This window comes from Serinicoccus sp. CNJ-927, assembly GCF_001942435.1.
GTDB classification, from domain to species: domain Bacteria; phylum Actinomycetota; class Actinomycetes; order Actinomycetales; family Dermatophilaceae; genus Ornithinicoccus; species Ornithinicoccus marinus.
Map to the genome: position 1 here is coordinate 1 of NZ_MKKF01000009.1, position 55855 is coordinate 55855.

At 73.1% G+C, this 55855-nt stretch carries 53 protein-coding genes, 1 tRNA gene and 1 pseudogene (1 of these 55 cut by a window edge); 19 read left to right on the top strand and 36 right to left on the bottom strand.

What is annotated here, in order from left to right; genetic code table 11:
• Nucleotides 1–463: 463 nt before the first annotated feature.
• From BJF86_RS18610 to BJF86_RS03395, 5 genes are all read right to left on the bottom strand, one after another.
• Nucleotides 464–829, bottom strand: coding sequence for a tyrosine-type recombinase/integrase (locus BJF86_RS18610; protein WP_237768062.1), 366 nt, complete (start codon nucleotides 827–829; stop codon nucleotides 464–466).
• Nucleotides 830–899: 70 nt separating this feature from the next.
• Nucleotides 900–1154 (bottom strand): hypothetical protein, encoded by a 255-nt coding sequence (locus BJF86_RS18615; protein WP_237768063.1) that lies wholly within the window; start codon nucleotides 1152–1154, stop codon nucleotides 900–902.
• A gap of 568 nt (nucleotides 1155–1722) precedes the next feature.
• Nucleotides 1723–1795 (bottom strand) — tRNA-Thr (locus BJF86_RS03385).
• A 43-nt stretch (nucleotides 1796–1838) separates the two neighbouring features.
• Nucleotides 1839–2795: a transglycosylase family protein gene (locus BJF86_RS19470; protein WP_075816977.1), complete on the bottom strand. Its 957-nt coding sequence runs from the start codon at nucleotides 2793–2795 to the stop codon at nucleotides 1839–1841.
• Nucleotides 2796–2947: 152 nt separating this feature from the next.
• Entirely contained in the window at nucleotides 2948–4921 is a 1974-nt protein-coding gene (locus BJF86_RS03395; RefSeq protein ID WP_075816978.1) for a serine/threonine-protein kinase, read from the bottom strand.
• A gap of 154 nt (nucleotides 4922–5075) precedes the next feature.
• Between BJF86_RS03395 and BJF86_RS03400 the strand changes: the two genes are divergently transcribed.
• Together BJF86_RS03400 and otsB are read left to right on the top strand one after the other, a co-directional pair.
• Entirely contained in the window at nucleotides 5076–6545 is a 1470-nt protein-coding gene (locus BJF86_RS03400; RefSeq protein WP_075816979.1) for an alpha,alpha-trehalose-phosphate synthase (UDP-forming), read from the top strand.
• On the top strand, nucleotides 6542–7327 hold the full coding sequence (otsB, locus tag BJF86_RS03405) for a trehalose-phosphatase (RefSeq protein ID WP_075816980.1): 786 nt from the start codon (nucleotides 6542–6544) through the stop codon (nucleotides 7325–7327). The genes BJF86_RS03400 and otsB overlap by 4 nt, the downstream gene beginning before the upstream one ends.
• Before the next feature lie 51 nt (nucleotides 7328–7378).
• Here otsB and BJF86_RS03410 read toward each other — a convergent pair whose 3' ends face one another.
• The 7 genes from BJF86_RS03410 to BJF86_RS03430 form a co-directional block, all read right to left on the bottom strand.
• Nucleotides 7379–8422, bottom strand: coding sequence for a LacI family DNA-binding transcriptional regulator (locus tag BJF86_RS03410; protein WP_075817014.1), 1044 nt, complete (start codon nucleotides 8420–8422; stop codon nucleotides 7379–7381).
• A gap of 5 nt (nucleotides 8423–8427) precedes the next feature.
• Nucleotides 8428–10347, bottom strand: coding sequence for a glycoside hydrolase family 13 protein (locus tag BJF86_RS03415; protein WP_143553675.1), 1920 nt, complete (start codon nucleotides 10345–10347; stop codon nucleotides 8428–8430).
• Nucleotides 10344–11189, bottom strand: a complete 846-nt coding sequence (locus BJF86_RS03420; protein ID WP_052327895.1) for a sugar ABC transporter permease — start codon at nucleotides 11187–11189, stop codon at nucleotides 10344–10346. The genes BJF86_RS03415 and BJF86_RS03420 overlap by 4 nt, the downstream gene beginning before the upstream one ends.
• A 71-nt stretch (nucleotides 11190–11260) precedes the next feature.
• Complete coding sequence (locus tag BJF86_RS18630; protein ID WP_237768069.1) at nucleotides 11261–12118, bottom strand: ABC transporter permease subunit; 858 nt, start codon at nucleotides 12116–12118, stop codon at nucleotides 11261–11263.
• Nucleotides 12118–12528 carry a hypothetical protein gene (locus BJF86_RS18635; protein ID WP_237768064.1) on the bottom strand — a complete coding sequence of 137 codons (411 nt, stop codon included), beginning with the start codon at nucleotides 12526–12528 and terminating at the stop codon, nucleotides 12118–12120. The genes BJF86_RS18630 and BJF86_RS18635 overlap by 1 nt, the downstream gene beginning before the upstream one ends.
• Nucleotides 12485–12886 (bottom strand): hypothetical protein, encoded by a 402-nt coding sequence (locus tag BJF86_RS18640; RefSeq protein WP_237768065.1) that lies wholly within the window; start codon nucleotides 12884–12886, stop codon nucleotides 12485–12487. The genes BJF86_RS18635 and BJF86_RS18640 overlap by 44 nt, the downstream gene beginning before the upstream one ends.
• 161 nt (nucleotides 12887–13047) lie before the next feature.
• The gene (locus BJF86_RS03430) at nucleotides 13048–14472 is read right to left on the bottom strand and encodes a maltose ABC transporter substrate-binding protein (RefSeq protein ID WP_237768066.1); all 1425 of its coding nucleotides are present in this window, start codon (nucleotides 14470–14472) and stop codon (nucleotides 13048–13050) included.
• Between the two features lie 222 nt (nucleotides 14473–14694).
• Between BJF86_RS03430 and BJF86_RS03435 the strand changes: the two genes are divergently transcribed.
• Nucleotides 14695–15777, top strand: coding sequence for an ABC transporter ATP-binding protein (locus BJF86_RS03435; RefSeq protein ID WP_075816983.1), 1083 nt, complete (start codon nucleotides 14695–14697; stop codon nucleotides 15775–15777).
• Nucleotides 15778–16223: 446 nt separating this feature from the next.
• Complete coding sequence (locus BJF86_RS03440; RefSeq protein WP_075816984.1) at nucleotides 16224–17471, top strand: DUF4032 domain-containing protein; 1248 nt, start codon at nucleotides 16224–16226, stop codon at nucleotides 17469–17471.
• A 181-nt stretch (nucleotides 17472–17652) separates the two neighbouring features.
• Here BJF86_RS03440 and rlmB read toward each other — a convergent pair whose 3' ends face one another.
• The gene (rlmB, locus tag BJF86_RS03445; RefSeq protein ID WP_075816985.1) at nucleotides 17653–18618 is read right to left on the bottom strand and encodes a 23S rRNA (guanosine(2251)-2'-O)-methyltransferase RlmB; all 966 of its coding nucleotides are present in this window, start codon (nucleotides 18616–18618) and stop codon (nucleotides 17653–17655) included.
• A gap of 11 nt (nucleotides 18619–18629) precedes the next feature.
• Complete coding sequence (cysS, locus tag BJF86_RS03450) at nucleotides 18630–20090, bottom strand: cysteine--tRNA ligase (RefSeq protein WP_075816986.1); 1461 nt, start codon at nucleotides 20088–20090, stop codon at nucleotides 18630–18632.
• A 97-nt stretch (nucleotides 20091–20187) separates the two neighbouring features.
• Between cysS and BJF86_RS03455 the strand changes: the two genes are divergently transcribed.
• Both BJF86_RS03455 and BJF86_RS03460 read left to right on the top strand, forming a co-directional pair.
• Complete coding sequence (locus BJF86_RS03455) at nucleotides 20188–20478, top strand: hypothetical protein (protein WP_075816987.1); 291 nt, start codon at nucleotides 20188–20190, stop codon at nucleotides 20476–20478.
• Between the two features lie 9 nt (nucleotides 20479–20487).
• Nucleotides 20488–22779, top strand: coding sequence for a TIM-barrel domain-containing protein (locus tag BJF86_RS03460; RefSeq protein WP_075816988.1), 2292 nt, complete (start codon nucleotides 20488–20490; stop codon nucleotides 22777–22779).
• 157 nt (nucleotides 22780–22936) lie between these two features.
• Here the strand turns inward: BJF86_RS03460 and BJF86_RS03465 are convergent, their stop codons facing one another.
• From BJF86_RS03465 to BJF86_RS03480, 4 genes are all read right to left on the bottom strand, one after another.
• Nucleotides 22937–23701 carry a YidC/Oxa1 family membrane protein insertase gene (locus tag BJF86_RS03465; RefSeq protein WP_158068365.1) on the bottom strand — a complete coding sequence of 255 codons (765 nt, stop codon included), beginning with the start codon at nucleotides 23699–23701 and terminating at the stop codon, nucleotides 22937–22939.
• Nucleotides 23702–23816: 115 nt separating this feature from the next.
• Nucleotides 23817–24092, bottom strand: a complete 276-nt coding sequence (locus tag BJF86_RS03470; RefSeq protein ID WP_022925974.1) for a hypothetical protein — start codon at nucleotides 24090–24092, stop codon at nucleotides 23817–23819.
• A 41-nt stretch (nucleotides 24093–24133) separates the two neighbouring features.
• Nucleotides 24134–24763 (bottom strand): MBL fold metallo-hydrolase, encoded by a 630-nt coding sequence (locus BJF86_RS03475; RefSeq protein ID WP_075816990.1) that lies wholly within the window; start codon nucleotides 24761–24763, stop codon nucleotides 24134–24136.
• Nucleotides 24760–25911 (bottom strand): S-(hydroxymethyl)mycothiol dehydrogenase, encoded by a 1152-nt coding sequence (locus BJF86_RS03480; protein WP_075816991.1) that lies wholly within the window; start codon nucleotides 25909–25911, stop codon nucleotides 24760–24762. The genes BJF86_RS03475 and BJF86_RS03480 overlap by 4 nt, the downstream gene beginning before the upstream one ends.
• A 326-nt stretch (nucleotides 25912–26237) precedes the next feature.
• Here BJF86_RS03480 and BJF86_RS03485 point away from each other — a divergent pair, with 326 nt between their 5' ends.
• The 3 genes from BJF86_RS03485 to BJF86_RS03490 all read left to right on the top strand — a co-directional run bounded on the left by BJF86_RS03485 (nucleotide 26238) and on the right by BJF86_RS03490 (nucleotide 28066).
• A complete protein-coding gene (locus BJF86_RS03485; protein ID WP_075816992.1) occupies nucleotides 26238–27203 on the top strand; it encodes a hypothetical protein in 966 nt (321 codons plus the stop codon).
• Between the two features lie 172 nt (nucleotides 27204–27375).
• Nucleotides 27376–27588, top strand: coding sequence for a hypothetical protein (locus BJF86_RS17300; protein WP_143553676.1), 213 nt, complete (start codon nucleotides 27376–27378; stop codon nucleotides 27586–27588).
• 1 nt (nucleotide 27589) lies between these two features.
• On the top strand, nucleotides 27590–28066 hold the full coding sequence (locus BJF86_RS03490; RefSeq protein WP_083652681.1) for an AAA family ATPase: 477 nt from the start codon (nucleotides 27590–27592) through the stop codon (nucleotides 28064–28066).
• A 199-nt stretch (nucleotides 28067–28265) separates the two neighbouring features.
• Here BJF86_RS03490 and ispF read toward each other — a convergent pair whose 3' ends face one another.
• Genes ispF through BJF86_RS18645 form a run of 3 tightly spaced genes read right to left on the bottom strand, consistent with a single transcriptional unit; the run spans nucleotide 28266 to nucleotide 30453 of the window.
• Nucleotides 28266–28748 carry a 2-C-methyl-D-erythritol 2,4-cyclodiphosphate synthase gene (gene ispF, locus BJF86_RS03495; RefSeq protein WP_028131197.1) on the bottom strand — a complete coding sequence of 161 codons (483 nt, stop codon included), beginning with the start codon at nucleotides 28746–28748 and terminating at the stop codon, nucleotides 28266–28268.
• The gene (gene ispD / locus BJF86_RS03500; protein WP_269087249.1) at nucleotides 28745–29974 is read right to left on the bottom strand and encodes a 2-C-methyl-D-erythritol 4-phosphate cytidylyltransferase; all 1230 of its coding nucleotides are present in this window, start codon (nucleotides 29972–29974) and stop codon (nucleotides 28745–28747) included. The genes ispF and ispD overlap by 4 nt, the downstream gene beginning before the upstream one ends.
• Nucleotides 29971–30453 carry a CarD family transcriptional regulator gene (locus BJF86_RS18645; protein WP_022925970.1) on the bottom strand — a complete coding sequence of 161 codons (483 nt, stop codon included), beginning with the start codon at nucleotides 30451–30453 and terminating at the stop codon, nucleotides 29971–29973. The genes ispD and BJF86_RS18645 overlap by 4 nt, the downstream gene beginning before the upstream one ends.
• Nucleotides 30454–30707: 254 nt before the next feature.
• Between BJF86_RS18645 and BJF86_RS03510 the strand changes: the two genes are divergently transcribed.
• Nucleotides 30708–31259, top strand: a complete 552-nt coding sequence (locus BJF86_RS03510) for a hypothetical protein (protein ID WP_143553677.1) — start codon at nucleotides 30708–30710, stop codon at nucleotides 31257–31259.
• Nucleotides 31260–31292: 33 nt separating this feature from the next.
• Here BJF86_RS03510 and phoU read toward each other — a convergent pair whose 3' ends face one another.
• Nucleotides 31293–31991 (bottom strand): phosphate signaling complex protein PhoU, encoded by a 699-nt coding sequence (gene phoU / locus BJF86_RS03515; RefSeq protein ID WP_022925968.1) that lies wholly within the window; start codon nucleotides 31989–31991, stop codon nucleotides 31293–31295.
• 204 nt (nucleotides 31992–32195) lie between these two features.
• Between phoU and BJF86_RS03520 the strand changes: the two genes are divergently transcribed.
• Both BJF86_RS03520 and BJF86_RS03525 read left to right on the top strand, forming a co-directional pair.
• On the top strand, nucleotides 32196–33449 hold the full coding sequence (locus tag BJF86_RS03520; RefSeq protein ID WP_075816995.1) for a sensor histidine kinase: 1254 nt from the start codon (nucleotides 32196–32198) through the stop codon (nucleotides 33447–33449).
• Entirely contained in the window at nucleotides 33446–34129 is a 684-nt protein-coding gene (locus BJF86_RS03525) for a response regulator transcription factor (RefSeq protein WP_075816996.1), read from the top strand. The genes BJF86_RS03520 and BJF86_RS03525 overlap by 4 nt, the downstream gene beginning before the upstream one ends.
• A gap of 13 nt (nucleotides 34130–34142) precedes the next feature.
• On the opposite strand, the gene BJF86_RS03530 is transcribed toward BJF86_RS03525, so the two are convergent.
• The 3 genes from BJF86_RS03530 to mshA are packed head-to-tail and all read right to left on the bottom strand — an operon-like array spanning nucleotide 34143 to nucleotide 36739.
• Nucleotides 34143–34898: a phosphoglyceromutase gene (locus BJF86_RS03530; protein WP_022925965.1), complete on the bottom strand. Its 756-nt coding sequence runs from the start codon at nucleotides 34896–34898 to the stop codon at nucleotides 34143–34145.
• A 10-nt stretch (nucleotides 34899–34908) separates the two neighbouring features.
• Complete coding sequence (locus BJF86_RS03535) at nucleotides 34909–35454, bottom strand: YbjN domain-containing protein (protein ID WP_075816997.1); 546 nt, start codon at nucleotides 35452–35454, stop codon at nucleotides 34909–34911.
• Nucleotides 35447–36739 (bottom strand): D-inositol-3-phosphate glycosyltransferase, encoded by a 1293-nt coding sequence (gene mshA, locus BJF86_RS03540; protein ID WP_321166138.1) that lies wholly within the window; start codon nucleotides 36737–36739, stop codon nucleotides 35447–35449. Before mshA ends, BJF86_RS03535 begins: the two co-directional genes overlap by 8 nt.
• A gap of 40 nt (nucleotides 36740–36779) precedes the next feature.
• On the opposite strand from mshA, the gene BJF86_RS03545 reads away from it, so the two are divergent.
• Nucleotides 36780–37610, top strand: a complete 831-nt coding sequence (locus BJF86_RS03545) for a class I SAM-dependent methyltransferase (protein ID WP_075816998.1) — start codon at nucleotides 36780–36782, stop codon at nucleotides 37608–37610.
• A 66-nt stretch (nucleotides 37611–37676) separates the two neighbouring features.
• On the opposite strand, the gene BJF86_RS03550 is transcribed toward BJF86_RS03545, so the two are convergent.
• Genes BJF86_RS03550 through BJF86_RS03565 form a run of 4 tightly spaced genes read right to left on the bottom strand, consistent with a single transcriptional unit; the run spans nucleotide 37677 to nucleotide 40560 of the window.
• Nucleotides 37677–38006, bottom strand: coding sequence for a DUF2516 family protein (locus BJF86_RS03550; protein ID WP_022925962.1), 330 nt, complete (start codon nucleotides 38004–38006; stop codon nucleotides 37677–37679).
• 54 nt (nucleotides 38007–38060) lie between these two features.
• Complete coding sequence (gene dtd, locus BJF86_RS03555) at nucleotides 38061–38486, bottom strand: D-aminoacyl-tRNA deacylase (RefSeq protein ID WP_075816999.1); 426 nt, start codon at nucleotides 38484–38486, stop codon at nucleotides 38061–38063.
• A gap of 1 nt (nucleotide 38487) precedes the next feature.
• Nucleotides 38488–39501, bottom strand: a complete 1014-nt coding sequence (locus BJF86_RS03560; RefSeq protein WP_075817000.1) for an asparaginase — start codon at nucleotides 39499–39501, stop codon at nucleotides 38488–38490.
• A gap of 18 nt (nucleotides 39502–39519) precedes the next feature.
• Complete coding sequence (locus BJF86_RS03565) at nucleotides 39520–40560, bottom strand: YgfZ/GcvT domain-containing protein (protein WP_075817001.1); 1041 nt, start codon at nucleotides 40558–40560, stop codon at nucleotides 39520–39522.
• A gap of 86 nt (nucleotides 40561–40646) precedes the next feature.
• On the opposite strand from BJF86_RS03565, the gene BJF86_RS18105 reads away from it, so the two are divergent.
• Together BJF86_RS18105 and BJF86_RS03575 are read left to right on the top strand one after the other, a co-directional pair.
• Nucleotides 40647–41840, top strand: coding sequence for an LCP family protein (locus BJF86_RS18105; RefSeq protein ID WP_075817002.1), 1194 nt, complete (start codon nucleotides 40647–40649; stop codon nucleotides 41838–41840).
• Nucleotides 41841–41885: 45 nt separating this feature from the next.
• Nucleotides 41886–42380, top strand: a complete 495-nt coding sequence (locus tag BJF86_RS03575) for an FABP family protein (protein ID WP_022925957.1) — start codon at nucleotides 41886–41888, stop codon at nucleotides 42378–42380.
• A gap of 16 nt (nucleotides 42381–42396) precedes the next feature.
• On the opposite strand, the gene BJF86_RS03580 is transcribed toward BJF86_RS03575, so the two are convergent.
• A complete protein-coding gene (locus BJF86_RS03580) occupies nucleotides 42397–43200 on the bottom strand; it encodes a hypothetical protein (RefSeq protein WP_075814682.1) in 804 nt (267 codons plus the stop codon).
• Between the two features lie 63 nt (nucleotides 43201–43263).
• Here BJF86_RS03580 and BJF86_RS03585 point away from each other — a divergent pair, with 63 nt between their 5' ends.
• Genes BJF86_RS03585 through BJF86_RS03595 form a run of 3 tightly spaced genes read left to right on the top strand, consistent with a single transcriptional unit; the run spans nucleotide 43264 to nucleotide 45934 of the window.
• Nucleotides 43264–44016, top strand: a complete 753-nt coding sequence (locus tag BJF86_RS03585; protein ID WP_075817003.1) for a winged-helix domain-containing protein — start codon at nucleotides 43264–43266, stop codon at nucleotides 44014–44016.
• A 5-nt stretch (nucleotides 44017–44021) separates the two neighbouring features.
• The gene (mshD, locus tag BJF86_RS03590) at nucleotides 44022–44987 is read left to right on the top strand and encodes a mycothiol synthase (RefSeq protein WP_075817004.1); all 966 of its coding nucleotides are present in this window, start codon (nucleotides 44022–44024) and stop codon (nucleotides 44985–44987) included.
• Complete coding sequence (locus BJF86_RS03595) at nucleotides 44984–45934, top strand: NUDIX hydrolase (RefSeq protein WP_075817005.1); 951 nt, start codon at nucleotides 44984–44986, stop codon at nucleotides 45932–45934. Before mshD ends, BJF86_RS03595 begins: the two co-directional genes overlap by 4 nt.
• Before the next feature lie 192 nt (nucleotides 45935–46126).
• On the opposite strand, the gene BJF86_RS03600 is transcribed toward BJF86_RS03595, so the two are convergent.
• The 6 genes from BJF86_RS03600 to BJF86_RS03625 form a co-directional block, all read right to left on the bottom strand.
• Nucleotides 46127–46756, bottom strand: coding sequence for a hypothetical protein (locus BJF86_RS03600; RefSeq protein WP_075817006.1), 630 nt, complete (start codon nucleotides 46754–46756; stop codon nucleotides 46127–46129).
• Complete coding sequence (treZ, locus tag BJF86_RS03605; RefSeq protein ID WP_075817007.1) at nucleotides 46753–48522, bottom strand: malto-oligosyltrehalose trehalohydrolase; 1770 nt, start codon at nucleotides 48520–48522, stop codon at nucleotides 46753–46755. Before treZ ends, BJF86_RS03600 begins: the two co-directional genes overlap by 4 nt.
• Nucleotides 48519–51008 carry a malto-oligosyltrehalose synthase gene (treY, locus tag BJF86_RS03610; RefSeq protein ID WP_075817008.1) on the bottom strand — a complete coding sequence of 830 codons (2490 nt, stop codon included), beginning with the start codon at nucleotides 51006–51008 and terminating at the stop codon, nucleotides 48519–48521. The genes treZ and treY overlap by 4 nt, the downstream gene beginning before the upstream one ends.
• A 61-nt stretch (nucleotides 51009–51069) precedes the next feature.
• Complete coding sequence (locus BJF86_RS03615; RefSeq protein ID WP_075817009.1) at nucleotides 51070–51285, bottom strand: hypothetical protein; 216 nt, start codon at nucleotides 51283–51285, stop codon at nucleotides 51070–51072.
• Nucleotides 51285–52304, bottom strand: coding sequence for a hypothetical protein (locus tag BJF86_RS03620; RefSeq protein WP_075817010.1), 1020 nt, complete (start codon nucleotides 52302–52304; stop codon nucleotides 51285–51287). Before BJF86_RS03620 ends, BJF86_RS03615 begins: the two co-directional genes overlap by 1 nt.
• Nucleotides 52301–52840 carry a SigE family RNA polymerase sigma factor gene (locus BJF86_RS03625; RefSeq protein ID WP_158068366.1) on the bottom strand — a complete coding sequence of 180 codons (540 nt, stop codon included), beginning with the start codon at nucleotides 52838–52840 and terminating at the stop codon, nucleotides 52301–52303. The genes BJF86_RS03620 and BJF86_RS03625 overlap by 4 nt, the downstream gene beginning before the upstream one ends.
• 176 nt (nucleotides 52841–53016) lie before the next feature.
• On the opposite strand from BJF86_RS03625, the pseudogene metH reads away from it, so the two are divergent.
• Nucleotides 53017–55855: pseudogene (metH, locus tag BJF86_RS03630) on the top strand (methionine synthase) (it continues 865 nt past the right edge of the window).

Here is a 55855-nt window from a genome sequence, read left to right on the forward strand (position 1 = left end):
CCAGACCCAGGAGGTGACCACCACCCTCGTCCCCGCCCTGACCGCCTAACCCCCCGACGAGGGATCACACACTCGTACACCACTCCACCGGACTTGACCTGAGGCGGGGGCCGCTGCGGTATGCCGGGAGTAGACCCTCGGCGATGCGGCGTCGCAGTGTCCGGATACTTATGCCAGTTCGTTCTGCTGCAGCGGCCAGGGACTCGTAGCGCCGAGCCTCGGCGGGTGCGCGCTCCATTGCATAGCTCATACCGCCCTAAGCCACGTAGCCCACCAGCACAGCATCAACCAGTTGATAAGACATGCGAACTACCTGTCGCGTAGCGCGATTCATGCTGACGCCCGGAAGTCAGTGCCCGCCTGTGCCCGACCCTAGGCAAGCACGGTGTCCAGCGTGTCCTTGATAGCGCGTGCGCGATCCCCGGGGTATCAGCGTGGCAGCAAATCCCGTCGCAGACTACGCTTACTCGCTCTTGGGACGCGCCAGTTCGGAGAGCTTGGTGGCAATCTCGGCGTCTCGGCCCTGAGCGGCGTGCTGGTAGCGCAGCGCGGCGGCTACGGTCGAGTGCCCTAGACGTGCCTGGAGCTCGGCGAGCGTGGCTCCGCTTAGGGCAGCCATGGTCGCGCCGGTGTGCCGCAGGTCGTGGATCCTGAGGTCGTCGCGTCCAGCGGCTGAGCGAGCCTTGCGCCACGCGGTGTGGAGCACCGTCGGCTGCAGATGACGCCGGTGGTCACTCCGGGAGGGGAACAGCAGCGCACCCGCTTCGGGCAGCACATGCTGCTCAAGGTGCTGTTGCAGCGCGGGGACGATATGCGGGGGCAGGCTCACCTCACGAGTGCCAGCCGCCGACTTGGAGTCCCGATGACCGGTTGGCCGCGGACCCAGGACACCGCCCGGGTCACCTCGACGACGCCGCGGTCCAGGTCAAGGTCGCGCGCAGCTCGAGCACCTCCCCCACCCGCAGGGCGCACCAGGCGCAGAGTAGGACAAGGGCGCCGAGCTGGTCCGGCATCTCCTCCACGAGCACATTTAGCTCGTCGAGCGTGGCCGGGCGAATCTGCTTCTTGGTCGGAGGGTTGGAGGCGCCGCGGACGCGGCACGGGTTGCTGGCGAGGAGCTCGTCACCCACCGCCGTGGTCAGGACGGCTCGCAACAGGGCGTACGCCCGTGCGTTGACCGTCGAATGGTCAGGGGAAAGGCCGGCCCACCACCGCCTTACGAGAGCCGGCGTAAGGTCCGAGACCAGTAGTCCCCGAACTCTGGCTCGAGGTAGCGCCGCAGCAGGTGCTCGTACCCTTCGACGGTCCGCGGCTTGAGGGGCCGGTCAACCAACCACTGACGGGCGCACTCGCCGAAGGTCGGTGGTGCCAACCGCTCGGCGACCTCGGCCCGACGCTTGGGCGCGACCCAGCCTTCGCCTTCGACCAACGCACGCTCATACGCGAGCCACGCCTCAGCGTCCGCCTTCGAGTCGAAGGTATGTGGGGCCGTGTGTCGCCCTAGGTCAGGTCCGGTGTAGCTCGCCTGCCACCGCTTGGACGGCAGCCGCCGCAGTGCCCCGAAGCCTCGTCTCGTCGCCATCACAGCCCCATTTTGTGCAACATTCGTGCAACTAGAGTGGGAGTTCGTGGGTATACGTGTCAGCGCCCGACGCGAGGGGCTACGGTCAAGTTGGCTGCGTTTGTGCAGTTCAGACGGCTAAAAGCCCTGGTCGGAAGGAGAGCTGGCGAAGGGACTCGAACCCTCAACCACCTGTTTACAAGACAGGTGCGCTACCAATTGCGCCACGCCAGCGCGTCCAGCGCGGAGGCCGGACAGCGCGTCGATGCTACCCGGCTCAGCCGATGACGTTGCTGTTGAGCCACTTCTGAAGGCTGACGACCGTGCGGTGGTTCATGTAGGTCGAGCCGTCGCGGGAGACGCCGATGTAGCTCTGCAGCGCGGCCTGCGACTTCGGGCCCCAGACGCCGTCGACGCCGGTGCCGACGCGGGCCTGCACGGCGCGGATGGTCGTGCCGTCCCACCGGCCGGTCTCGGAGACGCCCACCCAGCGCTGGATCGCCCTGGTCGTCAGCGGGCCGCGGATACCGTCGGCGACGAGCGGCGCCATCTGCGAGCCGCCACCTCCCCCACCTCCGCCGTCGTCACCGACGCGTGTCATGATGCTGGCGCTGATCCACCCCGAGCGGCCCTGCAGCTTCACCCAGCCGTTGCTCTGCACCCCCTGAAAGCGGGTGCCGTTGGCCGCACCGCCGATGACGCTGTGCCCGGTGCTCGGGCCGGAGCGGATGTTGGCGCCGGCTCCGGCGCTCACCTTCCACGTCTGCACCTCGCCGCGCGGCGGCTCCGGATCCGGCTGGGGCTCCGGCTCGGGGGCAGGACTGCCGCCACCGGGGTAGGGCTCGAGACCGTTGCTCATCGTCAGCCCGGCGCGTACCGAGCACACCGGCCAGGCGCCCGGCCCCTGCACCCGCAGCACGCGCTGCGCGACGGTGATCTGCTCCGCCTTCGTCGCCTGGTGGGCATACCCGGCGAACTCCTGCCCGCCGAAGCCCTTCCACGTCGGGTGCCAGAACTGCAGCCCGCCGTAGAACCCGTTGCCGGTGTTGATGCTCCAGTTGCCGCTCGACTCGCAGTCCGCGACGCGGTCCCACACGTTGTGGTCGTCCGCCGCAGCGCTCGGCGCGGTCAGGCCGACCGAGGCCAGCGACGCGGTGCCGGCGAGCGTGGCCTGACCGGCGCGGCGCAGGGCGACGCCGGTGCGGGCGACGCGATGACGGGCAGGGCGGGCCATGGGGTGGGTCCTTCCGGATGGGGCAGGTGTGACGCCTGGGACGAGGCGCCCGGACCACGGTAGGGCAGGGTCGGGCTCAGGGGAAGGCTTGTGTGACGAGTCTCACGGCATAAATACACCTCGTGAGGCTGCTGTGACGGTATGTCGTGGCCTCAAGGCAGCCCGAACGGCAGGTAGTCCAACGGCGTCGTCCCGCCCGGCAGCGGCCACCAGGAGACGACATCGCCGTCGAGCAGCGACCAGTAGGCCAGCGCCCCGCCACCCACCAGGCACAGCGTCACCACCACCATCGTCGGCACGCCCAGCGGCACCGCACCGCGCACCACCGTGCGCGACCCCCGCCGCAGCGGCGTGCTCCCCGGCCCCCACCACCCGAGCCAGCCACCGACGAGTGAGCCGACGGCGACCGCGACGGGGTGCGTCGGCCCGATCCCCGGCGCGACCGAGGTCGTCGTGAGCAGCCCGGAGACGACCAGCGCCACCACCCCGGCGATCGCCAGCGGCAGCAGCAGCGACAGCAGCGTCGACAGCGCCGCCGCCACGAGGTGCCACGGCGAGGCGAGCACCGCCATCGGCACGTCGCTGCGCCGACGCCCGGCCTCGTGCCGCCGGACGACCAGCCCGGTGAGCGCCCGGTCGACCGTCCGCGTCGTCAGGCCCCACACGGCATACAGCCCCCACGCGAGCAGCGGCGCGGCGCAGGCGACCGCCGCGAAGCCGAGCAGCATCGCGGCCAGGGTCCCGCTGCGCGAGCTGCGCCCGATCCGCGGGTCCGGCTGGCCCTGACCATGCGGGCCCCCGACCTCGGGGTATGCCCCGTCCCCCTCCGAGCGGGGCGGCACCTCGGCGCCCGGTCGCCGCTGCTCCGGCGCGGACCCCCATCCCTGCTGGCGCTGGTCCGGCGCAGGCGCCCACCCCTGCTGACGCTCGGCGTGGCGCTGCTCCGGGCGGGCGGCGTAGCGCTGCTGCTCGGCCGAGCTCGGCCACTGCTGCGGCTCGCGAGGGCGCACCGGCGGCGGAGGCACGGCGCCGCGCTCCCACTGCCGGGTGCTCGGCCCGGCCGGGGCGGCGCGGGTGACGTCCGGCATCCGGCGCGGCGCCTCGCGGGTGTGCTGCACCTGCGGCGTCACCTGGGTGGCGTCCGCGCCGCGGCCGCCGTGGTGCGCAGGGTCCTCCTGCGACAGCCGGGGCAGCGCGCCGGTGACGTCCTGGCCGCGGGCATACAGCTCGACCGCGGCGAGCACCTCCTCGGCACTCGGCCGCCACGAGGGGCGCGGCGAGAGAGCGGTCGCCAGCAGAGGCGCGAGCTCGGGGTCGACACCGTTCAGCTGCACCCGCCCCCGGACCACCCGGTCGAGCACCACGGTCATCGGGCCGCGGCCGAAGGGTGGCTGGCCGGAGGCGGCATACGCCAGGCACGCCGCCCAGCCCCACCAGTCGGTCGCCTCGGTGATCTCGCCGCCGTCGACGAGCTCGGGCGAGAGGTAGCCCGGTGTCCCCATGACCAGCCCGGTCGAGGTGAGCCGCACGTCATCGGCGACCTGCGCGATGCCGAAGTCGATGACCACCGGCTCCAGCCGCTCCCCCTCGCCGACGAGCAGCACGTTGCCCGGCTTGAGGTCGCGGTGCACGATGCCGAGCCCGTGGATCGCCTGCAGCGCCCCGGCCAGGCCGCGCGCGAGCCGCAGCAGCGCCTCCCGCCCCAGCGGCCCCTGCTCCTCGATGACGACGTCCAGCGGCCGCCCGGGGACGTAGTCCGTCACGATGTAGGGCGCCGGCCCGTCCACGTCGGCGTCGATCACCGCCGCGACCTGCGGGTGGTGCACCCGCGCGAGGGTGCTGACCTCGCGCCGGAGCCGCGCCCGTGCCCCCTCGTCGTGCGCGATGTGCGAGCGCAGCACCTTGATCGCGACCTCGCGGCCGCGCTCGTCGTCCGCCCGCCAGACCACCCCCATACCGCCCTCGCCGACGCGCTCGCGCAGCGTCCACGGACCCAGCGTGCGCGGCACGACGACCGGCACCGCCTCGGTGGCGTCCGCCGACGCCGGCCCGCCGCGACCGGTCGCGGGCACCGGGCGCGTCGCGTCGGGGCGCGCGTCGTCGGTGCGAGGCAGGTCGGCGGTCACGGGATCCACGGTATGCGCTCTTCCTGGGTCTGAGGCGAGTTCCCGGTGGACGTGGTGTGGCGGGTCGCCGCACACCTCCGCCGAGCGAGCGGTGACGGTGGTGTCGCCTAGGCTGGCCCACGACGACGACCACGGGGGACCTGGAGGAGCGTGCATGAGCAGCGAGCAGACCTACGACTTCGTGATCGCCGCCAACCGGCTGCCGGTGGACCGGCACACCGCCCCGGACGGCAGCACCGAGTGGCGCACGGCCCCCGGTGGGCTGGTCACCGCCATGGACTCGGTGATGCGCGGCTGGGACGGCGACGCCGCCTGGGTGGGCTGGCCCGGCTTCCCCGGTGAGGCTCCCGAGCCCTTCGACGAGGGCAAGCTGCGGCTGCACCCGGTGCCGCTGTCGGCCCAGGAGCTCTCCGACTACTACGAGGGCTTCTCCAACGACACCCTGTGGCCGCTCTACCACGACGTCATCGTCCCGCCGACCTTCCACCGCTCGTGGTGGACCTGCTACCGGGCGGTGAACCAGCGGTTCGCCGACGCGGTCTGCGAGGTCGCCGCCGGGGGCGCGACCGTGTGGGTCCACGACTACCAGCTGCAGCTCGTCCCGGCCCTGGTCCGGGACAAGCGCCCCGACGTGAGGATCGGCTGGTTCAACCACATCCCCTTCCCCCCGGTCGAGCTCTTCGCGCAGCTCCCCTGGCGCGAGAGCATCCTGCGCGGGCTGCTCGGCGCCGACTTCCTCGGCTTCCAGCGCCCCGACGACGCCCGCAACTTCGGCCGCTCGTGCCGCACCGTGCTCGGGGCCACCACCCGGGGCGAGAAGATCGAGTGGCAGGGCACCGACGACGACCGCCTCGGCGCCGCGCCCCGCACGGTGCGCGCCGCCGCCGTGCCCATCTCCATCGACGCCGCCGGCTTCCGTGAGCTCGCCGACTCCGACGTCGTCCAGCAGCGCGCCGAGGAGATCCGCGAGTCGCTGGGCAACCCGGAGGTCGTGCTGCTGGGGGTGGACCGCCTCGACTACACCAAGGGCATCCGGCACCGCCTGCGGGCCATCGGGGAGCTCTTCGACGACGGCGCGATCAGCCCCGACCAGGTGACCTTCATCCAGGTGGCGACGCCGAGCCGGGAGCGGGTCCAGGCATACCGCACCCTGCGCGAGCAGATCGAGGGCACCGTCGGGCGCATCAACGGCGACGTCTCCCACCTCGGCGCCACCGCGATCCACTACCTGCACCAGTCTTACCCGCGCGAGGAGATGGCCGCGCTCTACCGCGTCGCCGACGTCATGCTCATCACCCCACTGCGCGACGGCATGAACCTCGTCGCGAAGGAGTACGTCACCGCCCGCCACGACGGCAAGGGCGCCCTCGTGCTCTCGGAGTTCACCGGCGCCGCGGAGGAGATGCCGCAGGCCTACCGCTGCAACCCGCACGACATCGCCGGGCTCAAGGAGACGATCCTGCGAGCCATCAACGACGAGCCGGCGGAGAAGGAGCGGCGCATGCGGGCGCTGCGCCGCCGGGTGCGCAAGCACGACGTGCAGACCTGGGCGGCGGACTTCCTCGCCGGCCTCGAGGCCGCGCCCGAGCGTCCCTCCCGCAGCGGCGCGAAGGCCCAGGCGTGAGCCGGTCGCCCGAGCTCGACCGGGCGCTCGCCGGCTTCGCCGCCCACGAGCGGGTGCTCGTCGCCACCGACTTCGACGGGGTGCTGGCCCCACTGGTCGAAGACCCGATGGCCTCCCGCCCGGTCGAGGGAGGTATGCCCGCCCTTGCCGCCCTCGCCGACCTCCCCGGCACGACGGTCGCCCTGGTCAGTGGTCGGGCGCTCGACCCCTTGCGCGAGCTCTCGGGCGCGCAGGACCCGCTCGTGCTCATCGGCAGCCACGGCGCCGAGGACTCCCGGCAGCCCGGTGGCCTCGCGCTCGACGACGACCAACGGGCGTTGCTGGAGCGCCTCGACGAGGAGCTCGCCGCCTTCCGCGTGGACCATCCCGGCGCCCGGCTGGAGAGCAAGCCAGCCGCCCGCGTGGTGCACACGCGTGGGCTTCCCGAGGCCGAGGCCGAGGCCGCGCTCGCGGCGGCGCAGGAGCTGGGGGCGCGGCACACCCGGCTGGAGGTGACGCCAGGCAAGGGCGTCGTCGAGCTGGCTGCGGCGCACGTCGGTAAGGGCGTCGCCCTCGTCGCGCTGGCCACCGAGCTCGGCGCCGACGCGGTCTTCTACGCCGGTGACGACCTGACCGACGAGCACGGCTTCGCCGCCCTGGCCGACGACGCGGACACCGAGCGCGCCGGGCGCGCGCTCACGGTCCGGGTCGGCGACGGCGAGACCGCCGCCCGCTTCCGGGTCGACGACGAGCACGCCATGGTCGAGCTGCTCCAGGCCCTCCTGGCCGCCCGCCAGCGCTGACCGGCCGCCCTCCCCCAGCCATCACCCACCAAGCGTCGCGAGTGGTTGCCCTCAGCGCGGCGCGGGCCCGGTCGACTCGCGCAGGATGAGCTCGGGGTCGAAGAGGTACTCCCGCCGGTCCACCGGCTCCCCCGCGATCTCCTCCAGCACCGCCGTCACCGCCGCCTCGGCCATCCCCATGACGTCCATCCGCACCGTCGTCAGCGGCGGGTCGACGAAGGTCATGAAGGGCACGTCGTCCCCACCCACGACCGACAGGTCCTCCGGCACCCGCCTGCCCAGCGCGGCCGCCGCCCGGAAGACGCCGAGGGCCATGACGTCCGAGCCGCAGATGATCCCGGTCGCCCCCGTCTCGATGAGCTGCCGCCCGGCCGCGGCACCGCCCTCGACGGAGAAGAGCGTCGTGCAGACCAGCTCGTCCAGGTCGACGCCCGGCACGTCCCCCATCGCCTCGCGGAAACCCTCGACCCGCCGCTGGACCGGGACATACCGCGCCGGTCCGGTCGCGAAACCGATCCGGGTATGCCCGAGGTCGCGCAGGTGCCGCACCGCCAGCCGCATCGACGCGTGGTCGTCGTGGCTGATGAAGGTGGCGTCGACCCCCTCGCGGTAGCCGTTGACCAGCGCGATCGGCAGGCCCCGGTCGCGCAGCGCGGTGTAGCGCTCGATGTCGGCCTTGCTGTCGGCGTGGTAGCCGCTGACGAAGACGATCGCCGAGACGCCGCGGTCGAGCAGCATCTGGACGTACTCGTCCTCGTGAACGCCCCCCGGCGTCTGGGTGCACAGCACCGGCGTGAAGCCGGCCGCCGCCATCTGCGTCTCGATCGACTGGGCGAACATCGGGAAGACCGGGTTGGTCAGCTCGGGCGTGATGAGCCCGACGAGCCCGGCGCTGTTGCGCCGCAGCTTGCTCGGCCGCTCATAGCCCAGCACGTCGACCGCGGTCAGCACCGCCTGCCGCGTGCTCGAGGCCACGCCCGGCTTGTCGTTGAGCACCCGACTCACGGTCGCCTCGCTGACGCCGGCATAGGCCGCGAGGTCGGCCAGCCGCCCCCGGCCCGTCGTGCTCTGGGCCGTCCGCTTGGACGGGATCATCGTGCTCACCAGCCACCTCGGTAGGTCTCGGGCACCGGCTCCCAGGCCGGTGAGTCGGTCGGCCAGGTCCAGACGGACACACCCGGCCCGGCGGCAGAGAGGCGCAGCGACCCCTCACCGTGCTCAAGGCCCTCGGCCACGCCGGCGCGGCGCTCGGCGGCGCCCGCACCGGGCAGCTGGGCCGCGTCGATCGTCACGGGGTCGTGCGCGGCCCGCGCGACGTGCACCAGCGCGGTCTGCTCGGGGTGCTCCCGCAGATAGACCATGGCCTCACCCTCAGCATAGAGCCAGCGCATCCCGCCGCCCCAGAGCGCGGGGCAGTCGTGCCGCAGCGCGACGAGCCCCCGGTAGTGCTCGGCCAGCTCCTCGTCCCACCGCCCGTCCGCGGTGCCGCGGGAGTCCCACGGCATGGGCCGGCGGCCGTCCTCGCCGAAGTCGCCCGGTATGCCGATCTCGTCGCCGTAGGTGATCATCGGGATCCCCGGCATGGTCAGCAGCAACCCGGCCGCGACCTTGACCTGCTCGACGTCGTCCCCGACCAGCGTCCGCACCCGGGTCGTGTCGTGCGAGCCGACCAGCGTCATCGAGTGCGACCACGACCGCCACGGCACCAGCGAGGAGAACTCCCGCATCGTCTCGGCCACAAGATCGGCCCCCAGCCGCGGCACCGGCAGCGGGCTGCCGAGGAACTTCGGCGCGAAGCCCGGCGCCCGCAGCCAGTTCCACACCGGCCGGGTGAAGCCGGAGTAGTTCATCACCCCGTGCCAGCCGTCGCCGTCGACGTCCCGGCTGTGGTCGTGGGTGTGCTCGGCGACCAACAGCCCCTGCCCGCCGGTCGCCCGGTCCACGGCGGCCCGGGTCTCGCGGGCCACCTGGTGGGTGAGGTCGACGCCCTTGTAGCGCCCGGTCATGTTGGCGACGTCGACCCGCCAGGAGTCGAAGCCGCCGCCCTCCCCCAGCCAGCGCTCGATGACCGACCCCGGCCCCTCGGTGAGCCTGGCCCGCAGCCCGTGGGCGGAGTGGTCCAGCTTGGGCAGGCTCGCCACGCCCAGCCAGGTGACCCACCGCTCGTCGTCGCGGACGTACCACCCACCCTGCTCGCCGTCCGGGTCCTGCCGGGCGGCGGCATACCACTCGTGCCCGTCACCGGTGTGGTTGGTCGTGATGTCGCCCATGACGCGCAACCCTCGCTCGTGCGCCTCCTCCTGCAGTCGCAGCAGCGCCGCGTCGCCGCCGAGGACCGGGTCGACCGCCTCGAAGGTGCTCGCGTCGTAGCGGTGGTTGGAGCGCGCGGGGAAGACCGGGGTGAGGTAGACGACGTCCACGCCGAGGTCGACGAGGTGGTCCAGCCGCTCGCGCACGCCGTCGAGGGTGCCGCCGAAGACCTGGACCGGGTTGGCGGCGCGCTCCAGCGACACCGGGTCCTCCCACCGCGCCGGGACCGCCCAGTCCGGAAGGTCGGTGCGCGGCCCCCCGGGGTCGCCGTCCGGCTCGACGCCGGCGTCGCGGGCGAAGCGGTCGGGGAAGATCTGGTAGACCACCGCCCGCTGCGCCCACTCCGGCGGCGCCGGGTGGGTCGTGATGCGGAAGTCGCTCGTGTCGGGCACGTCGCGCGGGTGCACCCCGGTGCCGTTGAGCCAGGCATACCCGTCGCCACCGGCTCCCTCGAGCAGGAAGCGGTAGTTCGTGACCGGGTTGTGGCAGGTGATCTCGGCCTGCCACCAGTCCTCGTGGTCGTCGGAGTGCACGACGCGGGCAGCGGTGAAGAACTGCTCGCCGTCCGGGGTGGTGCGGACATGGACCGCACCGACCCCGGCCGCGTGCGGGACACGCACACGGACGGCGACCACGGCTCCAGGAGCCGGGTGCTGCTCGCTGACGTAGAGCGGCGACCCGTCGTGGTGGGGATCAGCCGCCTCGGTCACTTCACCGAGCCTGAAGTCAGGCCACCGATCAGCTGCTTCTGCAGGCCCAGATAAACCAAGACCGGAGGGATGGAGGCTACGAGGGCACCCGCGCAGAACATACCGAAGTAGCGGTTCTGGTCAGCCATGTTGAGCGAGTAGAGGCCGACGCCCAGCGTCCGCTGGTCCTGATCCAGAAGGAAGATGCTCGCGAGCAGAAACTCGCCCCACAGCATGACGAAGGCGAGGATGCCGACGGTTGCCAGGATCGGCGCGACCAGTCGCAGCGTCATGGTGAAGAAGATGCGGGCATGGCTGGCGCCGTCCATCTTGGCGGCCTCGTCCATCTCCTTGGGGATGGTGTCGAAGTAGCCCTTGAGCAACCACACGTTGGACCCCATGGCGCCGCCCAGGTAGACCAGCAGCAGGCCCCACAGAGTGTTCAGCCCAATCTCGGGGATAACCTCCCCGATCCGCAGGAACATCACGTAGAGCGCGGGGAAGGCAAGCAGGGCTGGGAACATCTGGGCCAGCAGCAGCGACATCAGTCCAGCCCGGCGACCGGCCCAGCGCAGCCGGGAGAAGGCAAACGCCGCCGCGGCTCCGATGAAGACCTGGAATATCGTGCCCAAGCCCGCCACGACGAGAGAGTTCCGGAACCACGTCCAGAACGGGAACGTCGTCGAGGAGAATAGATCTTCGAAGTTGTTCGTCGAGAACTGCCGGGGGATCGGTGAGGACGCACTGAGTGTGCCGGCCGGGTTGAGCGCCGCGGACAGGATGAAAAGTACCGGAAACAGCGCCCACACCAGCGCGACGAGCGCTAGAGCATGCCGCCACCACACGCCGGAGCGGCGCCTCATGCTCCGGGACTGCTGCTTGTGTGCTGGCCGCTGGGGCTGCTTGGTTGTCTCTGACACGGATGCCGTCATGGTCAGTTCACCTCTTCCAGGGCGGCGGACTGGCGGAAGCCGAGATAGCTGATCGTTCCAACAAGCAGGAAGATCACAATGCTGACAGCCGACGCGAGCCCGATATTGGGCGTGCCTGACTCGAGCGCGAGCCGGTAGGCGAAGTTGATGAGCAGGTCGGTGTTGCCCACGAGGCTGTTACCCGAGTCGAATGGTCCACCACCCGTCACCAGGTAGATGAGAGTGAAGTTGTTGAAGTTGAAGGCGAAGGACGCCACGAGCAGCGGCCCGACCGCCACCAGCAGCAGCGGCATCGTCACCGACACCAGCGTTCGGACCGGCCCTGCCCCGTCGACGGAGGCCGCTTCCTTGACATCTGAGGGGACGGACTGCAGCGCCCCGGTGCAGATGAGGAACATGTAGGGGAAACCCAGCCAGAGGTTGGTCAGCAGCAGCGCGAAACGCGCGGCCCACGGATCACCGAGCCAGTTGATGCTGAGTCCGGTGACCTCGTTGATCAACCCGAACTGCGCGTTGAACATCGCCGCCCACACGAGTCCGGTCACGAAGATCGGCAGAGCATAGGGCAGGATCAAGAGGGACCGGTAGAACCCCTTGCCCTTAAGCCGCGGGTCGTTGAAGAGCAACGCGAGCAGCATCCCCAGGATGAAAGTGCTCCCGACGCTCAGCAGGGGGAAAGCCAGGTTCCACAAGAAGATCTTGAGGAAGCCCGTCCTGAAGGTGGGGTCGGTGAAGATGGTCCGGAAGTTGTCGAAGCCGACGTTCTCGGTCCACCCCGCCGGCAGCGCCGCGCCGACGCCGTCCTCGGGGACGAAGTTGCCTTCCTGCGCGACGTACCGCTTGCCCTCCGCGGTGGTCATCACGTCGGCGTCCTCGTCGTAGGTGATGGTCGGCGCCCGACGAACGCCTGGGAGGTAGTCGCCGGCTTGACCGCGGCCTCCCCCTCTTCGCCGACCGGCACAGCAAAGTCCTGGACGTCTTGGGCCCGCTCGTTCGCTTCCATGAGGTTCAGCACCCGGTACCCCGGTGCGGTGCCGATGGTGCCGTTGCCCAGCACCTCCACCCCATCGGCCGAGAGCGGCTGCAATCCCTCCTCGGTGCCGACGAAGAGCCGGGTGCCGTCGTCGGTGATGTTCTCCCCGAGTTCGGCCTCGCCGCCCTCCTCGGCACCCTCCTCCAGCTCGCTACCGTCCTCGGCGGGTGCAACGGTGAGCAGCAGGGACAGTTCACCGGTCTCTATCGCCGCCCCCTCCGGCACCGCGACCGACATGCCGTAGCGGGGGGCGTCGGGATCCTGGCGCACCGACTGCCCTGATCGCGACGATGGCCTCTTCCTTGCTCAGGGTGTGCCCGTCGCCATAATTGGTGAAGGCGGTGGCCGCTGTGTAGATGATCGGCCACATCTGGAAGAGCAGGAGCAGGATGAGCCCGGGCAGAAGGTACTTCGCCGGGATCATCCGGCGGGTGGAGTAGACCACGAGGATGCTCATCGCGATGAAGGCCACGACGATGACGATCAGCCATGAGCCGGCCTCGATGGCCTGCTGAGCCGAGAAGGCCAAGATCCCCACCGACAGCACGATGAGCAACCACTTGACCGCGTGCACCCATCCGGGTGTCCGACCCACCTCGCTGACTCTGCGTGCGGCATGCGGGTCGGTGTCAGGTGGCTCGACGACGGTCTGGGACATGGGTGTCTCCTCGCGGCTGCGCTGGCTCGGGCAAGTATTGGGTCATGCCCCGGGTCGACGGGCGGGCAGTGCTGCCCGTCGACCCGGGTCAGCGAGGGTCAGAGGGCGCCCTCGACCTCGCTCTGGGCGGTGCCCAGCCGCTCCGCCGCGTCGTTGCCGGAGACGATGTCGGCGGTGGCCTTGCCCAGCGGGCCCCAGACCGCGTTCATCTGTGGGATGTTGGGCATCGGGGTGCCGCCCTCGGCCGCCTGGCCCCAGGACTCGATGTCCTCGTTGTCCGCCGCGACCTGCTCATAGGCCTCGGTGAGGGCCGGGGGACGGTCCCCCGCCTCGTAGAGCGAGACCTGCACGTCGGCCCGGCTCACGTACTCTTGCACGAAGGTCTGCGCGATCTGCGGGTTCTGCGACTCGGCGGAAACGTAAAAGCCGTTGACACCCAGGAACGGGGTTGTCTCCCCACCGTCCTCGAAGTCCGGGATCGGGCTGATGGCGTAGTTGATGCCGGCTTCGGTGGTCTGCTCGATCGCCCACGGGCCGGAGACAAGGTAGGCGGTGTTGCCTTCGACGAACTGCGGGATGGTGTTGGAGCCGTCCAGATTGACGGTCAGCGCCTCCTGCTCGGCGAGCCAGGCGATCTTCTCCCCACCCTGGACGGTCTCCTCGGAGTCGATGATGACCTCGCTTGCGTCGAAGCCGCCCTCCTCGAGCAACGGGAAGATCCCGCCGCCGTAGGCCGCGAGGTAGGGGTACATGTTGTAGGCGTCGCCCTCCTGACCCAGTTGCTGAGCCATGACCAGCTCGGCCTCGCCGTCGGAGACCAGCTGGGCGCCGGTCTCGACCAGGGCCTCCATCGTCTCCGGCTCATCGGGAGCCAGCTCGGTGTTGCGGATCAGCGCCAGCGACTCCACGGAGTAGGGCACGCCGTAGGTCTGGCCCTCATAGGTGAAGGCCTCGATCGAGTCGGGGTTGAACCGCCCGCTCAGGTCGGAAGCCAGCTGCACGGGGGCCACGACGTTGTTTTGGACCAGCTCGCCGAGCCAGTCGTGTGCTCCGACCGCAATGTCCGGGCCGGCGCCGGCCCCGACCGAGTCCTTGAACTGCTCGCGCAGGTTCTCGTTGGCGACGACCTGGAGGGTCACCGGCACCCCGGTCTCCTCCTCGAAGGTCGCGGCGACGTCCTCGAGCGCGGCCGCACGCAGGTCGTCGGCCCAGATGACCAGACTCGTGCCGTCGCTTGCCGCGGGCGCGCCCTCCGAGGTCGCCGCAGAATCAACTCCGCCCTCGTCCTCGGCGGCCGCGTCGTCGCCCGAGCTCTCCTCGACGTTCGCGCCGGAGTCGGTGTTCTCCTCGCCCGACTCGCCGCCGCAGGCGGACAGCAGCAGGGCCGCCGCGCTGGTGATGGCTACAGCACCGGTGGTGCGCTTCATGGTTCTCCTTCGAACAGTGGTGAGGTCACCGGCCCCGCGCTGCCCGAGAGCGGCGACGGTGCCGCGGTTGCCGTCACGGAAGGTGATCTCCGGCAACCGGTGCCGTCAGTATGCAAGAACCCGGCGAGTAGTGCAAGAACTTGCAGGAAAGTGGTCGGTCACGATCTGCTAACGTGACGCCCGTCACCGGCAACGGCGCCTTTGACGGCATACCACCGCCACCCTCGCCGCCCGGAGATGACCTCGCGTCAACCGGCGCCGGGTCAGTCCTTTACGACGGATCGTCCGGCACGTACCTGCCGGTGAAGGAGAAGCAACATGGCAACGGTGACCTATGACAAGGCCACGCGCATCTACCCGGGGGCGGACACCCCCTCCGTGGACGAGCTGGAGATCGAGATCGCCGACGGCGAGTTCCTCGTCCTCGTCGGCCCTTCCGGCTGCGGCAAGTCCACCTCCCTGCGCATGCTCGCCGGGCTGGAGGAGGTGAACGGCGGTCGCATCCTCATCGGCGACAAGGACGTCACCCACATGCCGCCCAGGGACCGCGACGTCGCGATGGTCTTCCAGAACTACGCGCTCTACCCGCACATGACGGTCGCCGACAACATGGGCTTCGCGCTCAAGATCGCCGGCAAGTCCAAGACCGAGATCCGTGAGCGGGTCGAGGAGGCCGCCAAGATCCTGGACCTGACGCAGTACCTCGAGCGCAAGCCCAAGGCGCTCTCCGGTGGTCAGCGTCAGCGCGTCGCGATGGGCCGCGCGATCGTCCGGCAGCCGCAGGTCTTCCTCATGGACGAGCCGCTGTCGAACCTCGACGCCAAGCTGCGCGTGCAGACCCGCACCCAGATCGCCTCGCTGCAGCGCCGCCTCGGCGTCACCACCGTCTACGTCACCCACGACCAGGTCGAGGCCATGACGATGGGCGACCGCGTGGCGGTCCTTAAGGACGGCATCCTGCAGCAGTGCGACAGCCCGCGGCACATGTACGACCACCCGAACAACGTCTTCGTCGCCGGCTTCATCGGCTCCCCGGCCATGAACCTCATGACCGTTCCGGTCGCCGACGGCGGCATCAAGCTCGGTGACTACGTCCACCCGGTCGACCGCGAGGTGCTCTCCAAGGCCGGCAGCGAGCTGGTGCTCGGTGTCCGTCCCGAGGACGTCGACCTGTCCGACTCCGGCCGCGGTCTGCCGATCGAGATCGACGTCGTCGAGGAGCTCGGCGCGGACGCCTACGTCTACGGCGAGCTGCCCGGCGCCGACGCGACCGACAAGCCGTTCATCGCGCGCGTCGACGGTCGCACCCCGCCGAAGAAGGGCGAGATCGTGCACTTCACCCCCAAGGGCGACCACGTGCACCTCTTCAACGCCGAGTCCGGCGAGCGCATCAGCAGCTGAGCAACCCCGAGAAGCGCGCCTCGCGCCGCACGGGCGCGAGGCGCGCTGACGGCATACGGCGCACGAGGCCGCCTGTCCCACCCGGGGCAGGCGGCCTCGTGCGCGTCCGCCCCTCCCCACCGAGCGCCGCCAATGGTTGCCCCAGCCCCCACCGAGCGCCCCGAATGGTCGGCCGTCATCCACACCGTTCACCGCTGCGCGCACCTGTCCACAGATTCGACCCCTGGCCATTCACCGGTGGGTGAGGTGGGAGGGCGAGTTCCGCAAGCTCCCCCTGGTCCCTCGACCCAGAGTGACACCCGGGTGAGTCCAGGAGGTCCACGCAACCATTCACGACGCTCGGTGCGGCCCAGGGCAACCACTCACGACGCTCGGTGGGCCCTAGGGCAACCATTCACGACGCTCGGTGGGGTCGGGACCGGGCCTGGCGTCGCTACGCTTCAGGTATGCCGCTCGACATCAGCGCGATCAAGCCGGACCCGGCGATGCTCGACCTGCCGTGGGAGGTGCCGCTCGAGGAGTGGCCGGAGAGCCACCTGGCCACGCTCCCCCGCGGGATCTCGCGCCACGTCGTGCGTTTCGTGCGGCTGGGCGGCAAGGTGCTGGCGGTCAAGGAGATCGCCGAGCCGCTGGCCCGGCGCGAGTTCCGCACCCTGCGCAGCCTGCGGCGGCTCGACCTGCCCAGCGTCAAGCCGCTGGCCGTCGTGGCCCGCCGCACCGACGCCGACGGCCAGCCGCTGGACGCCTGCCTCGTCACCCAGCACCTCAAGTTCTCACTGCCCTACCGCGCCGTCTTCAGCCAGCGGATGCGCCCCGACACCGCACGTCGCACCCTCGACGCGCTGGCCGTGCTCCTCGTCCGGCTCCACCTGGCCGGCTGCTTCTGGGGCGATGTGTCGCTGTCCAACACCCTCTTCCGCCGCGACGCCGGCGACTTCGCGGCCTACCTCGTCGACGCCGAAACAGCCGAGATCCACCCCGAGCTGTCCCGCGGCCAGCGCGAGCACGACCTCTTCGTCGCGCACGGCAACATCGCCGGCGAGCTCATGGACCTCGAGGCCGCGGGCTCGCTCGACGAGGGCGAGGACCCGATCGAGATCGCCAACCGGATCATGCACCGCTACGAGCTGCTCTGGGACGAGCTCACCGGCGAGGAGCGCTTCGAGCGCGGCGACCGCTGGCGGGTGGACGAGCGGATGCGCCGTCTCAACAACCTCGGCTTCGACGTCGACGAGCTGGAGATGACGACCGACTTCGACGGGGCATACATCCGCATCCAGCCCAAGGTCGTTGACGCCGGCCACCACTCCCGCCGCCTCATGCGCCTCACCGGCCTCGACGTCGAGGAGAACCAGGCCCGCCGGCTGCTCAACGACCTCGACGCCTACCGCGCCGGCACCGACCGGCAGGACGACGACGAGGAGCTCGTCGCGCACGACTGGCTCTCCCGGATCTACGAGCCGATCACCCGCTCGGTCCCCCGCGAGCTGCGCTCCAAGCTGGAGCCGGCCGAGCTCTTCCACGAGATCCTCGAGCACCGGTGGTACCTCTCCGAGCAGCGCGGCCACGACATCCCCATCGAGGACACCGTCGAGGACTACGTCGCGACCGTCCTCCCGACCAAGCCGGACGAGATCTCGGTGCTCGGCGTCGACACCGAGGAGATCCCGATCCGGGCCCGGATCTCCTCCTGACCTGCTCAGGTATGCCGGACCGAGCGCGGGACACGGGCTGCCCGGTCAACCACCGCGACGCTCGGTGGGTTCAGCAGCAACCACTCACGGCGCTCGGTGGGGGGTAAGAACAACCATTCGCGACGCTCGGTCGTGAGAGGAGAGTCAGCGGCTGGCGCGGCTGGTGCAGCGTCGCGCGTGCTCAGCCCCGGGCGCGCAGGCTGGCGATCTCGTAGAGCGTCACCGCGGTGGCGATGCCGGCGTTGAGCGACTCCGTGACCGCCGCCATGGGGATCGACACGACCTGGTCGCAGGTCTCGCGGACCAGCCGTGACAGGCCCTTGCCCTCCGATCCCACGACGACCACGAGCGGCTGGTCGGCCAGCTCGAGCCCGGGCAGCGAGACGTCGCCGTCGGCGTCGAGCCCGACGACGAAGAAACCGGCCTTGCGGTAGGCCTCCAGCGCCCGGGTGAGGTTGGTCGCCTGGGCGACGGGGATGCGGGCCGCCGCGCCGGCGGACGTCTTCCACGCCGCCGCCGTCATCCCCGCCGAGCGCCGCGCCGGCACGAGCACCCCGTGGGCGCCGAAGGCACCGGCCGAGCGGACGATCGCCCCCAGGTTGCGCGGGTCGGTGATCGCGTCGAGCGCCACGACCAGCGGCGTGCCCGGCAGCTGCTGGGCGAGCAGGTCGTCGGGGTGGGCGTAGTCGTAGGGCGGCACCGTCAGGGCCAGGCCCTGGTGCACGGCGCCGTCGGTCATCCGGTCCAGCTCGCCGCGCGGCGACTCCATGACGGCGATGCCGGCCTCGGTCGCCAGGGCGATGCTCTCCTTGACCCGGTCGTCGGACTCCATCCGGGCGCCGACGTGCAGCGCGGTGCCGGGGACGCCGGTGCGCAGCGCCTCGAGCACGCTGTTGCGCCCCGCGACCACCTCGGTCAAGCCCTTGGCCCGGCGACCGCCCGAGCCGCCGCGACCTGCCCCGCCACGAGTGGCGCCGGCCTTGTCCGCCCGCGCGGCCCGTCGCGCCGCGGGGTGCCCGGTGCGGTCCTCGGCCCGCGGCGTCGGGCCCTTGCCCTTGAGCTGCTTGCGGCGCTGACCGCCGGAGCCGACGACCATGCCCTTCTTGTTGGTGGTGCGCGCCGCGCGGCGCCGCTGGTTGCCTGCCATGTCCCTCTCCTTCAGCGCAGCGCCCAGCGGGCTCCGGCCGGTGTGTCCTCGATGACCACGCCGAGCGCGGTCAGCTGGTCGCGGATGGCGTCCGCGGTCGCGAAGTCCTTGTCCGCCCGGGCCTGGGCCCGCGCGTCGAGCCGGTCCTGGACCAGCGCCGCGAGCACCTCGCCGCCACGGCCCTGCCCACCGTCAGCAGCCCCGCCCCAGCCCGGGTCGAGCGGGTTGGCGCCGAGCACGTCGAGCATGGCCACGACCTGGAGCACGGTATGCCGCAGCCCGCCGTCGGTGATCGCGTCGCCGCCGCCCTCGAGCAGCCGGTTGCCCTCGCGCACCGAACCGAAGATCACGGCCAGCCCCTCGGAGACGTTGACGTCGTCGTCCAGGGCCGCGCGGAAAGCCCCGGGGAAGGCCTCGTCGGCGGGCAGCACCGCGGCGGCGTCGACGACCTCGCCCGCCGAGAGCCCCAGCGCCCCCAGCGCCCGCTCCAGGAAGCCCTCGATCCGCTCCACCGAGGCGGCCGCCTCCGCCAGCGAGCCCTCGGCATACTCAATGACCGAGCGGTAGTGCACGGCCCCGAGGTAGAAGCGCAGCACGAGCGGCCGCACCGTCTTCGTCAGCTCGGTGACGGCCAGCGCGTTGCCGAGCGACTTGCCCATCTTGGCGCCCTTGACCGTGACCCAGGCGTTGTGCAGCCAGAAGTTCGCGAAGTCGAGGCCGGCCGCGCGGGACTGGGCCTGCTCGTTCTCGTGGTGGGGGAAGCGCAGGTCGACGCCGCCACCGTGGATGTCGAAGGCGTCGCCGAGGTACTTGCGCGCCATCGCCGAGCACTCCAGGTGCCAACCGGGGCGGCCCTCGCCGTAGGGCGTCGGCCAGCTCGCCGTCGCCGGCTCGCCCTCCTTGTGCCCCTTCCACAGCGCGAAGTCGCGGGGGTCGCGCTTGCCGCGCGGGTCCGCGTCACCGGCCGGTTCCATGTCGGCCAGCCGCTGCCGGGTCAGCGAGCCGTAGTCCGGCCAGGAGTTGACGTCGAAGTAGACGTCGCCGGATCCGTCCTGCGCGGCATAGGCGTGGCCCTTCTCGACGAGGGTGTCGATGAGCGCCACCTGCTCGGTGATGTGCCCCGTCGCCCGCGGCTCGTAGGTGGCCGGGAGGACGCCGAGAAGATCGAGCGCGTGGCTCGTCTCGCGCTCGTGGGCATACGACCAGGCCCACCACGGGCGGTCCGCCGCGTCCGCCTTGGTGAGGATCTTGTCGTCGATGTCGGTGACGTTGCGCACGAGGGTGACGTCGTAGCCGTGCCCGCGCGCGAGCCACCGCCGCAGGATGTCGAAGGCGACGGCGAAGCGCACGTGCCCGATGTGCGGGCTGCCCTGCGTCGTCAGCCCGCAGATGTAGATGCCGACCCTGCCGTCCTGCAGCGGCACGAACGGCCGCAGCTCCCGGGTGGCGGTGTCGAACAGGTGCAGGCTCACAAGGGTCAAGGTTACGGGCTGGACCGGGGTATGCCCGCCTCCCGTCACCGCGCCGCCCTCCCCCCGGAGGTGAAGGCCGATCTCCTCCCCCGGCCCGGTGCTGTGGCTGCAGATCGCGCTGCTCGCCGACGAGCTGGTTCCCTGCGCGCGCCGCGTCGCCGCGACCGGCCGGTATGCCTGCCTCGTCCAGCATCGGCGCGGCTACGCCAGGAGCGACCCGTGGTTCACCCCGGTGCGCGACTGGGTCCGCGCGATCCTCCCGCACGCGGACGAGCACGTCATCCTCGGCGCGGGGCACGACCTGGCCCTCACGCACGCCGACGAGATGGCCGCAGCCGTCGCGGCCTTCCTCGACGCCCACCCGCTGGAGGTCGCCGGCGCACCGTAGGGTCGGGGCATGCCGATCGTCCACGAGAACGACCGCTGCCGCCTCACCACCCTCACCCCGCACCTGCTGCGCGTCGAGTGGTCCCCGACGGGCACCTTCACCGACGCCCCCACCCAGGTCGTCCTCGACCGCGACCTGCCCGGCGGCCTCGGGCTGGCGCCGCAGGTCGAGCCGTGGCGCGAGGGGGTCCGCGTCGTCACCGACGGCTTCGAGCTGCGCTACGACGGCGGCCCACCCTCGCCGCACGGGCTGAGCGTGCAGGTCCGCGGCGGGGTCACGTCGTATCACTCCACCTGGCGCTTCGGGGAGCCGGTCGAGGACCCGCTCCCGGGCACCACGCGCACGCTCGACGGCATCGACGGGCGGACCCCGCTCGAGCCCTCGATCCTGTCCCGCGGCGGCTACGGCGTGCTCGACGACTCCGCCTCGCTGGTCCGCACCGGGCCCGAGCTCACCGACCTCGCGCCGCGCGAGTCCGGCGCGATCGACCTCTACGTCTTCGCCCACGGCCTCGACTACCGCGCGGCGCTGCGCGACTTCCACGCGCTGACCGGGCCGGTCCCGCGGGTGCCGCGCTTCGTGCTCGGCAACTGGTGGAGCCGCTACCACCCCTACTCCGCGCAGGAGTATGCCGCGCTGCTCGACCGCTTCGCCGCCGACCGTGTCCCGTTCTCCGTCGCGGTCATCGACATGGACTGGCACCTGGTCGACATCGACCCGGCGCTCGGCAGCGGGTGGACCGGCTACACCTGGAACCGCGACCTCTTCCCCGACCCCACCGCCTTCCTCGCCGACCTGCACGAGCGCGGCCTCGTGGTCACCCTCAACGACCACCCGGCGGACGGGGTCCGGGCGCACGAGGAGGCATACCCGCGCATGGCCCGGGCGATGGGGATCGACCCGGCCTCGGGCGACCCGGTCGAGTTCGACCCGGCCTCGCCCGACTTCTGGCGCGCCTTCTTCGAGCACGTGGCCGGCCCGCTGACCGAGCAGGGCGTCGACTTCTGGTGGATCGACTGGCAGCAGGGCACGCACAGCGCGGTGCCGGGGTTGGACCCGCTGTGGATCCTCAACGAGCGACACCTCGCACAGCAGCGCGCGGACGGTCGGCGGCCGCTGATCTTCTCGCGGTATGCCGGTCCCGGCAGCCACCGCACGCCGATCGGCTTCAGCGGCGACACGGTCATCAGCTGGGCGTCGCTGGCCTTCCAGCCGGAGTTCACCGCGAGCGCGGCCAACATCGGCTACGGCTGGTGGAGCCACGACATCGGCGGCCACTGGCACGGCGCCAAGGATGTCGAGCTCGCGGTGCGCTGGGTGCAGCTCGGGGTGTGGTCGCCGGTCAACCGGCTGCACGCGAGCGCCAGCCCGTTCCAGGGCAAGGAGCCGTGGCGCTTCGGACCCGAGGGCGAGCGGCTCATGGGCGAGGCGCTGCGGCTGCGGCACCGGCTGCTGCCCTACCTCGCGACGATGGCCGAGCGCACCGCCACAGACGGCATCTCGCTGGTGGAGCCGGTCTACCACCGCCACCCGGGCCGGGACGAGGCGTATGCCCACCGCACCAGCTTCTTCTTCGGCGCGGACCTGCTGTGCGCGCCGGTGGTGACGCCGCGGCTGGCGGGCGTCGGGCTCGCGGCGACAACCCTGTGGCTGCCGCCCGGTGACTGGTTCGACGTGCAGACGCACCGGCGCTACGCCGCCGGAGAGCACGGGCGGACGATCACGGCATACCGCGACCTGTCGCACACGCCGGTCTTCGCCCGGGCGGGGACCGTGCTCCCGCTGACCGCGGCCGACGAGGTCGGCAACGGGGTGGCGCTGCCGCGGACGGTCGAGGTGACCGTCTTCCCCGGCGCCGACGGAGAGCACGTGCTCATCGAGGACGACGACGGCCCGGAGGAGACCCGGCACGTCGCGCGGACGCCGCTGCGCTGGGACGACGCCGCCTCGCGGCTGGTGGTCGGGCCGGTCGAGGGCGAGGCCACGGTGCTGCCGGAGGGGCGGGCCTTCGCGGTGCGCGTGGCCGGGGCGGACCCCGAGCCGGTGCTCGTGCGGCCGGGGAGCGAGGCGGTGGCCGTCGACCTGCCCCGTCCCGGCGCGCCCGACGTGCTCGGCGAGTGCTTCGCGCTGCTCGACGCGGCCGAGGTCGGGCACCACGCCAAGGAGCGGGCCTGGGCCGTCCTGCAGCGCGGGCTGGGCGAGGGTGGCGGTGGTCCCGCCCGGGTCGCCGACGAGCTGCGCTCGACCGACCTCGACGACGCGCTCGTCGGGGCGCTGACCGAGATCGTGACCGCGAGCTAGCAAGCCGGCTCTCGGCTCTGGCCGACTATGCGCCTGTCGCCCGCGACTCGCCGCGGTGTCGCCGCCACATCTGCTGCAGCTCAGGTACAGCGGCTGGCAGCACGCTCTCCAGGGCGTGCTCAGTGCCATCCTCGGTGGCGACCAGACTAGGGCAGCTTCAGGTCGCGCGGGCTGACGAGGGCACCGAGATCCGCCGCAGGCTCGCCCGCTCGAGCAGGCCCCAGACCGAGCTGGTGACGAGGTAGACCCCGGCCGCCAGCGGTAGCACGGCAACTGCCGCGACGGTGAAGAACGACATCAGCGGCAGCACCCGGGTCATCTGCTCCATCGAGTCCTGCACGGCCCGCTGGCTGTCGGTCAGCCGGTCGCGCGCCCCGGGGTCGAGCCGCGCGGTGAGCTCGCGGTCCTGCGCCAGGTGCCGCCGCATCTGCCGGGCTGCGACGGCCGCCACGACGAGGGTGAGGCCCATGAGCGACAGGAACACCCACAGGTGCCCGGCCCCGGCGGACGTGAGGTGCTCCGACAGGGGCACCCCGAGGAAGGTGTGACCGAGCAGCAGGTTCTCCTCGCCGGCGATCTGCGGCGCGGTGAAGAGGCGGTAGATCGTCGCCAGCACCGGGATCTGGACGAGGATCGGCAGGCACCCGGGCAGCGGTGAGACACCCTCCTCGCGGTGCAGGTCCATCATGGCCTGCTGCATCGCGCGCTGGTCGTGACGGTGCCGCTCGCGCAGCTCCGCCAGGCGTGGCTGCAGCTCGCGCCGGCGAGCGGTGCCGCGGGCGGTGCCCCGGTTGAGCGGGTGCAGCACGAGCCGGACCACGAGGGTCACGGCGACGACGACCAGCGCGGGCGGTAGCCACGGGTCGAGGAGGGCGAGCAGGTCGTGGACGTGGACGAGGACGGGGTCGAGAAAGGCGAACATCGCGGGCGCTCCTGGAGCTGGGGGCATACCGCCGACACGGGGGTATGCCGTGGGCTGGGTGGGTCGTCTGCCGACCCGGCCCGTCCCCGAGCGTGCGCGAGGAAGGGTGGTCGGCTCAGCCCGGACCAGGAGCGCGAGGACGTGCCCGACCCGGCCGGTCGGGGTCGCTCGAGCGCACGCCGTGCGCCCGGCACACCTCGCTGCGGTGCTGCGCCGAGACCACCCCGGCCCGCAACGGCTGCACCAGGTGAGAGGCGCCGAGCAGGCATACCCCGGCCAGCGCCAGGGTCAGCAGGAGGTGGTCCGGCGAGGAGAGGCTCGAGGCCAGCGCCACAAGGGTGAGCAGCGACAGCACGAAGCCCAGGAGGGGCAGCTGCTCGATCCGGCTCACGGTCGCCAGCCTACTCCGCCGCCGACGACGACGCCGGGCGCTCAGTGCCCCCGGTCGATCCACTCCTGCCGGTGCGGCGCCTCCGCCCCGATGGTGGTCGTGCCGCCGTGGCCGGTGTAGACCGTGGTGTCCTCGGGCAGCGTCAGCAGCCGCTCGGTGATCGACTCGACGATGACGTCGAAGTCGCTGAACGACCGCCCGGTCGCCCCCGGCCCACCCTCGAAGAGCGTGTCGCCGGAGAAGACCACGCCAAGCTCCGGGACGTGGAAGCAGCAGGCACCCGGGGCGTGGCCCGGGGTGTGCAGCACCTCAACGGTGACCCCGGCGACCTCGATCCGTTGCCCGTCGGCGAGGTCCTCGTCCCACCGGGCGTCGGGGTGGGTGAGCTCCCAGACCGGCGCCTCGTCGGGGTGCAGGTGGAGCGGGGCGCCGACCCGCTCGCGCAGGTCGAGCGCGGCGTCCACGTGGTCGCTGTGCGCGTGGGTGAGCAGGATGGCCCGCACCTGCCGGTCGCCGACGACCGCGGCGATCGCGGCGGCGTCGTGCGGCGCGTCGATGACGACGCACTCGGTGTCGTCGCCGAGCACCCACACGTTGTTGTCGACCTCCCAGGAGCCGCCGTCCAGCTCGAAGGTGCCGCTCGTCGTGCCGTGGTCGATGCGCGCGCTCATGCGTGGCTCCGCTCGGTGGCGCCGACCTCGTCGCCCGCGGCGGCCTCGTCGAGGACCACCACGCTGCGCAGCACCTCGCCGCCGTGCATCTTGTCGAAGGCGGCCTCGACGTCACCGAGCCCGATCGTCTCGGTGACGAAGGCGTCGAGGTCGAAGCGGCCCTGGCGGTAGAGGTCGATGAGCATGGGGAAGTCGCGGCTGGGCAGGCAGTCGCCATACCAGCTCGACTTCAGCGCTCCGCCGCGGCCGAAGACGTCGAGCAGCGGCAGCGTGACCTCCATCTCGGGGGTCGGCACGCCGACGAGCACGACGGTGCCGGCCAGGTCGCGGGCGTAGAACGCCTGCCGGTAGGTCTCCGGGCGCCCCACCGCCTCGACGACGACATCGGCGCCGTTGCCGCCGGTGAGCTCCTGGATCGCCTCGACCGCGTCCTGGTCCTTGCTGTTGACGGTATGCGTCGCGCCGAACCCTCGGGCGGTCTCGAGCTTGCGGTCGTCCACGTCGACGGCGATGACGGTCGTGGCTCCCGCGAGCGCCGCCCCCGCGATCGCCGCGTCACCCACGCCACCGCACCCGATGACGGCGACCGAGTCGCCGCGGGTCACGCCGCCGGTGTTGACCGCCGCGCCGACGCCGGCCATGACCCCGCAGCCGAGCAGGCCGGCCGCGACCGCCGATGCCTCCCGGTCGACCTTGGTGCACTGGCCGGCGTGCACCAGGGTCTTCTCCGCGAAGGCGCCGATGCCGAGGGCCGGGCTCAGCTCGGTGCCGGCCATCTCGTCGCCCTCGGCCAGCGTCATCTTCTGGCTCGCGTTGTGCGTGGCGAAGCAGTACCACGGCTTCCCCTTGGCGCACGCCCGGCACTGGCCGCAGACCGCGCGCCAGTTGAGGATGACGAAGTCCCCCGGCTCCACCTCGGTGACGCCCTCGCCGACCGCCTCGACCGTGCCGGCCGCCTCGTGGCCGAGCAGGAACGGGAACTCGTCGTTGATGCCGCCCTCACGGTAGTGCAGGTCGGTGTGGCACACGCCGCACGCCTCGACCTTCACCACCGCCTCGCCCGGCCCGGGGTCGGGCACGACGATGTCGACGACCTCCACGTCGACGCCCTTGCTGCGGGCGATGACGCCCTTGACGGTCTGCGGCACGGTGACTCCTCGGGGTTGGCGAAGCTGCTGGCGCCCACCGTATGCCGCAGCGCCCGCCCGCGCACCCGCGCCCCCGGGGCCGACCACTCGCGCACCACGTCACCCCCCAGCCGCCAGCCGCCAGCCGCCAGCCGCCAGCCGCCAGCATGCATACCTCGCCTGCCCGCCCCATCGCACCCTTGTGCGTCCGCTCGTGCGGATCTTGGTGTCCCAGGGGTGCTTCTGGGCACGCTCGTGTCGCACGGTCCTGCACGAGTGCGTGCATAAGGGTGCTCTGTCCACAGGCCCGAAGCGGGCGACGGGCCGTTCGCGCCACCCTGGGACGTATGCCCACGGACGAGCCCGCGTTCTGCACGATCCCCGGCCAGCAGGGGCTGGCGACCCATGCCCAGCTCCTGGAAGCGGGGTGGACCACCCCACAGATCCGGCACCGGCGCTCGACGACGTGGCAGACCGCCTACCCCCAGGTCATCGCCGCCCACCGGGGCCCGCTCGACCCGCCGACCATGCTCGCTGCCGCAGCCCTCTGGGCCGGTGACCGTGCGGTGCTGACAGGGCTGATGGCGCTGCGCGAATGGGGCCTGACGACACCACACCCCCGACGCGCCTACTTCCTGGCGCCGGCGTCCGCGCGCAGCCGGCGGCACGGCGACCTCGAGGTCGTGCGGACCTCCCGCCCCGTCCCCGTGGCCAGGCGCCACGGCGTGGTCGCGATCACGGGCGCGGCACGCTCCCTGGCAGAGGCCTCGGCCCGCGAGCCCGTGTCTCCCGACGACCTCGAGGCCCTGGCGATCTCGATCCTGCAGCGCAGGCTGGCCACCCCGCGCGAGCTCGACCTCGAGCTGTGGCACCGTCCGCGACGCGAGGTGGAGGCCGCGCGTCGTGGGCTGGACGCCTTCCGGGACGGCGCGTGGTCGCGGCCCGAAGCGGCGCTGCGACAGGTCTGGGACGGCCGGCCGGACCTGCCGCCGCTCCAGACCAACGTCGGCCTGGAGCAGATGGCGTCCGGCCAGTACCTCGGGTGCCCTGACGGCTACGCCGCGGCACTGGGGATGGTGATCCAGGTCCACTCCCGGCAGCACCACCAGGGCATCGACGACCGCGGCGGCGACCGCTGGGCCCAGACCGTGGAGAAGGACGGCGCGATGGTCAGCGCCGGGCTGCGGGTGCTGGGGGTGACTCCGTGGACGCTCTACCGGCGACCGAGCAGCTTCCTGAGCCGGGTGGACGCCCTGGTCCGGCTCGGCCCGCCGGCGCCGCCGCCGCAGGTCCGCGTCGTCCCACCGCGCTGACCGTGGGCACATCCCTACCCTGGTGCGCTGACCCCGGGCCCATACCTACCCTTGTGCATCGTCGTGCGTCCCACGCGTGCTCCTGGGCACGCCTGAGACACCAGCGCAGGCACAGCCAGCCGCACAAGCGTGCCGAGCGGCAGACCGCCGTCGACGGCATACAGTCTCCGGTGTGACCCAGGCTTCCCGCGGGCCGACGGCCCTCCGCCCGAGGTCGGTGGTTGAGGTGTATGCCGCTCTCTGGCGCGCCCTGCCCGGCCCGGTCTGGGTCAGGCTGCTGCTCGCGCTCCTGGCGCTGGCCGCGGTCGTCGTCGTCTGCTTCGCCTGGCTCTTCCCGCAGCTCGCGCCGCTGCTGCCGCTCAACGACCCGGAGGTGCGGGGCTGACGTGGCGGGCTCGACGGTGGTCCTCCTGTGCGGTCCCGCAGGCTCCGGGAAGTCGACGTATGCCCGTGCCCTGGAGCGCGCGGGCGCCGTCCGGTTGTCCTACGACCAGGAGTACTGGGAGCGCGGCTACCGCGGTCCCCACCCCGTGCCGCAGGAGCTCGCCCGCGAGGTCAAGGGGGCGCTCGACCGGCGCCTCGAGGACGCGCTGCACGCCGCGATCCCCGAGATCGTCCTGGACTACTCCTTCTCGACCCGAGCCATGCGCGAGGAGTACCGCGCGACCGCCGCCCGCTTCGGCGCCGCCACCCGGCTGGTCCACGTCACCGCACCGGTCGAGGTGCTCGTCCAGCGCGTGGCGGCCAGGTCCGGCGCCCACGCCGACGACGCAGTGCTCGACGAGGCGACGGTCCGGGCCTACGCCGAGGGGTTCGAGGCGCCCGGGCCGGACGAGGAGCACGAGGTGGTCCGCACCGGCTGAGCCGGGAACCGGCAGACCGGACGTCCGGGCCGCCGCGCGACTGGGAGCCGGTTTGTCCGCTGCGAGCCGGCATGTCACCTGACAGCCTGTTCGGGGGGGCTCTCAGATGACATCGAAGCTGGTAGACGACGCGTCGGCTGCCGGTGGACGACGCGGCCGGCAGAGAAACCCCCCGGCCGCGCGTGAGTCCGCCGGCCGGTCAGCCCGGGACGACGAGAGCCGTCGCGAGGCAGGCCACACCCTCGCCGCGGCCGGTGAGCCCGAGCCCGTCGGTGGTGGTGGCGCTCACCGACACCGGCGCGCCACCCAGCGCGGCTGACATGGCGGCGGCCGCCTCCTCCCGGCGCGGCCCGACCTTGGGCCGGTTGCCGATCACCTGCACGGCGACGTTGCCGACGGCCCAGCCGTCCTGCTGCACGAGGCCGAGCACGTGCCCGAGCATCTGCCGCCCGCTCGCACCCGCCATCTCCGGCCGGCCGGTCCCGAAGACCGAGCCCAGGTCGCCCAGCCCGGCTGCCGAGAGCAGCGCGTCGCAGGCCGCATGCGCGGCGACGTCCCCGTCGGAGTGCCCCTCGATGCCCCGCTCCCCCGGCCATTCCAGGCAGGCGAGCCACAGGGTCCGGTCGTCGGCGGCATACCCGTGCACGTCCACACCGATCCCGGTGCGCGGCAACGTGCTCATCGGCAGGCCTCCTCGATCGCCGCCACGGCGTCCGCCACGGGCGTGACGCCGGTGTCGATCCGCAGCTCGGCCCCGGGCCAGGGCTCCCACTCGCGCTCCTGCACCTGCTCCCAGGTCGGCAGCCGGTGGCCCTCGATCTCGCCTGCCCGCCCCTCGACGCGGGACCGGTGCACCCCCTGGTCGGCGCAGACCAGCTCCACCCGCACGAGCCGCGACCCCGCCTCCTTCGCCAAGGTCTCCCAGGCCGCCCGCGCCTGCGGCGCCGCGTTGACCAGGTCGGCGACCACCCCCAGCCCGACGCGCAGCTGGTCGGCCGCGAGGGCGAGCGTCGCGGCATACCCCTGCGCGCCCAGCTCCTCCTCGGGCAGACCACCCCGCACGAGCGACTGCTCCACCGTGTCCACCCGCAGGTGCGCCGCACCCGTCCGGCGGCACAGCTCGCGTGCCAGCGTCGTCTTCCCCACCCCCGGCAGCCCGGACAGCACGACGAGGCACGGCTCCCGCGAGGCCTCGCCCTCGTCGTCGACCCACGCCGCGGCGACCGCCAGGTCCTCGGGCGTGGTCACCTTCATCGCGCGGGCGTGCCCCGGGACGACCACGACGTGCCCCCCGGCGGCCTCGACCATCCCCGCGTCGTCGGTATGCCGCCCCTCACCGGCAGCGTGCGCGTGCGCCCGGTCCAGGGTCTCGCGCAGGAAGCCTTGCGGCGTCTGCACGGCGCGCAGACCGGCGCGGTCAGGGGTGCCGGTCACGAGCTCGACGTCGCCGTGGGCGCGCACCGCCTTGACCGTGTCGGTCACCGGGAGCGCGGGCACGACGGCCGCGTGCCCGGCACGGACCGCGTGCACCACACGGTCGAAGACCTCGGGAGGGGTGAAGGCCCGGGCGGCGTCGTGCACGAGCACGATGCCGACGTCGCCGGGGAGGGCGCCGAGCCCGGCCCGCACGGAGGCGACCCGGTCCTCACCGCCGGCGACCACGTCCACGGTGACGTCGCCGGTCCTGACGTCCTGCAGCGCGGACCGCACCTGCGCCACACCGTCACCGTCGGGCGGCGCGACGACGACGAGGTGCTGAAGGACGGACGTGCGCAGCGCGCCCTCGAGCGCGTGGCTGACGAGCGGACGGGAGTCCGGGCGCGAGCCGACCGGCACGAGCGCCTTGGGTCGCCCCGCCCCGAGGCGGGCACCCTGGCCGGCAGCGACCAGGATGAGCCCGACGTTCAGGAGGCGAGGACCTCGTCGAGGGTGGCCTCCGCCGTGTCCTCGTTGGTCTTCTCGGCAAGCGCGAGCTCGCTGACGAGGATCTGGCGGGCCTTCGACAGCAGCCGCTTCTCCCCCGTGGACAGACCGCGGTCCTTCTCGCGGCGCCACAGGTCGCGGACGACCTCGGCCACCTTGATCACGTCACCGGAGGCGAGCTTCTCGAGGTTGGCCTTGTAGCGGCGCGACCAGTTGGTCGGCTCCTCGGTGTGCTCGGCCCGCAGCACGGCGAAGACCTTGTCCAGGCCCTCCTTGCCGACGACGTCGCGCACGCCGACCAGGTCGCAGTTGTCAGCGGGAACCTCGATCGTCAGATCGCCCTGGGCCACCTTGAGCTTGAGGTAGAGCTTCTCCTCGCCCTTGATGGTTCGTGTCTTCATCTCTTCAATGAGAGCGGCCCCGTGGTGGGGGTAGACAACCGTCTCTCCGACCTTGAACGTCATCGTGGTAAAGCCCCTTTCGCGGACTCCCAGGATACCACGCGCCCGGACGGCGCAAGAATCATCCGGATGATATTTCCGCTGGTCAGGGGCTTGACAACGACCAATCTCTGTGCATCTGAGGGGCTGTGGGACACCTTCCGGGGTATGCCGCGGGCCGCCTTCCGAGGGTCCTGGCACACCTCTCGCCGAGCGGTGTCGTCGCAGGTGGCACGGCGCACGGGGACCCGATGGGGGGTGGGCGCTACGCTGGTGCCGTGACGACTGCACGCACCCCTCGCCCCACCCGCCGGACCGGCGCGCTCGTCGCCGCCGCCGCGGGCCTCGCCCTGGCCGGATGCTCGGTCAACTCCCCGACGACGACCAACATCGAGTATGCGCCCGCGGACGGGGTCGAGCTCGACGGCGAGGTCGTCGACGTCCGCGACCTGCTCGTGGTCAGCCAGGGTGACGGCGCCCCTGCGGTGATCTCCGGCTCGGTCATCAACACCTCCGCGGAGCCGGTCACCGTGACGGTCTCGGTCGACGGGACCGACCTCACCCCCGAGGTCACGGTGGAGCCGGAGTCCTTGGCACGGCTGGACGGCACCGACCCGGACGGCTCGGACGGGCAGCGGCTCGTCCTGGAGGCGCTGGAGTCGCCGGCCGGGCAGAACGTCGAGATCCGCATGGAGGTCGAGGGCGGCGAGGCCCTATCCACCATCGCCCCGGTGCTCCTGCCGCAGGGGCAGTACGCCCAGTTCGCCGACGACGCCGGCGGCACCGTCGAGCCCCCGGCCGAGCACGAGGAGGGCGAGGGCGACCACTGAGGTCGACCCGGCCCCGCCGGCTCTCCCTCCGCCTCAGGCCTCCCGCGGCACCCGTGCGGGGAAGCGCTCGTCGTCGCCGGGCAGCTGCTCGTCGTGCCACACCCCGGTGACGAGGTAGACCACGCGCAGCGCGATCGAGACGGCGTGGTCGGCATACCGCTCGTAGTAGCGGGAGAGCAGCGTCGCGTCCACGGTGACCTGTGTCGACTGCGACCACGACGGGTCGAGCAGCGCCTGGAAGACCTCGCGGTGCAACCGGTCCATGGTGTCGTCCGCCTTCATCAGCTCGGCGGCGCCGTCGGCGTCCTTGCTGCCGATGATCTCCCCGGCCCGCAGCACCATCGCCTCGGCGGTGGTGGCCATCTCGGCGAAGAGCGGGCGCAGCCGCTCGGGCAGGGCGTGCGCCGGGTAGCGCAGCCGCGTCAGCTTGGCCACGTGCCGGGCCAGGTCGCCGCTGCGCTCCAGGTCCGAGCTCATGCGCAGGGCGGTGACCATCTGCCGCAGGTCGGTGGCGACCGGCTGCTGCCGGGCCAGGACATCGATCGCGCGGTTGTCCAGCTCGCGCCGCAGGGCGTCGATGAGCTGGTCGTCGGAGATGACCTCCTGGGCCAGGCCCAGGTCGGTCTCCATGAGCGACCTCGTCGCCCGCTGGAGGGCCGTCGCGGACAGCCGGCTCATCTCGACCAGCTGCTCGCTGATGAGGTCGAGCTCTTCGGTGAACGCGCTGCGCATGCATGCTCCTCGTCGGTCGTCCGTCGTGCGGGGTGGAAGGGGTGCTGCCTTCATTGTCGGCGCCCGGGCAGCCGGCAGCACAGTGGGACGGTGGCAGGGGGACGTGAACGACGTGCGACCCGCAGATGAACAGTGACCCGCCAGGACACCGTGCGGGCACCCGATGTGCACGAGGCGGTCCGCCGATGACCCTAGGCTGGTCACGTGGAACCACTGACCGCAGGCCTGCTGGGCGCCGCGCTGGGCGTCGTCGGGGTGCTGCTGCTGTGGTGGCTGCGGCGCGAGTGGCGAGCGGCCGGGGTGCCGGTCGAGCCCGCACCGGCGGTCGTGGTGCCGGAGGGCGTCAAGGAGGTCCTGTCGGTGCTGCGCTCGGGCGCCATCGTCGTGGACGGCTCGGCCCGGGTGCACGTGGCCACCGGGGCGGCGCTGGCCTTCGGCCTGGTGCGCGAGGACAACCTGGTCAACGCCCGGCTGCGCGAGCTGGTCGGCCAGGTGCTCGGCGAGCGGTCGGTGGCGGAGGCCGAGCTGGACATCGTCCGCGGCCCGCTGTCCTCGAGCCAGGTGCTGCTGGCGGTGCGGGTCGCGCCCTTCGCCGACGGGCTGGCGCTCATCCTCGTCGACGACCGCACCCAGGCCCGCCGGGTCGAGGCGGTGCGCCGCGACTTCGTCGTCAACGTCAGCCACGAGCTCAAGACCCCGGTCGGTGGCCTGGCGCTGCTCGCGGAGGCGGTGCTGGACGCCGCCGACGACCCGGAGGCGGTGCGCCGCTTCGCCGGCCGCATGACGACCGAGAGCGAGCGGCTCACCCGGCTGGTCGCCGAGATCGTCGACCTGTCCCGGCTCCAGGCCAACGACCTGCTGGCCGACATGGTCCTCGTCGACGTCGCCGCGTGCGCCGCGGAGGCGGTCGAGCAGACCCGGGTGGTCGCCGGTGACCGCACCGTCGTGGCCGCCCCCGCGGGCCGCCCCGAGGAGCTGCGGATCTACGGCGACCGCGAGCTGGTGACCACGGCGATCCGCAACCTGGTCACCAACGCGATCGCCTACTCCGAGGACAGCACCCGGGTGGGCGTCGTCACCCGCCGCACCCAGGACGTCGTCGAGGTGTCGGTCTCCGACCAGGGGCGCGGCATCTCGACCGAGGACCAGGAGCGCATCTTCGAGCGCTTCTACCGCGTCGACCCGGCCCGCTCCCGCCGCACCGGCGGCACCGGGCTCGGGCTGTCCATCGTCAAGCACATCAGCGCCGGGCACGGCGGGTCGGTGTCGGTGTGGAGCGAGGAGGGGCAGGGCTCGACCTTCACCCTCCGCTTCCCCGCCGTCGACGACCCGCGCGCCCCCGGCTCCCCCGCCCCGCACCGCCAGGGCCGACCGGCCCGGGTGCCCGACCCAGCCCACGGCGGGACCCCGCCGCCGACCGCCCTGGCCGGCACGCCCCGAGGAAAGGTGACCCGATGACCCGGATCCTGGTGGTGGAGGACGAGGAGTCCTTCTCCGACCCGCTGTCCTACCTGCTCGAGAAGGAGGGGTATGACGTCACCGTCACCGAGTCCGGGACCGAGGGCCTGGCCGAGTTCGACCGCGGCGGCGCCGACCTGGTGCTGCTCGACCTCATGCTGCCCGGGATGTCCGGTGTGGACGTCTGCCGCGCGCTGCGGCAGCGCTCCAGCGTGCCGGTCATCATGCTCACCGCGAAGGACTCCGAGGTGGACAAGGTCGTCGGGCTCGAGCTCGGGGCGGACGACTACGTCACCAAGCCCTACTCCGGGCGGGAGCTGCTCGCCCGGATCAAGGCGGTCCTGCGCCGGCAGAGCGAACCCGAGGAGCTCATGCCGTCGACGGTCGAGTCCGGGCCGGTCCGGATGGACGTCGAGCGGCATACCGTGTCCGTCCACGGGGAGTCGGTGTCGTTGCCGCTCAAGGAGTTCGAGCTGCTGGAGATGCTGCTGCGCAACGCCGGCCGCGTCCTGACGCGGGGCCAGCTCATCGACCGGGTCTGGGGCAGCGACTACGTCGGCGACACCAAGACCCTCGACGTGCACGTCAAGCGGCTGCGGGCCAAGATCGAGCCGGACCCGTCGAACCCGCAGCACATCGTGACCGTGCGCGGGCTGGGCTACAAGTTCGAGACCAGCTGACCCGGGCGGCGTCCTACTTCTTGCCCTGGTTGGCGACCTCGTGGATCGCCTCGGCCGCGGCGGCCGGGTCGAGGTAGCGCCCGCCGGGGGTGACCGGGGCGAGGTCGGCGTCGAGCTCGTAGAGCAGCGGGATGCCGGTGGGGATGTTGAGCCCGGCGATGTCCTCGTCGCTGATCCCGTCGAGGTGCTTGACCAGGGCCCGCAGGCTGTTGCCGTGCGCCGCGACCAGCACGGTCTGACCCTCGCGCAGGTCCGGCACGATGTCGCTGTCCCAGTAGGGCAGCATCCGGGCCACGACGTCCTTGAGGCACTCGGTGCGGGGCAGGTCGGCGCCGAGGTCGGCATACCGCGGGTCGCCCGCCTGAGAGAACTCGTCGTCGTCCTCGATGGGCGGCGGCGGGGTGTCGAAGCCGCGGCGCCAGGCCATGAACTGCTCCTCGCCGTACTTGTCGCGCGTCTGCGCCTTGTTCAGCCCCTGCAGCGCGCCGTAGTGGCGCTCGTTGAGCCGCCAGTGCCGGTGGACCGGGATCCAGTGCCGGTCGGCGACGTCCAGCGCCGTGTTGGCGGTCGTGATGGCGCGCCGCAGCAGGGAGGTGTGCAGCACGTCCGGCAGCAGCCCCTCCTCCCGCAGCAGCTCGCCGGCGCGGCGCGCCTCCTCGTGCCCGTTCGGGGTCAGGTCGACGTCGACCCAGCCGGTGAAGAGGTTCTTCTCGTTCCACTGGCTCTCGCCGTGGCGGAGCAGGATCAGGGTGTGTGCGGCCTCGCTCATGGCGCCCACCCTACCGATCGCCGGGGTCCTCGCCCGAGTCGGACAACGTGCCGGGCGGGGCGTCGGGCAGCGACTCCAGCTCGGCCCGGAAGGCCTCGAGGTTGGCGGTCGACTCGCCGCGGTCGAGGCGCCAGGCCCACTCGCGCCGGATCGAGGTCCAGAAGCCGAGCCGCAGCAGCTCGTTGAAGGGCTCGTCGCAGGCGGCGAGCACCGCGCCGAGCAGGTCGTCGAGCACGTCCTCCTCGAGGCCGGCCAGCGGCACGCGCCCGGTGAGGTAGACGTCGCCGCTGCGGTCCACGGCATACCCCACGCCGGGCAGCCGCAGCGCGCGTCGCAGCAGGTAGCGGTAGACGGCCTCGTGGTTCTCGTCCGGGTTGCGGACGACGAAGGCGCGCAGCTCCAGCGAGCGCTGGCCGACGACGAGCGAGACCACGGTGCGCAGCTTGCGCTCCCCGGGCAGCGTGACGACCGTCTCCCCGGCGCGGGTGCCCGCCTCCCAGTCCACGTCGAGCGCGTCGAGGTGGGCGCGCAGCGTCGCGAGCGCGGTCTCATCCATGGTGTCCTCCTCGGCGGGCGGTCACGGCGGCGGCGTAGGCGTCGAGCAGGGCGTCGACGGTGCGCTCCCAGGAGTATGCCTGCGCGTGCTCCTGCGCGCGCCGCACCCAGTCCTCGTCCGCCCCGTCCGAGGCGTGGGCCGCGAGCACCTGCTCGAGCGCGTCCGCCCAGTCGCCGGGGTCGTGCCCGTCGACGAGCACCCCGACGTCGCCGACCGCAAGCGGGAGCCCGCCGACCCGCGCCGCCACGACGGGCGTGCCGCAGGCCAGCGCCTCGACGGCGACGAGACCGAAGGACTCGTGGTGCGAGGGCACCGCCACGACGTCCGCCGCCCGCATCCACGTCGCGAGCTCCTCCCGGGAGACGGGCGGGCCGAGGTGCAGCAGGTCGTCGACACCCTCCTCGCGCGCGACCTGGCGCAGCCCTCCGGGCCGGGCCAGACCGGAGCCGGAGAGGCCGCCGAGGACCGCCACGACCAGCCGGTCCCGCCGCGCCGCGTCACGCCGCACCAGCTCACCCGCGGCGCGCACGAGCACGTCCGGGCCCTTGAGCGGCTGGATCCGCCCGACGAAGAGCAGCACCTCCGCCTCCGCCGGCAGCCCGACGGCCTGCCGGGCCGCCTGCCGGTCGCCGGGATGGAAGGTGTCCAGGTCCACCCCGGGTGGCACGACGTGAACCGCGGCCGGGGCCGCGGCATACAGCTCGACGAGGTCGCGCGCCTCGTCGGGGGTGTTGGCGACCAGCGCGTCGGCGCGGTCGACGAGCTCGACCTCCCCGTCGATCCGCGCCTGCGGCTCGGGCAGGTCGCCGGCGGCCAGCGCGCGGTTCTTGACCCGGGCCAGGGTGTGCATGGTCTGCACGAGCGGCACGTCGAAGCGGCGCGAGGTGAGCCCGCCGGCCTGACCGCTGAGCCAGTAGTGCGCGTGGATGACGTCGTAGTGGCCTTCCGCGAGCCCGGCGACGTGCCGCGACAGGTCGTCGGCGAACTCGCAGACGTGCCCCGGCAACACCTCCTTGGGCACTCCCTCCAGCGGTCCGGCGGGGACGTGGTGGACGCTGACCGGCAGCCCCGGCTCCAGCTCGACGCTGCGCGCCTGGTCGGCGTCGGTGGCCCGGGTGAAGATGTCGACCTCCACCCCGCGCCGGGCGAGCTCTGCGGCCGTCTCCACGACGTAGACGTTGAGGCCGCCGGCGTCGCCGGTCCCGGGCCGCAGCAGCGGCGAGGTGTGCAGCGAGACCATCGCGACCCGCCGCACCGGGGGGTGCCGGTCCGGATCCTCGCTCACGGGCGCCAGTCTGGCACGCCGGGCTGCCTAGGCTGGGCCCATGCCGCCGCCCGCCCGCCGCCCCGTCGGCACCGTGACGCGCGGCACGACCAACCCCAACCGGCTGCGGCGGGTGGACCGCTGGATCGGGTATGCCCTGGGCGGGCTGCTGCGCTCCGCCGCCGGGTCCCCGGTGGTCGTCGACCTCGGCTACGGCGCCTCCCCGGTCACGGTGCTCGAGCTGGCGGACCGGTTGCGCGGGGTCCGGGAGGACGTGCGCGTCGTCGGGGTGGAGATCGACCCGGAGCGGGTGGAGCGCGGCCGACCGCTGGCCGACCCGCCGTGGGTGGACTTCGCGCGCGGCGGCTTCGAGGTGCCGCTGCCGGCGGGGCTGGGCGCCGACGCACGGCCGCTGGTGGTGCGGGCCTTCAACGTGCTGCGGCAGTACGACGAGGTCGAGGTCTGGCCGGCCTGGCAGCGGGTGGTCGACCGGCTGGCTCCCGGCGGGTCGCTGGTCGAGGGCACCTGCGACGAGCTGGGCCGGCTCGCGGCGTGGGTGGACGTGCGCCGAGGGGAGGACGGGCTGGCGACGCCGCGGACGCTCACGATCTCGCTGCGGCTGGCCGGCCTGGAGACGCCCTCGGTGGTCGCCGAGCGGCTGCCCAAGGCGCTCATCCACCGCAACGTGCCGGGCGAGCGGGTGCATACCGTGCTCGGCGCGCTGGACCGGGCCTGGGAGCGCGCGGCACCGTTGGCCAGCTTCGGCGCCCGGCAGCGCTTCGTCGCGACCGCGCGCTCGCTGCGCGAGGACGGCTGGCCGGTCGTGGACGGGCCGGCGCGCTGGCGCCTCGGCGAGCTCAGCCTCGACTGGGCCGCCGTCGCGCCCTCCTGATCAGCCCCTCGCACCCCGACCGGACCAACCGTGTCCGCCTCTGCGGCGTCCGGGAGGTCTGTCCGGTCACCAGGGGCCGTAGGGCCCCATGTGGGTGTTGGAGCCGCCGCGGCCCTGGACCGACTTGACCGCGGGGCGGACGTCGGCGAGGTAGACCGCCGCGGCGACGACGGCGATGACGTTGAAGATCGACAGGGCCGACCCGATCGAGATGAAGCCGAGCAGGGTGGCGCCGCCCGTGATGAGCGACCAGAAGGTCTTGGTGCGCTTGCCCGCGGCGACGAAGGCGTCCTGGCGGGTGCGCAGGCAGTCGACCAGCGCCCACACCATCATGGCGAAGAGGCCGAGGCTCAGGACCAGCTCGACCATGTTCTGCGCCTCGTAGATCACACCCATGCCGGTCAGCGTAGCCCCCGTCCCTGGACGCGGCACCCAGGACGGGCGGGGCGCTCAGGTGTCGACGATCAGCGTGACCGGGCCGTCGTTCACCAGCTCGACCTCCATCATCGCGCCGAAGCGCCCGGTCGCGACCTCGATCCCCCGGCCCCGCAGCTCGGCGACCACCGCGTCGACCAGCGGCTCGGCCACCGGCCCCGGTGCCGCCTCCCCCCACGAGGGCCGCCGCCCCTTGCGGGTGCTGCCGTAGAGCGTGAACTGGCTGACCACGAGGACCGCCCCGCCGCTGTCCGCGACCGACTGCTCGTCGCGCAGGATGCGCAGCTCGGCGATCTTGCGGGCAGTCGTCTCGACGTCCGACGGACCGTCGTCGTGGGTGGCCGCCACCAGCGCGAGGATCCCGGGGCGGTCGATGGCGCCCACGACCACGCCGTCGACCCGGACCGCCGCCCGGCTGACCCGCTGCAGGACGGACCGCACCTCAGCCCTGCCCCGGCAGCACCGCGCGCACCTCGCCGACCGGCTCCCCGTGGCCGCGGACGACCGCCCGGGCGTCGAGCGCGTCCATGGTCGGTCCGGCCTGCGGGCCGAGCCCGTCGACCCCCGCCCGGCGCAGGACCGCGGTCGCGAGGACGACCCGCGCACGCTCGCCCCCGTCGGTGATCTTCACCGACAGCCCGCGCCCGTCCGCCAGGCCGACGGCATACACCGACTCGGCGCCGTCCTTGGCGATGAGGCCCGGGACGGCGGAGATGAGCTCGGTGACGTCGCGGCCGGTGCCCCCGAGGAACTCCGGGTGGCTGCGGATCGCCTCGGCGACCCGGCCGGCCTCGGTGCCCGGCTCGGCGGCGGCGATCCGGCCGAAGGCGCGCGCCAGCCCGGCCGAGGAGACCCCCAGCGCCGGCGCGCCGCAGCCGTCCACGGTGGCCACCTCGACCCGCTCACCGGTGAACTCCTCGATCACCTCGACCACGAGCCGCTGCAACGGGTGCCCCGGGTCGAGGTAGGTCGCGGTGTCCCACCCGGCGGCGACGCAGGCCGCGAGCATGCCCGCGTGCTTGCCCGAGCAGTTCTGCCCGAGCGAGGTCGGGGGTGCACCGTCCCGGATCCAGGCACGCCGTTCGTCCTCGTCCAGCGGGAGGTCGGGGGTGTTGCGCAGCGCCGACTCGTCCAGCCCCACGGCGGCGAGGATGCGGCGCGCGCCGTCCAGGTGGCGCTGCTGCCCGGAGTGGCTGGCGCTGGCCAGGGCGAGCAGCTCGCCCTGAAGGTCCGCGCCGGCGCGCAGCATCGCGATCGCCTGCATCGGCTTGAGCGAGGAGCGCGGCAGGACCGGGGCGTCGACGGGGCCCATCGCGAGGTCGACGGTCCCGTCGGCGTCGGTCAGCGCGACGACACCGTGGTGCACCGACTCCACGAACCCGCCGCGGACCACCTCCGCGACGACGGGGGCGTCGGCCAGCGGCGAGTCGGAGGTCTGCTGCGTCGGTGAGGGCATAGCCCCGATCCTGCCAGGTCAGGACTGGCGCGCCCGCGGCCCGTCAGCCGGGACGATCGCCGTCTGGGCGGCGGCAGTGCCGTCGGCGAGCAGCGTCAGACCCGGGTCAAGGGTCCGCTTGACCAGCGCGAGCGCGACCGGGCCGTCCTCGGCGTGCCGGGCGACGCTGGTGAGCTGCCCGACGGGTCGCCCGCCGTCGAGCGGAGTGAGCTCCGCGCCCGCCTCGGGGATGACGTGGCCCGAGCCGTCCAGGTGCAGGAAGACGACCCGGCGCGGCGGGCGGCCGAGGTTCTTCACCCGGGCGACCGTCTCCTGGCCCCGGTAGCAGCCCTTGTGCAGATGCACCGCGGTCCGCAGCCAGTCCAGCTCGTGCGGGATCGTGCGGTGGTCGGTGTCGACGCCCGCGCGCGGGCGCCAGGCCGCGACGCGCAGAGCCTCGGCGGCCCAGGTGCCGGCCAGCGGCCGGTCGCCGACGGCCGCGGCGAGGTCCTCCCGGGGCACGATGAGCTCGCGCCAGGCCCGTCCTGTGCCCGGGTGCTCGGCGCCCTCCGGCCCGTAGCTGAAGGTGTCGCCCACCGGCCCCGGCCACGGGTCGACCCACGCGACCGGCTCCACGTCGACCGACTCGCGCGAGACCGGCTCGCCGAGCACGGCATACGCGGCGCTGACGTCCTCGACCTCGACGCGCAGCATGAAGCGCATCGAGTCCAGCCACCCGGCCACCGCGGGCGCGGCCCCGGGCTCGGTCGTGATCCAGGTGCGCTCGCCGTCGTCCACGAGGTGCAACGCATGCTCGACGTGCCCCTTCGGCGACAGGATGAGCGTCTCGGTCGAGCGGCGTGGCGGCAGGTCGGTCAGCTGCTGGCTCGTGAGCGAGTGCAACCAGCTGAGCCGGTCCGGGCCGGAGACCGTGACCACCCCGCGGTGCGACAGGTCGACGACGGCCAGCCCCTCGGCGAGCAGCCGCTGCTCCCGGTGCGGGTCGCCGTAGTGCGCCGCGACCCCGGCGTCCGGCCCCTCGGCCTCGACCGCTCCGGGCCGGTCCAGCAGCACGTGCATGGGTGCGTCCTTCCTCGTCCTGACCTGCACCTCCACGGTACGCGCGTCCAGGGATCCCCGAGGAACCGGCCGTAGACTCCGGTCGCATGAGGGATGACGACACCTCCGGGCCGGCGCGCCCCGGCACCCCCCGCGAGCCCCGCCGCCGACGCCCGCTGCGCGCCCTCGCCGCCGGCATCGGCGTCCTGGCGCTGCTCGGCGTCCTCGCGCTCGGCGGGTATGCCTTCTACCTCCAGCGGACGGTCGAGGGCAACATCGAGCGGGAGGACCTCAACGCGCAGGACGACGCCACGGTGACGATCTCCCCGGACCGCTTCGGGACCACGCAGCCAGACGACGACCCCGACGCCGAGGGCTCGGTCGACCTCGACGGCCCGGTGGAGACCGACGAGGAGGGCACCGCCCCGATCGTCGGCGAGGACGGCGAGGCCGTCGACGTCGGCGAGAGCGAGTTCCAGGCGCAGACCCCGGCACGTCCCGCCGAGGCCGGCGAGGCGCAGAACTTCCTCATCATCGGCTCGGACAGCCGGGACCTGTCGGTGGAGCGGGGACGCTCCGACGTCATCGTGCTCATGCACATCAACGACGAGCGGGACCGGGTCGACCTGGTCCACTTCCCCCGCGACCTGTTCGTCCCCATCGCCGGCACCGGCGGCTCCTCCAAGATCAACGCCGCCTACGCCTACGGTGGCGCCCCGCTGCTGGTGCAGACGCTCCAGCCGCTGGTGGACGTGCCCATCGACCACGTCGTCGTGGTCAACTTCCAGAGCTTCCAGGCGATGACCGACTCCATCGGCGGGGTCGACGTCAACGTGGCCGAGGCATCCCCCGGCTTCCCCGCGGGCGTCATGCACATGGACGGCGCGACCGGGCTGGAGTTCGTGCGCGAGCGGTATGCCCTCTCCCAGGGCGACATCTCCCGGGGCCAGCGCCAGCAGGCCTTCATCCAGGGGATCATGACCAAGGCACTGTCCCGGGAGACGCTGACCAACCCGGCACGGTTGGCGCGCTTCGTCGACGCCGCCACGACCAACCTGACCGTCGACGCCGACCTGCAGGTGGGTGAGATGCGCGACCTGGGCTTCCAGATGCGCGGCGTGCGCGGCGGCGACATCCACTTCGAGACCGCCCCGTGGAGCGGCATCGAGAACCACCCGGTCGCCGGGTCCATCGTGGTCATGGCGCAGGACCAGATGGCCACCCTCTCCGAGCACCTGAAGAACGACACCATGGAGGACTACACCGACCCGGTGTCCCCCCGCTCCGGCTTCGGCGGCTGACCCGCGGCGGGGCGGCCTCCCGCCACCCGCCCCTACGATGGTCGGATGCCCATCGAACTCGACCCGACCATGCACCACGACAACGCACCGCTGGCCTGGCTGCTCGGCTCCTGGGCCGGCGCGGGCGTCGTCGGCTACCCGACGATGGAGTCCCGCAACTTCGGCCAGGAGGTCGAGGTGACCCACGACGGGCGGCCCTTCCTGCACTGGTCCTCGCGCACCTGGCTGCTGGACGAGCAGGGCGGCAAGGACGAGCTCTTCGCCGTCGAGTCCGGCTTCTGGCGCCCGCAGCCCGACGGCGAGGTCGAGCTGCTGCTGTCCCACCCCACCGGCGTCGTGGAGATGTACTACGGCAAGACCGACCAGGCCAAGGTCGAGGTGGCGACGGACAGCATCGTCCGCAGCCCACGCTCCCGCGACTACTCCGCCGCCCAGCGGCTCTACGGGTATGTCGGGGGCAACCTCATGTGGGTGATGGACATGGCGGCGGACGGCCACGAGATGCAGTCCTTCATGTCCGCCGAGCTCAAGCGCGTCTGAGCCCGGCGCCGCGGCCTCAGCCGGGGAAGGAGGACGGGACGAAGGCCAGCCCGACGAGGTAGGGCACGACCCCGACGACGAGCACCGACACCACCCCGGCGACGAGGCGGGGCCGGGCGTGGGCCAGCGGCGGCAGCCCGACGAGCACGCTGCGCATGGCGTGGCTGAGCGCGCCCGCGGCCACCCCGAGGACCAGCCAGGTCGTCGGGCTGGCGTGCAGCGTGAGCGCGACCGCCAGGGCCGCAGCCCCGCCGGCCAGCATCGCGAGTGCCATGGCCCAGCCGCGCAGGGGTGCCCAGAGCCCTAGCAGGTCGCTGAGCGAGGACGCCCCCGCCGCGCCGAGCGCCGCGAGCAGCAGCGCGATGCCCTCCGCCGTGTGGCTCGCCGGCACCATGAGGATCCCGCAGCCCACCAGCGCCAGCCCGAGCACCACCGAGCTGATCGACTGCACCACCCGCGGCCTGCCGTCCCGGCGGAAGAGCTGGTGCACGAAGGCCGCGATCATCGCCAGCGCGAGCGCAGCCGGTGCCCACCCCAGCCACGGCTCCTCCTCGCGGACGCCGACCGCCGTCACCAGCGCGAGTCCGCCGACGAGCAGCACCCCGACCGTGCCGCGGGGCGAGGGCAGGCCGAAGGTCCCCGACCAGCCCCAGGCGACGACGACGGTGCACGCGGCCAGACCCACGGCCAGCAGCCAGGGAGCCGCCACCGCCGCCAGCGCCAGCAGCCCGGAGACGACGAGGACGACCAGGGCCAGCGACCCCACGAGCCCCCGGGTCGGGCGGTCCGCGGGGCGCTCGCCGGGCGTCGGGTCGGGCATACCTCCATCTTGCCGCACGCACGCTGGTCCGGACCGGAGGCGCAGGCTCCCTATCCTGGGTGCGTGGCCGACCTGGTCCTGCTGACCCCCCGCCCCGCCGACGACGCGTCGGCGGCGCTCGTGCTGCCCGGGCTCTCGCTGCTCCCGCACCGCGTGTCGGTGTCGGGGATGGACGTCGGCGCGCTGGTGACCCGCGGCGACAGAGAACCGGACCTCGTGCTGGTCGACGCGACGGCCGACCTGGTGCAGGCCCGCGGGGTGCTGCGGTCGCTGGCGGCGCTGGAGCTGTCGGTGCCCGTGCTCGCGGTGGTCGGGGAGGGCGCGCTCGCGGTGCTCGACGAGCAGTGGCCGCTGGACGACCTCGTCCTCACGACCGCCGGGCCGGGCGAGCTGGCGGCCCGGCTGCGGCTCGCGCTGGGGCGCGGCCCCCGGGGTGCGGGTGCTGCGGTCGCGGCCGCCGTCGAGCGGTCCTCCCCCGACGGGCCCGAGGCGATCCGGGTGGCCGACGTCGTGGTCGACGAGGCGAGCTGGACGGTGCGGGCCGGCGGCCGGGCGCTGGACCTGACCTTCAAGGAGTTCGAGCTGCTGCGCTACCTCGTGCAGCGGCCCGGACGGGTCGTCACCCGTGACACCCTGCTGCAGGAGGTCTGGGGCGGCGACTACTACGGCGGCACCCGGACCGTCGACGTGCACATCCGACGGCTGCGGGCCAAGCTCGGGCCCGAGCGCGAGTCCCTCATCGGGACGATCCGCGGGGTGGGCTACCGGTTCACCGGGGCACGCGGTCCCGAGCGCCCCGGCTCCGTGCCAGACTGACCCCCATGCCTGGACCGCGGCCCGACATCGACGAGCTCCCCGCACTGCCCGGCCAGCTGTCCGGGGACGTCCTCGCCCTGGCCGTGCGCGCGGCCCGGCACGACGGCGTCAAGCCGCTCTCGGAGCAGACGGTGCTACAGGCGCGGCGGCTTCCCGAGCAGGTGGGCAGCCACGACACCGGGACACATCTCGTGCTGCGCGCCGAGGACGGCGGAGCGGTGGTGGGCTACGGCCACGTCGACCGCAGCGACCCGGACTCCCCCGCGGCCGAGATCGTCGTCGACCCGGACAACCGACGCCGTGGGCTCGGCGGCGCCCTGCTCGATCACGTGCTGCGGCGCTGGCCGCAGGTCCGGCTGTGGAGCCACGGCGACCTGCAGGACGCCCGGACGCTCTACGGCTCGCGCGGGCTGCGGGTGGTGCGCGAGCTGTGGCAGATGTCCCGACCGCTGGCCGGCGAGTGGTCCGACCTGCCGGACCGGGTCGAGCTGCCGGATGGCTTCGCGGCCCGGTCCTACCGCGTCGGCGACGACGACGAGGCCTGGCTCGCGGTCAACGCCCGCGCCTTCGCCGACCACCCCGAGCAGGGCCGGATGACGCTCGCGGACCTGCGGGACCGCCAGGACGAGCCGTGGTTCGACCCCTCCGGCTTCCTCGTCGTCGACGACACCACCGAGGTCGACGCCGAGGGCACGCCGCGGCTGGCCGCCTTCCACTGGACCAAGGTGGAGACCGACCACCCGGACACCGGCGAGGTCTACGTCGTCGGGGTCGACCCGGACTACCAGGGCCGCGGGCTCGGCTCGGCCGTCACCCTGCTCGGGCTGCAGCACCTGCGCAACCGCGGGGTCGAGACCGCGACCCTCTACGTCGACGGCGACAACGACCCGGCGATCGCCACCTACCACCGCCTCGGCTTCGAGCGCTCCGCCATCGACGTCATGTATGCCGCGGGAGACGCGGAGGCATGAGCGGGGGCGGTCCCCCGGTGGTGCGCGCCGGAGGGGTGCTGCCGGTGCGCCGGCACGACGGGGTCCTGCAGGTCGCGCTGGTCCACCGGCCGAAGTACGACGACTGGTCCTGGCCCAAGGGCAAGCTCGACCGGGGCGAGGACTTCCCCTCCGCCGCGGTGCGCGAGACCTGGGAGGAGACCGGGCTGCGGGTGCGGCTGCGGACCCCGCTGCCGCCGGCGCGCTACCGCCTCGCGGGCGGGGCGGACAAGCTCGTCCACTACTGGGCCGGGGAGGTGCTGGACGGGTCCGGCGCCCTGGAGCACGAGGTCGACGAGGTCGCCTGGCTCTCGCCGACGTTGGCGGGCCGTCGGCTCAGCTACCCCCGTGACCGGGACCAGCTCGACGCCCTCGTCGCGCTGGAGGCCGCTGACCGGCTCGCCACGTGGACCCTGCTCGTGGTGCGGCACGCCCTGGCCGTCCCCCGGTCGGACTGGGAGCACCCGGACCCCGAGCGTCCCCTCACCGGCGCCGGGCGGCGACGCTCACGCGGCCGCGTGCAGGACCTGCTGCGCGCCTACGGTCCCGAGGTGGTGATCTCCAGCCCGTCGGTGCGCTGCGCGGACACGGTGGCACCCTTCGCCTCGGCCGACGGCATACCCCTCGTCACCAAGAAGGCTCTGTCCGAGGAGGGCTTCGCCGCGGATCCCCGCAAGCTGGTCAAGCACGTCGACCGGGTGCTCGGCCGCGGGGTGTCGACCGTGCTGTGCTCGCACGGCCCGCTGCTGCCCGACCTCGCCGGGATGCTGCTGGCCCGCGCCGACCCGACCCTGGACTCCTCGGACCGCCGCATGCTCGGCCGGCTGGCGACGAAGGCGATGGACAAGGGCGAGGTGCTGGCCTGCACGATGCTCGGGAGCGGCCGCTCGGCCCGCGTCGTCGCGGTGGAGCGGCACCGACCCGCCTGACGTGGGCCTGGGCTGACTTGGAAAGAAGTGATGCGTGCCGGGCCGGGAGCGCCTCTCGGCGCGTGGCCGCTCGAAGCGGCGAGTGTTGGAGCCCGGGGCTGCCGCGGCCCGGCACGCACTACGTAACGGTACGCCTCTGCCGGATGTTCCCCAAACCTGAGCCGGCGCGACCGGTGGTGCGCGGCCGGAGGGTCAGTGCAGGTCGCCGAGGCGCCACAGCCGGGCGCAGGCGGTGAGGTCGTCGGCGGTGTCCCGCAGCCGCGCCGCACGGTTGACCTGCTTGGTGGGGATGTCGCCGCCGCCCGGCTCGGCCAACCCGACCGCCATGACGTGGCAGAACGCGCTGGCCCGCTCCAGGGCGATCGCGAAGTCACCGGTGAAGATGCCGCCCAGGATCTGCTCGGTCAGGTGGCGCAGGCCGTCCAGGTCGGGCGGCTCGGCGACCCCGGCGATGGCGCGGTAGACCTCCGCGTGGCCGGAGCCCGCCGCGAACTGGCGCCCGACCTCCTCCGGCTGCCGCAGCACCCACTCGTGCAGCAGGTAGAGCCGCCACAACGCCCCCGGCAGGGTGCGCGCGGGCCGGTCCGACCAGAGCTGGGCGACGGTCGCCAGCCCCACCTCGCCGACGAGCCCGACGAGGCGGGAGGTGAGCTCGTGGTCGCCCGCCGACTCCGCCCGGCCGCGACCGACGACGAGCTCGGCGCTGCGGTGGGCGGCCTCGGCCAGCTCCAGCGGGTCGGCGCCACCCCCGGCGTCCTCGAGCCGGTCCGGCGGCCGCAGCGTCGGACGGTGGAAGTGCCGGCGTCCCTGCTCCTCGCTCATCGGGTCGTCACCACCACGCTGTCCGGGCCCAGCCGCAGCACACCGCCCTCGCCGGGATCCCCGGGCGGGAAGGTGGCGAGCACCTCACCGGCCGGGACGTCGCGCTCCACGGTGCCCTCGCCCCCGAGCCGCGCCACGACCACGACACCCGGCCGCTCGACCGTGAGGATCTCGCCGCCCCGGCCGTCATCCTCGCGGACGACGCTCGCCGTGGTGCCCCGGGCGACGGCGGGCGTCGCGGCCCGCCACCGCAGCAGGGTGCGGTAGAGGTCGAGCATCCGGGCGTGCTCGTCGTCCCCGACCTCGGACCAGTCGAGGGTGGAGGCGGCCACCGTGCCGGCGTCCTGCGGGTCCGGCACCTGGCCGGCCCAGCCGTGCTCGGCGAACTCCGCCTGCCGACCCTCCCGGATGGACTGCGCCAGCCACTCCTCCTCGTGGTCGGTGAAGTACTGCCACGGGGTGCTCGCCGCCCACTCCTCGCCCATGAAGAGCATCGGCGTCCACGGTGCGGTGAGCAGCAGCGCCGCCCCCACGGCGTGCCGTCCCGCAGGGATGCCGTGGTGGATGCGGTCGCCGACCGCCCGGTTGCCGATCTGGTCGTGCGTCTGCAGCGAGGCGACGAAGCGCCACGGCTCGGTCACCTCCAGGTCGACCGGGCGGCCGTGCGCCCGGTCGCGGAAGCTGGAGAACGTGCCGTCGTGGAAGAACGGCGTGCGGCCCAGCACCGCGGGGATCGCTCCCGGGTCGGCGAAGTCGGCGTAGTAGCCCTGCGCCTCGCCGGTGAGCAGCACGTGCAGCGCGTGGTGCACGTCGTCGGCCCACTGGCCGTGCAGCCCGAGCCCGCCGGCACCCCCGGGACCGCGGCGGGAGACGGTCGCCGGGTCGTTGCGATCGGACTCGGCGACCAGGCTGCGGGGTATGCCGGTGCGCGTCGCGATCTGGTCCGCGAGCGCGGCCAGCTCCTCCAGGAGGTGCACGGCACGCTCGTCGTGCAGGGCGTGCACCGCGTCCAGCCGGAGCCCGTCGAGGTGGTAGTCCTGCAGCCACATCGCGGTGTTGTCGAGCAGGTAGGCCCGCACCTCGTCGCTGCCCGGCCCGTCGAGGTTGACCGCGTCGCCCCACGGCGTGTGGTGCCGGTCGGTGAAGTAGGGCCCGGCCTGCGAGAGGTAGTTGCCGCTCGGGCCGAGGTGGTTGTAGACGACGTCGAGCCACACCGCGAGGCCCGCGGCGTGGGCGGCGTCGACGAAGGCGGCGAGGCCCGTCGGCCCGCCGTAGGCGTCGTGCACGGCATACGGCGCGACCCCGTCGTAGCCCCACCCGTGGCGGCCGGGGAAGGCAGCCACGGGCATGAGCTCGACCACGGTGATCCCGAGGTCCACGAGGTGGTCCAGGCGCTCGGCGGCGGCCGCGAAGGTGCCCTCCGGGGTGAAGGTCCCGACGTGCAGCTCGTAGACCGCGGCGCGCTCCATCGGCACCCCGGTCCAGGCGTCGTCGGACCAGGCGAAGGCGTCGGTGTCCACCAGCCTGCTGGGCGCGTGCACCCCGTCCGGCTGGTGCCGCGACCGCGGGTCCGGGACGGCGGTCCCGCCGTCCACGGCGAAGGCATACCGGCCGTCGTGCGGCGCCGGGTCCGCGGTGGCGGCCCACCAGCCGCCCTCCCCGCGCTCCATCGGCACCCGAGCGGCGTCCGCTTCCTCGGGTCGGGCGCCGAGCAGCAGGTCGACCCGGTCGGCGTCGGGTGCCCAGAGCGTGAACTCGTGCGTCATCGGGCTCCCTCCCGCAGGTGGTCGGCGCGGACCAGCAGCGCGGCCGGACCCTGGGCGAAGACCTCGGCGGCGAGCACGCCCTCCGCACCGACCTCGTGCTCGGTGCCGGTGAGCGCGTCGACCCACAGGTCCGGCGGCAGGGGTATACGGGTGTCGCCGAGTCCACCCTCGGCGCCGAGGCTGCGTGGGGCCCGGATGGTGAGGGTCGCGGCGACGTCGCCGCGCAGGAAGCCCAGGACGTGCGGGCCCGCCTCGACCGGGCGGTAGCCGGCACCGGGACCGTAGGCCTGCGGCAACCAGGCGCGCAGCCGCAGCACCCGTGAGGTGACCCAGAGCACCTCGTCGGAGAGGTCGCCGGTCCAGCCGGTCGCGTCCAGCCGCTCCAGCCGGGCGATCCGCTCGTCGTAGTCGACCGGGCGGCGGTTGTCGGGGTCGACGAGGGACAGGTCGACGACGCCGGAGCCCTGGTAGGTGTCCGGGATCCCGGGGAGGGTGAGCTGCAGGATCTTCTGGGCGAGCGTCAGGGTGCGCGTCGTCAGCACGTTGTCCGCGAGGGTGTCGCCGATGGCCCCGGTGACCTCCCCGCCGTCGAGCATCTCCCGGGCCAGGACCAGGACCCGGGCCTCGTAGTCCTCGTCCTGGTCGGTCCAGGTGGTGTGCTCCTTGCCCTCGCGCATCGCCTTGGTGAGGTAGGCCTCGAGCCGGTCCGCGTCGACCGGCCCGGCACCGACGAGGGTCTGCCAGATGAGGTGCGCGGTCGGGGCGTCCACGCCGTGCCGGTCGGCGGCCGCCCGCGCGGCGGCCGAGACCCGTGACCATCCCTCGGCGTCCCCGGAGACCGCGAGGATGCGGGCCCGGACGTCCTCGCTGCGCTTGGTGTCGTGCGTGGACAGCGTGGTCATGCCCAGGGGCCAGTGCTCGGCCTGGTGCTCGGCCCACGCGTGCAGCGTCGCGACACCGCGCCCGGCGTCGAGCCCCACGGAGGGGTCGGCGCCGACCTCGTTGAGCGCGACCAGCCGGTGCCAGCGGTAGAAGGCGGTGTCCTCGATCCCCTTGGCCATGACCGGGCCGGTGGTCTGCTGGAAGCGGACGCACAGGTCCGCCGCGGCGGCCGGGTCGGCGGCGCACCCCTGCGGGTCGGCGAGCACGGCGACGAGGGCGTCGACCTCCGGTCGCAGGTCGGGGCGGGTGGCCAGCGCCCGCTCCTGGCCCGTGAACAGCGGCGCGACCATCGCCTCGTCGTGCTCGCCCGAAGGCGCGCCGGGGCGGACGTAGGCACGGTAGACGTGGACGGACACGAGCAGCTCGAGCAGCGCCTCGCGCAGCCGCTGCGGGTCGTGCCCGGGCAGCGCCTCGGTCGCGCGCCGCAGCAGCCGGGCCATCTCGGGCCGCAGCAGCTCGGTGGCGGCCAGCCGCTTGCACCGCTCGATCTCCACGTGGACGTCGGGCTCGCCGCCGGTCGCCTCCCACGCGCGGCTGACGACCTCGGTCGTGGTCGGGTCGACCAGGGCCGCCGACAGTGCGGCGTTGGCGTCGTAGCCGGTGGTCCCGGTGCACTGCCAGCCGGCGGGCAGCCGCTCGTCCCCCTCGAGGATCTTCTCCACCCAGATCGGGGTGCCGGGCCGGACCGCCGCGCTCAGCTGTTCGAGGTAGGCCGTGGGGTCGGCCAGCCCGTCGGGGTGGTCGATGCGGAAGCCGTCGACCACGCCGCCGTGGTGCAGCTCGAGGAGCAGCTCGTGCGTCGCCGCGAAGATGTCCGGCTCCTCGACCCGGACCCCGATGAGCCCGTCGACCTCGAAGAACCGGCGGTAGTTGAGGACGTCCGGGGCGTCCCGCCACGAGGCGAGGAGCCAGCGCTGGGCGTCCAGCACGGCGCGCAGCGCCGCCTGCGACGTCGATCCGTCGGGGTGCTCCGCGGCGAGCCGGTCGGTGCCCGGCGCGAGCGGGAGCACCTGCTCGTAGTAGCGGGCCACGGGCATACCCGCCGCCGGTCCCTCGTCGTCGCGGCCGGTGCCGAGGGTGATCTCACCCCGCTCGAGCACCGCGTCGAGGTCGTCGCCGAGGACGGGCAGCCCGAGGCGTCCGCCGAGGTGGTCCCAGTCGACGTCGAACCAGGCGGCGCGGGCCGCGGTCGGACCGTCGCGCAGGACCTCCCAGAGCGGGGCGTTGCGCCACAGCGGGGCGACCATCGCCATGTGGTTGGGCACGACGTCGACCACGACGCCCAGGCCGAGGTCGTGACAGGCCCGGGCGAGCGACTCCAGCCCGGCCCGACCGCCGATCTCCGGGTTCACCTCGGTGTGGTCCAGCACGTCGTAGCCGTGCTCGGACCCCGGGACCGCGGTGAGCACCGGGGAGAGGTAGACGTGGCTGACCCCGAGGGCGTGCAGGTAGGGCACGACCTCCTCGGCGTCGGCGCAGGTGAAGCCCGCGTGCAGCTGCAGGCGGTAGGTGGCGGTCAGGGGGCGGGTGCTGGTCGCTGTCATGACGCGCCCAGTCTCTCACCGGTATGCCTGCCGTGGTCCCGGTCCCGGTCGGCCCGCCCTGTCAGCCGGACCCGTGCCAGCGGGCATACCAGCCGAGCACGGCGAGCACCGCGACCACCGCCACCGCGGTGGCGAGCACGGCGGCGACCCGCCAGCGGCGGGTCTGCACCCGGTCGTGCACGGCCAGGCTCTGCGCGCCGGGCTCGATCCCGTGACCGGGTGCGCGGAGCACCCGCCGCAGCAGGTCCTCCAGCGCACGCAGCGTGGACTCGCGCATCAGCCGTTCGCCCTCTCGGGGTCGAGCCAGGCGAGGTTGTCGGCCGTCTTCTGCGCGATCTCGGCGGCGGCCTCGACGGCCTCGTCGAGCGTCTGGATCCCACCGTCGCCGGGAGCCGCGGTGACGGTGACGCCGACGAGGTAGTCGCCCTGCCGGACGAGCGCACCGCCCATGTAGTGGGGGTCGCTGCCCTCGATGGTGTCCTCCCGCCCGACCAGCAGGTGGTCGGCGTCGTCGTGGCCCGGCCACGGCAGCGGCTCCGGCACGCTCGGCATGTTGTCGTCGTCGACCCAGACGGTGCCGAGCCCGGTACCCCCGTCCCGGATGGCCGCCAGCGCGGCGGAGCTGTCGTCCCAGGCCGTGACCTGGATGTCCACCGAGTCCTGGTCGATCTCATTGCCGCGGGCGAAGTACATCCAGCTCCGGCCGCTGTGCGGCTCGACGCCCCCGGAGCCGCTGCCCGCGGCCATGAACCGCTGGAGCGGCATGAGGAGTGGACTCGACAGTTCGGACTGCGGTGCTCCGAGCCGGTCGAGAAGGCCGATGTCCACCGGCCGCGGGTCGGGGACGTCGACGAGGTTCGGCGTGCCGGCGACGTCGTCCGGCTCGACCGGCTCCGGTGGTGGCGTCGGCTGCCAGGGCGGGGTGTCGGCCGCCTCGGTCTGCTGCTCGCTGCCCGTCTCCTCCTCGGGGACCTCCGTCGTCGCCGACGAGTCGTCAGGTCCGGGCGCGGGAGTGGGCTCCGCGGTCTGCGTGGCGACGCTGACGTCGACGTGGGCACCGTCGCCGAGCATCCGGTTGCCCAGGACCCACCCGGAGGCCGCCAGCGCGGGCACGACGACCACGGCGGCCACGGTCGCCGTGGCGGCGCGGCGCCGATGGATGCGCGCGGCACGCTGCTTGACCCCCGCGACGAGCGCGTCGTGGTCGAAGGCCTCGTGCGGGTCGCCGCCGAGGGCGTGGCGCAGCTGCTCGTCCATCGCGCGCGGCTGCCCGTCCCGGTCGTCCTGCGAGGTCATCGCTGGGCCTCCTCGCCGTCGGTCTCCGGCACCAGCTGCCGAAGGTTGTTCAGCGCCGCGTGCGCGGCGCTGCGCACCGCCTGCTCGGAGCACCCGAGCGCCGCGGCGACCTCCCGGTCGGGGAGGTCCTCGTAGTAGCGCAGCGCGATCACCGCGCGCTGCCGGTCCGGGAGCCGGCGGATCAGGCCCAGGACGGCCTCCCGCTCGGCGATCCCGCCGGCCGGCGACGGAGCCGCGGCCACCGACCAGTCGGCGGTCACCGCCTCGTGCGAGACCACCTCGGTGGCGGCCTTGCGCCGCTTGACCGAGCTCAGCCGGTTGACCATCGTAAGGCGCACGTAGGCGTCGACGTTCTGCGCCTCCCGCACCCGCGACCACGTCGTCACGACCAGCGCGAGGGTGTCCTGCACCAGGTCCTCGGCGTCCGCCTTGTGCCCGGTCATGGCATACGCCAGCCCGACCAGGCGCGGCATCGCCTGCTCGACGTAGGCCTCGGCCTCGGCGCGCTGCGCGCTACCGCCGCCGAAGAGCCTCACGGGCCGGTCCTGGTTGTCATACCTCTCCTGACGCGGTGGGGCACCGCTGACGTTGCTCCGCACGGTATGCGGCGCGCGCCGGGCGGGCCCGCACATCCTGCGGCGGTGCGCCCGCGCCCGCCTACCGGCGTTGCATCCTTCGGGCGAATGGGTGAGGCGGCGGTCGCGACCGTAGAATCTTCCGGGTGCCCTCCCCGTCCCGTCCCGACCTGCGCGACCTCGCCCGCGAGCGCATCCTCGTGCTCGACGGCGGCTACGGCACCCTGCTGCAGCAGGAGGGCCTGGTCGAGGAGGACTTCCACGGCGAGGGCGAGCCGTGGGAGTCGCTGCGCGAGGTCACGCTCAAGGGCAACTTCGACCTCCTGGCGCTGACCCGCCCGGACGTGCTGGCGCAGGTGCACCGCGCCTACCTCGCGCCGGCGCCGACCTGCTCACGACCAACACCTTCACCTCGACCACCATCGCCCAGGCCGACTACGAGGCCGGCCACCTGGCCCACGCGATGAACGTCGCCTCCGCGCAGGTCGCCCGCCAGGTCGCCGACGAGGTCGAGGCCAGCACCGGCCGGCCGCGCTGGGTCGTCGGCACGCTCGGGCCCACCAACCGCACCGCGTCCCTCTCCCCCGACGTCGAGCGCCCCGAGTTCCGCGCGATCACCTACGACCAGCTGCGCGAGGCCTACGCCGAGCAGGCCGACGGGCTCCTCCAGGGCGGGGCCGACGTGCTCATGGTCGAGACCGTCTTCGACACCCTCAACGCCAAGGCCGCCCTGCACGCCGTCGCGGACGTCCTCGCCGTTCGTCAGGCGGCGGGTATGCCGCGGGTCCCGGTCATGCTGTCCGGCACCATCACCGACGCCTCGGGCCGCACCCTCTCCGGCCAGACGCCGGAGGCCTTCGCGGTCTCCACCGAGCACGTCGACCTGGTCTCCATCGGGCTCAACTGCGCCCTCGGCGCCGAGGAGATGCGCCCGCACCTGCGCGAGATCGGCGCCGCGAGCACCGCCCTGGCCTCGGTCCACCCCAACGCCGGGCTGCCCAACGCCTTCGGCGGCTACGACGACACCCCCGAGGACATGGCGCAGGTGCTCGGCGACATGGCCCGCGAGGGGCTCATCAACATCGTCGGCGGCTGCTGCGGGACGACGCCCGAGCACATCCGGGCCATCGCCGAGGCCGTCGACGGGGTGGCGCCGCGGCAGGCCCCCGAGCCCTCGGCATACCTGCGGACCTCCGGCCTGGAGGCGTTCACCCTCACGCCGGACGTCAACTTCGTCAACGTCGGCGAGCGGACCAACATCACCGGCTCCCCGAAGTTCGCCCGCCACGTCAAGGAGGGCGACTGGGACGCCGCCGTCGCGATCGCCCGGCAGCAGGTCGAGGCGGGCGCCCAGATCGTGGACGTCAACGTCGACGAGGGCATGCTCGAGGGCCCGGAGACGATGACCCACTTCCTCAACCTGCTCGCCGGCGAGCCCGACGTCGCCCGCGTGCCGGTGATGATCGACTCCTCCCGCTGGGAGGTGCTCGAGGCCGGGCTGCGCTGCATCCAGGGCAAGGGCGTCGTCAACAGCCTCTCGCTCAAGGACGGCGAGGAGGAGTTCCTGCGCCGGGCGGCGATCGTGCGCCGCTACGGCGCGGCGGCGGTCGTCATGGCCTTCGACGAGACCGGGCAGGCCGACACCTACCAGCGCCGGATCGAGGTGTGCGAGCGGGCCTACCGGCTGCTCACCGCGCGCAGCGACGCACTGCCGGACCCCTTCCCGCCGCACGACGTCATCTTCGACCCCAACATCCTCACCGTCGCGACGGGCATGAGCGAGCACGACCGGTATGCCCTGGACTTCATCGAGGCGACCCGCTGGATCAAGGCCAACCTGCCGGGGGCGCTGGTCTCCGGCGGCGTCTCCAACGTCTCCTTCTCCTTCCGCGGCAACAACACCGTCCGCGAGGCGATGCACGCGGTCTTCCTCTTCCACGCCATCGAGGCCGGCCTGGACATGGGGATCGTCAACGCCGGCATGCTCGGGGTCTACGCCGAGCTCGACCCCGAGCTGCGCGACACGGTCGAGGACGTCGTGCTCGCCCGGCGCGAGGACGCCACCGAGCGGCTCATCGAGCTCGCCGAGCGGATCAAGGCGCAGGGCGAGGGGGCGGCACCCGGCGAGCGCAGCGCCGCGGCGGCGGCCAAGCTCGCCTGGCGCGACGAACCGGTCGCCGAGCGGCTGCGGCACGCGCTGGTCCAGGGCATCGACACGTATGCCGTCGAGGACGCCGAGGAGGCCTACCAGGAGCTCGGGTCGCCGCTGGCCGTCATCGAGGGGCCTCTCATGGCGGGGATGGACGTGGTCGGCGACCTCTTCGGTGCGGGCAAGATGTTCCTCCCCCAGGTGGTGAAGTCGGCCCGGGTGATGAAGAAGGCGGTCGCGCACCTCACGCCCTACCTCGAGGCCGCGGCCGCGGAGACCGGCGGCCACAGCAAAGGCAAGATCGTCATGGCGACGGTCAAGGGCGACGTGCACGACATCGGCAAGAACATCGTGGGCGTCGTCCTCGGCTGCAACGGCTACGAGGTCATCGACCTCGGGGTCATGGTGCCGGCCGAGAAGATCCTCGCCACCGCCGACGAGGTGGGGGCCGAGGTGATCGGCGTCTCCGGCCTCATCACCCCGAGCCTGGACGAGATGGTCTCGCTGGCCGCCGAGATGCAGCGCCGCGGTCTCACCACCCCGTTGCTCATCGGCGGCGCCACGACCTCGGCGGCGCACACGGCGGTGAAGATCGACCCGGCCTACGAGGGCACGGTGGTCCACGTCGTCGACGCCTCCCGGGCCGTCGGCGTCGTCGCCGACGCCATCCACCACCAGGACCGCCTCCGCGAGCGGGTCGCCGGGACCTACCAGGAGCTGCGCGAGCGGCACGGCGGCAAGCAGGTGCGCCTCGTCGGCCTCGACAAGGCGCGGGGCGACAGCCGCGCGGTGAGCGAGCCGGTGCCGGCCACGCCGCGGCTCCTGGG

Coding starts and splice junctions, on each gene's coding strand:
- BJF86_RS19470 (WP_075816977.1), bottom strand. CDS start 2,795: ATGGCCCGCCCTGCCCGTCATCGCGTCGCCCGCACCGGCGTCGCCCTG.
- BJF86_RS03400 (WP_075816979.1), top strand. CDS start 5,076: ATGAGCAGCGAGCAGACCTACGACTTCGTGATCGCCGCCAACCGGCTG.
- BJF86_RS03410 (WP_075817014.1), bottom strand. CDS start 8,422: ATGATCCCGTCCAAGCGGACGGCCCAGAGCACGACGGGCCGGGGGCGG.
- BJF86_RS03420 (WP_052327895.1), bottom strand. CDS start 11,189: ATGAGGCGCCGCTCCGGCGTGTGGTGGCGGCATGCTCTAGCGCTCGTC.
- BJF86_RS18630 (WP_237768069.1), bottom strand. CDS start 12,118: ATGACCACCGCGGAGGGCAAGCGGTACGTCGCGCAGGAAGGCAACTTC.
- BJF86_RS18635 (WP_237768064.1), bottom strand. CDS start 12,528: ATGTCGGTCGCGGTGCCGGAGGGGGCGGCGATAGAGACCGGTGAACTG.
- BJF86_RS03435 (WP_075816983.1), top strand. CDS start 14,695: ATGGCAACGGTGACCTATGACAAGGCCACGCGCATCTACCCGGGGGCG.
- BJF86_RS03440 (WP_075816984.1), top strand. CDS start 16,224: ATGCCGCTCGACATCAGCGCGATCAAGCCGGACCCGGCGATGCTCGAC.
- rlmB (WP_075816985.1), bottom strand. CDS start 18,618: ATGGCAGGCAACCAGCGGCGCCGCGCGGCGCGCACCACCAACAAGAAG.
- BJF86_RS03460 (WP_075816988.1), top strand. CDS start 20,488: ATGCCGATCGTCCACGAGAACGACCGCTGCCGCCTCACCACCCTCACC.
- BJF86_RS03465 (WP_158068365.1), bottom strand. CDS start 23,701: ATGTTCGCCTTTCTCGACCCCGTCCTCGTCCACGTCCACGACCTGCTC.
- BJF86_RS03475 (WP_075816990.1), bottom strand. CDS start 24,763: ATGAGCGCGCGCATCGACCACGGCACGACGAGCGGCACCTTCGAGCTG.
- BJF86_RS03485 (WP_075816992.1), top strand. CDS start 26,238: ATGCCCACGGACGAGCCCGCGTTCTGCACGATCCCCGGCCAGCAGGGG.
- ispF (WP_028131197.1), bottom strand. CDS start 28,748: ATGAGCACGTTGCCGCGCACCGGGATCGGTGTGGACGTGCACGGGTAT.
- BJF86_RS18645 (WP_022925970.1), bottom strand. CDS start 30,453: ATGACGTTCAAGGTCGGAGAGACGGTTGTCTACCCCCACCACGGGGCC.
- phoU (WP_022925968.1), bottom strand. CDS start 31,991: ATGCGCAGCGCGTTCACCGAAGAGCTCGACCTCATCAGCGAGCAGCTG.
- BJF86_RS03525 (WP_075816996.1), top strand. CDS start 33,446: ATGACCCGGATCCTGGTGGTGGAGGACGAGGAGTCCTTCTCCGACCCG.
- BJF86_RS03530 (WP_022925965.1), bottom strand. CDS start 34,898: ATGAGCGAGGCCGCACACACCCTGATCCTGCTCCGCCACGGCGAGAGC.
- BJF86_RS03535 (WP_075816997.1), bottom strand. CDS start 35,454: ATGGATGAGACCGCGCTCGCGACGCTGCGCGCCCACCTCGACGCGCTC.
- BJF86_RS03545 (WP_075816998.1), top strand. CDS start 36,780: ATGCCGCCGCCCGCCCGCCGCCCCGTCGGCACCGTGACGCGCGGCACG.
- BJF86_RS03550 (WP_022925962.1), bottom strand. CDS start 38,006: ATGGGTGTGATCTACGAGGCGCAGAACATGGTCGAGCTGGTCCTGAGC.
- BJF86_RS03560 (WP_075817000.1), bottom strand. CDS start 39,501: ATGCCCTCACCGACGCAGCAGACCTCCGACTCGCCGCTGGCCGACGCC.
- BJF86_RS03565 (WP_075817001.1), bottom strand. CDS start 40,560: ATGCACGTGCTGCTGGACCGGCCCGGAGCGGTCGAGGCCGAGGGGCCG.
- BJF86_RS18105 (WP_075817002.1), top strand. CDS start 40,647: ATGAGGGATGACGACACCTCCGGGCCGGCGCGCCCCGGCACCCCCCGC.
- BJF86_RS03575 (WP_022925957.1), top strand. CDS start 41,886: ATGCCCATCGAACTCGACCCGACCATGCACCACGACAACGCACCGCTG.
- BJF86_RS03580 (WP_075814682.1), bottom strand. CDS start 43,200: ATGCCCGACCCGACGCCCGGCGAGCGCCCCGCGGACCGCCCGACCCGG.
- mshD (WP_075817004.1), top strand. CDS start 44,022: ATGCCTGGACCGCGGCCCGACATCGACGAGCTCCCCGCACTGCCCGGC.
- BJF86_RS03595 (WP_075817005.1), top strand. CDS start 44,984: ATGAGCGGGGGCGGTCCCCCGGTGGTGCGCGCCGGAGGGGTGCTGCCG.
- BJF86_RS03600 (WP_075817006.1), bottom strand. CDS start 46,756: ATGAGCGAGGAGCAGGGACGCCGGCACTTCCACCGTCCGACGCTGCGG.
- treZ (WP_075817007.1), bottom strand. CDS start 48,522: ATGACGCACGAGTTCACGCTCTGGGCACCCGACGCCGACCGGGTCGAC.
- treY (WP_075817008.1), bottom strand. CDS start 51,008: ATGACAGCGACCAGCACCCGCCCCCTGACCGCCACCTACCGCCTGCAG.
- BJF86_RS03615 (WP_075817009.1), bottom strand. CDS start 51,285: ATGCGCGAGTCCACGCTGCGTGCGCTGGAGGACCTGCTGCGGCGGGTG.
- BJF86_RS03620 (WP_075817010.1), bottom strand. CDS start 52,304: ATGACCTCGCAGGACGACCGGGACGGGCAGCCGCGCGCGATGGACGAG.